The following is a 57,671-nucleotide window of genomic DNA, read 5'->3' as shown; positions in this document are numbered from 1 at the left end:
GAAGTGTTAAGGGGCTTTTTTACCGAAGTTGATGAGAAAGTTTTTGACGCCGCTTTTGAAGCCAATTACCCCGCTTTTCCCACCACACCTGTGATAAGCAAAGAGGGGTATGAAAAGAACATTGATTTTCAGGGGATTAACGTTCCATACGAAAAGGGCGTATACTCCAAGTATTTTAAATAGGATAATCAGTCAGAAGAGGAGGCGTGCGATGGACGATATTACCGCTAGTTTAGCGAAACGTGTATCCCAATTATCATTTGAAAAACTTCCGGAAGAGGTTGTGCACCAATTTAAACGAGCTTTTCTGGATTATTTGACTGCAGCGATTACCGGCACGCAGTCTGAGGTAACACGCAATGTTTTGGATTACCTGAAAGATGTTGATAAAACAGCTACTTGCACGGTAATCGGAACGGAACACAAATTATCAGCCTTAAATGCTGCTTTTGTTAACGGAACATCGGCTCATGCCTTCGATTTCGATGACGGTCATACACAAGGGTCCATTCATTTGGGAGGCTGTGTATTTCCTGCGGTGCTTGCTGCGGCGGAGCATCACGGTGCATCCATACGTGCGATTATTACGGCATCAGTGATCGGTTATGAAGTGATGGCAAGAATTGCTGCGGCCATTCATCCGCATGCTTGGCAGAGAGGCTTCCACAACACCCCGGTTACCGGGGTGTTTGGAGCCGCTGCAGCCGTTGGTTCTTTGATGAATCATGATGAGGAACAAATGCTCCATGCATTGGGCTTGGCTGGAAGTTTTTCAGGCGGCTTGTTTGAATTCCTGGGCGAAGGGGCGGACGTTAAACGGATTCACCCTGGGAAGGCGGCAAGAGACGGTGTTTTATGCGCGGAATTGGCAAAAAGAAACATCACCGGCCCCAGACATGTGTTAGAAGGGAAAAATGGCTTTGTTCGCGCGTTTGCGGATGGTTATATCAATTGTGAAAGGCTGTTTTCAGGTATTGGTGAGCGTTTTGAGATTATGGAAATATACTTTAAGCCCTATCCCTGCTGCCGCCACCTGCATGCGGTGATTGATGCGGTGAAAGTATTAAAAGCGCGCCATCTGCTGGACATCGATCAAATCGAAGCGATCGATGTGGGCATCTATCAGGTTGGGCAAAAACATAATCACGTTCAGTGCGAACACCTACTCGATGCGCAGATGAGCATTCCTTGTGCGGTGGCTTTGGCCATAACGCAGGATGAAGTGACTTTGAACAGCTACCTTTCAGGGGCATACAGACAAGCAAGGGTGGCAGCGCTCATGCAAAAAGTTTTCGTGATGGTCGATGATGAATGCGAGGCGCTATACCCGCGCAAACGGCCTGCACGTGTCACGATCAGGATGAAAAACGGGGAAGTGATGACCTGTTTTGTTGAGGAACCGAAAGGCGAGGGGAAAATTCCATTTACGGATGCCGATGTGGAACGGAAGTTTATGGCCAACTGCTCCCCATTATTGGGTGAGAAGTTGTGCAAAAAAGTGCTGGATCAAGTATGGCATTTTGAAGAGCTAAGCGATTTGTCATTCTTAAAGGAATTGGTGATTCCGGTTGATGCTTACACAAAAACTGATTGAGCATTATTTCAATTATCACTGGGACGATATTACCGGAGGGGCGGTCGAGGCGGCGAAAAGAAGCCTGCTTGATACGTTGGGGGTGCTGATTAAAGGCAGCCGTTTTGCCTCCAGCTTGCGGCTGAAGGAGGCGCTTTGCCTGGAACCCGGAAAAACACCCGCTCCTCTCGATTTCGCCTTGTTTTTCGGAACGGCAAGTCATGCCGTGGAGTTAGACGATTTTCACCGGGAAGGTACCGTTCATCCCGGTGTCGTAGTGATACCTGCTGTTTTAGCCGTTGTTTTGGATCTTGATGCACAAGGCGTGAAAATTAACGGCCGGGATATTTTGCGGGCAGTTATATTGGGTTATGATTTGATGATTCGGATCGGGATGGCGGCAAAAGGGAGATTGTATGATAAAGGGTTTCATCCAACTGCGCTTTGCGGTCCTTTCGGCAGTGCCTTGGCCGCATCGCTGCTTTATGGACATCGCCTTGAGCAGGCGCTGATGGCCCAGGGTATTGCGGGAGGAACGGCTGCGGGATTGATGGCCTATAAGGCAAACGGAGCTTGGACAAAAAGGTTGAACGCTGGTGTTGCAGCCCGGACTGGGGTCTTGGCTGCCCGTTTGGCGGGAGTAGGCTTTACCGGTCCGATGACGATCCTTGAAGACCGTTTTGGTTTTTTCCATGCGTTTTCTCCTCAGTACGAAAGAGATGTCCTGGAAAATTTGCACACGCTGGAAATTGAAAAGATTACATTCAAGCCATATGCATCCTGTCGTTTTACGCATGGTCCGATTGAGGCTCTGCGTCATATCCTGGACACTCATTCGATCAATGTGAATGAAGTTGTACAAGTGGAAGTCACCATGCATGAAATGGCCTATAAAGCAACAATGCAGCCGGAGAAACGGAAATATGAACCGGCCACTGCTGTCGATGGACAGTTCAGCATTCCTTATTGTTTGGCAATAATGGCCCTATATGGCGATGTCGGACCCGATTATTTCACAGATGATTATTTATTTAACAGCGAGGTCCGAACCTGGGCCAAAAAGGTAAAAGGTGCAGTTTCGGATGTTTATAATGTTCTGTTTCCGGCACAGAATGCCTGTCAGGTAACGGTTCAAACATTGACCGCCCGTTACCAGCATGAGGTATTAAACGCCAAAGGTGATCCGGAAAATCCGCTGAGCAACCATGATTTGGAAGAAAAGTTTAAACGGCTGACCCGGGGCATTTTGGAATCGGAAGACCAGCGGCAGTTAATCGATACGGTGAAACGCATCGAAGAAATGGATGATTTCCGGAATTTGCTCGAGATCATTGAAAAATTGATATACGACAAAAATTGACATTCATCATGGAGGGGACGAGCAACCATGGATTTTCAATTGACTGACGAGCAATTGGAGCTGCAAAGTTGGGCAAGGAATTTTGCGAAGGAGAAGTTTTCCGAAAAGGCATATACCTGGGAAAAAAAGGGCGAAGTGCCGTGGGAAAATGCCAAAATTTTAGCCCAGCACGGTTTGATGGGGATGACTCTGCCTGAAGAAGACGGTGGTCAGGGGCGGTCTTTGTTCGAGGCGCTGATTGTGATGGAAGAAATCGCCAAAGTATGCCCCCATACAGCGGACATGTTTCAAGTCGGCAATTTTGGTGCCATCAGGCAGGTGGCAGCTTATGGTTCAAAAGAGTTGAAAAAGCGTGTTCTGCCACCCATCCTGGCAGGGGAAAAATTGATCTCCGTCGCAATGAGCGAACCAAATGCCGGATCGGCGACGACAGACTTGCAAACAACGGCGCGCATCGAAGGGGATAAAGTGATAATCAACGGGTCAAAAGTTTTTAACACACACGGTCCGTATAATTCGTTTTATGTCGTCTGGGTGCGTTTTGGAGAGGGAGTTAAGTCATCGGGTGCTGTTCTGGTCGAGCGAGGTGCCCCGGGATTTACGGTAGGCAAAACAGAAACCCACATGTCTGGTGAACATCACTGTGCGCTTTACTTCGAAAATTGCGAGGTGCCGGTTGAGAACATTCTCGTTCGAGAAAATGGGTTCAGAAAGTTGTTTACCATGTTTAATGTAGAACGGATAGGGAACGCGACCAGGTCTCTTTCTCTGGCGCAAGCCGCTTTTGACATGGCGGTCGAATACGCCAAAACGAGACACCAGTTTGGTCGCCCGATTGCCGAGTTTCAGGGGATTCAGTGGAAGTTGGCGGAGATGAAAATGAAGCTGGATGCTGCCAGGCTGTTGTTATACCGTGCCGCTGTCAATGCGGACATAGGCGTGCCAAGTCCGCTTGAAACCGCCATTGCCAAGGCTTACACCAACACGGCGGCATTTGAAGTGGCGCATGAGGCGTTGCAAATTTTCGGGGGTTACGGTTATTCTACGGAATACCCGCTGGAGTACATTTTCAGGCGAGTGAGAGGCTGGATGATTGCCGGGGGAACGGTAGAGATGTTGAAAAATAAAATTGCCGAAGAAGTATTGGGAATGCGCTTCAGCCAAAGAAAAAAATCATCCAAATAAGTGAGGGGCATCGAAGATGAATGTGCAACCAGATCTTGAGGTGAGCAACCAAGGCGATTTTTTGACAGAGTATGAAGGAGGCCAGCTGCTTAAGGCAGCCGGCTTGCCTGTCATACGAGGAGAATTGGCCGTTTCCAAGGAAGAGGCGGCAGCCATCGCGAGAAGAATCGGTTACCCCGTGGTACTCAAAGGCATGTCACGTCAAATCACACATAAAACAGATGCGGGCATCGTCAAGCTGAATCTTAAGGACGAGGCGCAACTGTCGGCAGCATACGATGAGATCATTGAAAATGCCTATCGGTACGACCCGACTGCCAGGATGTCCGGTGTATTGGTGCAGAAAATGGCGCCAAAAGGCGTGGAAATGATTGTCGGCATCAAGAAAGACAAGACGTTCGGCCATTTGCTGGTTATTGGAATCGGTGGAATTTTTGTCGAGGTGCTGAAAGATTTCGCGATGAAGCTGATGCCGGTCACCGACGATGAAGTGGAGGAAATGATCCGGTCTTTAAAGGGGCACAAATTGATCAGCGGCTACCGAGGCGGCAAGGGGATCAATCTAGAACAGTTGAAAAAAATGGTCCAAGGCTTAAACCATCTTGTTCAAACGCGGCCGGAAATTGAGGAGATGGATCTTAATCCCGTTATTTTTTTTGACGATGAGGCAGCCATTTGTGACGTCCGTCTGTTGTTGGGGGAAGTTGGCAATTTTTCCCGGCAAAAGGTGCGGTCGTTGGAGCATTTGGAAAAAATGTTGAATCCGCAATCAATTGCTGTCGTAGGAGCTTCATCGAACGAGAAGAAAAATGGGGGGCGTCTGTTCCGTTATATTGTCGAAAACGGCTATCAGGGAAAATTGTATCCCATTAATCCCAAAGCGGAGGAAATCAGAGGGTATAAGGCTTATCCTAGTCTGAAAGCTGTTCCTGATGATGTCGATTTGGCATGTATCATTGTTGATTCCCGACAAGTGCCGGCTGTTTTGGAAGATTGTATTGAAAAGAATGTCAAAACCGCAGTGATTTATTCGTCAGGCTTTGCTGAAACGGGAGAAGAAGGTAAAAGGCTGCAGGAACAAGTTGTCGCTTTAGCGGAAAAAGGTAACATCCGGTTGCTTGGTCCCAATTCGATGGGTATCGCCAGTCCGGCAATAAATATTTACACGACATTTGGGGCAGCGTTAGAGGCCAAAAATAAAGTTTCCGGCGGCATCGGGTTTGTTTCGCAAAGTGGTGCGATGGGAAGTGCCCTTTTAAGCCGCGCCTGGGAACAAGGAGCGGGATTCAGCCGCTGGATTAGCGTAGCGAATGAGGCTGACCTAACGATTTCCGATTTCATTCATCTTTTGTCTGAAGACGAGATGACCAAAGTGATTTCCGTTTTTATGGAGAACATTAAGGATTATGACAATTTTATAAGTGCGGCGCAAAAAGCATTAGCCCGGCGCAAACCGGTTCTTGTCTTTAAAACGGGTAAATCGACCGTTGGCAAACGGGCGGTTCAATCCCATACAGGTTCGATTGCCGGAGATGATGCGGTGTATTCGGCCGTCTTTGACAAACTGGGTCTGATTCGGGTGAATCACGTTGAAGAATTGATTGATGTTGCCAGAGCATTCGAATGCCAGCCGATACCGAAGGGTAATCGCATGGCAGTTGTGACCGCATCAGGCGGGGCTTGCAGTGTGATTGCCGATTTATGCGAGGAATATGGACTTGAGGTTCCAGTCTTGACCAAAACTGCCGAGGTGATTAAAGATTATATTCCGTCTTTTGGTTCTCCTTACAACCCTGTAGACGTCACAGCGGAGATAATTGCTAAACCGGAAATGTTTAAGAAGGTGTTGCAAGCTCTGGTCGATGATGAGGAGACTGACGGCGTGATCGTGATGTTGACGACGAACGCCGATCCCGGTGCGACAGTTATTGCCGAAGCGATCCTTGACATATTTAAGGCAGGAAGCAAACCGATTGTCGTCGGCCGCTTGGGGGCGGACATCATTGCACCAAATGCCATGGCCGTCTACCAGCGTGCTCATTTTCCGGTTTATCCGACACCGGAGCGTGTGGTTCGGGCCATGCATTACTTGGTCAAGTACAGAGAGGTACTGCAAAAAAGAGGTATAATGGATTAGATGGATTGGGAGGATGGCTATGGAGGAAAAACACCGCCGTTCAGTCAGTCCTTATTGGGATTACATTGGGATGAGAGAAGTTGAATTGAATAACGGGACATCCATCGTTGAACTGCCAGTCATATACGAGATCACGCAAAGAAGGGGCACCGTGCATGGTGGTGTGCTGGCCAGCTTGGTGGATGCCGCTGTCGGGGCGGCCATCCGCTCCTTATTGCCCAGCGGCCAGTCGGCAGTTACGGTTGAGTTGAAACTGAACTACATCCGCCCGGCTTCAGGAACGAAGTTAATCGGTCGGGGAAAAGTGATAAACAAAGGGAAAACCATTGCCGTTGGAGAGGCGCAAGTGATAGACGACCAAGGAAAAGTGGTCGCCGCGGGGATGGCCACTTTTATGATTTTTGCAAATGAAAATGGTTGACGTGCATCCTAATCTATCACCGGGGAGGAATCACAGATGCGGGCAAAAATTCTGATGACTTCGCCTTACCCGCAAATGACGGAGATCATACACGAGATTGCAAAAGAGCTGGAGATTCCTGTCATGGTGATTGAAGGAACAATGACTGAGGCAGCGCAGGCTGTTAAACAAATGATTGAAAAGGAACCATCGATCGAGATTGTGATCAGCCGGGCGGGAACCTACCAGGAAATTGCACGACAGAATATCGGGCGTCCGTTGCTCCATTGCGATAACAGCGACTTTGATATTCTCGAGGCTTTCTGGAGAGCCAAGAAGATAGGTGACAAGGTTGCGTTTTTAACCTTTCAGGATGAACGGTACCCGTATCAGTTTTCAACATTAAAGGAGATTCTTGGCTTCGATATATTTTTGTATCCTTATCAAAACTGGGAGCAGCTGGTCAGTCAGATTGAACAAGCCAAACGCGATGGCATGGATGTGATTGTCGGGGGCGGTAAAAAAGCCATGCAGCTGATTCAGGCACAAGGGATGAAAGGTGTGCATATAGCTACCAGCCGCCGTGCGATTGCCCGGGCTTTATTAAGAGCAAATGAGATTGTCAATTACCGGATAGAGGCAAGAGAGAAAGCGGAACAGCTGCAAGCCATCTTAAATATGACCGGTGAGGCGATTATTGTCACTGACAAGCTGGGGCGGATTATTTATTTTAATCCGTCAGCAGAATCGGTGTTAGGCATACGGGCATCCAATGTTATTGGTTTGTCGCCTCAGGACATTTTGAGTATCTCACCTCTAAATGACATTCTCCAAAGTATTTCTCGTAACATTGTAAAAATTTATGATAATCAGTATGTAGTTGAATTGAAAACCATTGAAATCGAATCAAGCCTAATGGGCAAAATTTTTATTCTAAAGGAAGTAAACAAGATTCAACAATTGGAAACCCAGATTCGTAAGGAGATCTATCATAAAGGCCTGGTGGCGAAGCACTGCTTTGATGACATCATCCATAACAGCGAGAAAATGAAGCAAGTTATCCTCAAAGCCCAAAAATACGCGGAAACCGATTCGACCATTTTGATTACCGGGGAAAGCGGGGTGGGGAAAGAGTTATTGGCTCAGAGCATCCATAACGCCAGTTTACGCAAGGATGGACCGTTCGTCGCCATCAACTGTGCGGCTATTTCCGAATCTCTGCTAGAAAGTGAACTTTTCGGTTATGCTGAAGGTGCTTTTACAGGGGCAAAAAAGGGTGGGAAGCCTGGTGTGTTTGAACTGGCTCATGGCGGCACTCTTTTTTTGGATGAAATTGGGGAAATCTCCACCAAAATACAGGCGATATTGCTGCGAGTGCTGCAGGAAAAAGAGATTATGCGCGTCGGGGGAGACCGGATGATTCCGGTTGATGTACGGGTGATTGCCGCAACCAATAAAAATTTATGGGAAAGTGTACAAAAAGGTTTGTTCAGAGAGGATTTATTTTTTCGTTTGAATGTGTTAAGGCTGCAAGTTCCGCCTCTTCGCGAACGGAAAGATGACATCCCGTTGATTGTCAACCGGCTGTTGCGCCAACACAAGGTTTCAATGTTGACATGGGAACAGCTTCCTGATGCATTGAAACAGTTTTTTCTCGATTATGATTGGCCTGGAAATATCAGGCAGTTAGAAAATGTGGTGGAAAGATTGGTGTTAAATCTGGATACGTTAACGCAGATTGAGGATTTCGTGGAAGAAATATTATATGAAAGAAGCGGAAAGCGTGCCGATTTAAGCGGCGATTTTTGCCGTGACAATTTCTTGCCGATGACAAAAAACGGAAAAATCGTGATCACGCCAAGCAGCATGGAGGAGATGGAAATACAGATTCTTGAACAGATGTTGAAAATGTACAACAACAACCGGAGTCTAGTCGCTGAAAAGCTGGGAATTAGCCGCACAACATTATGGAAGAAATTAAAAGATGTTTCCGGGTGAACGGTACTATATTTCTCAAAGGATGAACAATACATGTATCGATTGTTTAGATTTTCAATCCGAAAAAGGTATGTCATTCTCACGGCTATTTCCGCGTTGCTGTTGCTGTCCTACTTCCTTCCGCCAAGTTTTGGATTGAATCTGGTCCAACAACGTACGCTGTTCCTGCTTATCATCTCCATCGTGATCTGGACAACGGATGTTCTGCCTTCCGGGATCAGCGCTCTTTTTGTCATTGGATTGGAACTTTTCATGGGAATTGCGGAAAACTTTTCTACAGCGATTCAGGGTTTTATGTCTTCAACGATTTATTTTATTCTGATCGTCGCCTTGATCAGCGCGACGATGACCAAAGTCGGGATTGATAAACGGTTGGCTGCCATCATCGTCCGCTTTTCGCATGGGAAAATCCGTCGTGTTGCGCTTAGTTTTTTTACCGCTACCATGGTGTTGCCTGTATTTATACCTTCTGGGAACGCAAGGGTTCATATGTTTGTGCCCCTTGTGGAACAAATCGGCCAGCAATATGGTCCGCAAGCACGCATTCCTTTTCAACGTTTTACGATTTGGACTCTTGGCGGGATCAACCAGCTTGCTACCATGGTCGTGCTCAGTGGCGGGGGGCTGGCTGTTTTAGCATCCCAATTGGTGGCTGAACTCAATGTCCAACTCAACTGGCTGACTTGGTTTCTCTTCATGGCTCCTCCTATTTGGCTGACGTGTATCTTAACAGGACTTATTATGTGGAATTATTGGAAAATAAAGGAAATCCCTTCCTTGCCTTCTCATCCTGCTTCCGAAACGGGAAGTCATGACCGCCATCCTCATTTTTGGCTGGTTACCGTATCGCTCATCGGTTTGATTCTGGCCTGGGTTGTGGTTCCAGAATTTCATGTTTCGATTCTCTTGCCGCCTTTGTTGTTACTGGGTATTCTGGCGATGCCTGGAATTGACTTGCTAAATAACCGAGATTTGCGCAACTATGACTGGGAGAACTTCCTGGTGTTGGGAACAGCCTTATCGCTAGCTGCCATTATCGAAAAGAACGGCACTGCGGATTGGGTGACGGGAGTCATCCTTTCTTTCGTTGGCCAACACCTTCCCAATTGGCTATATCTTTTGGTGTTATTGGTCATCGTTCTGTTCATCAGAATGATGTTTACAAGTCCTGCCGCCGCTTTGACGGTGATTTATCCGTTGGTGAAATCGTATGCCGATTGGGTGGGACTAAACCCTTTACATACTTTATTGCTGACGATCTTGGTTGCAAGCGGAATGTTGATTTTGCCCATACATTCGCCAATTATGTATCTGGTATATCGCACCGGCCACATCAAAATAGGAGAACATCTTTTCATCAGTACGGTGCAACTTTTCTTCACAATCATTGTCGGTTTATGCGCCTACATGTGGTATTGGCCGCTTGTCACAGCGCATCATTAAATAATTATTCGGATTCAAATTATTCATATTCGAAGGATAAACCAAAACAAGGTCATTGTAGGAGTGTTGTTGAAGAAGGAGGCTGCAAACCGGTAGAGGCCTCTGAATCACCTGCCTGATGATGGTACAAATCATGTTGGTTCTTAAGGGCTGGCTGGGAACAGATGCATCTGTTTTACAGGCGGCCCTTTTATCTTCGTTCCTTTCCTTCAAATGCGTATGGCGGGGACGATTTGATTCAGAAATCATGAAATGAACGGATGTGCCATAATATATACATAAATGGAAACAAGTATATATGAATGAAATAATAATATTTTTCGGTATTATAGTTGACAATAGTCTATTAATAAAATAAAATGCTAGTAGAGTAATTAAAATCAATTTAAAATTTGAAACATAAGGAGGAGAGACGATCGTCGCAGGATTCTTGTTTTTATAAACTACATATCGTCACACAATTACTTTTTTATTACTTCATGAAAGGTAGTGTCACCTCATTTGGGTGACATTGGAATGTGACATTCAGGATTAAGAAGTTATGGCGTTATGACGTAATGAAAGCGCTTACACTTTAGAATGTGTTTTGCGAGAAGTGATTGGGAGGGAAAAGGATGAATCGAAGAACGGGATACCGGCTTTTTATCATGTTCCTTGTGTTCGTTTTCTTCATTGGCTGCAGTTCACAACCTGCTTCAGAACAGGGAACCGATGAAAACGGTCACGGCGGAAAAAGCGGGCAAGAAGCCGCTGAGGAGAAGCCCGTCCGTGGCGGGGAGCTGGTGATGGGTTATAGCACCGACGCCAGCAGCTTTGATCCGATTTTGGGAAATGCTGGAAGTGACCATGTGCTGTTGTATCCCGTCTATGATACGCTCATCCGTTTCAACAGCGACTTGCAGCCGCAACCCGGACTGGCCAAATCATGGGAGATAGAAGATGAAAAGACGATCGTGCTGCATTTGCAGGAGGGTGTGGTTTTCCATGACGGGACGCCCTTTGACGCGGAGGCGGTAAAGTTCAATTTGGAGCGGGCCAACTCGGAAGAATCCCGCGTCTCTGATCTGAAGAATCTGGAGTCTGTAGAGGTCGTCGATCCACACACGGTCAAGCTGCATCTGAAGCAGCCAGACTCTTCGATCATTTTGGCGCTGTCAGACCGGACGGGCATGATGGTGTCGCCGGCCGCCGTGAAGAAGTATGGGAAAGATTATGCGCAACATCCGGCAGGAACCGGGCCCTTCAAAATGGTGTCCTATCAACGGAATCATGAAATCCGGTATGAAGCCTTTGAAGATTATTGGCAAGCAGGCTTGCCCTACCTGGATAAGCTGACCGTGAAGATCATGCCGGATGAGAATACCCGGATCAATGCCTTGAAGTCGGGACAAATTGACCTTTCCTTCCCGATGTCGCCGGCCAATTTGGCGTCACTGGAAAAAGATCCTTCACTGGTCGTCAACAGTCATCCTGAAGTGGCCTATCACAAAATTTATCTGAATACCACAAAGCCGCCCTTTGACAACAAAAAGGTGAGACAGGCACTGAATTACGCCATCGATCGGGAAGCGCTTGTCAAAGCGGTGTCCTTTGGCAGAGCGGAAGCGTCTTACCAGCCGTTTCCAAAAGGGTATTGGGCGCATGATCCCGGTATCACGATTCCCTATGATCCGGAAAAGGCCAAGCAGTTGCTGAAGGAGGCAGGCGTTGGGAAAGTTTCCTTTGTCATGCCGTATTTCCCGAGCGGTTCTTACGAACGTCTGGCGCAAGCCATCCGCGGCCAGCTGGAAAAGGTCGGCATTGAGGTGCAGCTGCAGCCGATGGAGCTGACCAAAGGGGTGTCAGAATTTTTCCAGGAGAAACGGCATCCATCCTATTTGTCCCGCTGGACGGGCCGGCCCGACCCGCAGCAGACCGTCAACCTGATATTCAGCAAGGACGGTTATTACAACACCGGGGGACAGTCCACGCCTGAGTTGGAGGAGCTGATCAAGAAAGCGGCCGCCACGTATGAGCAGGATGAGCGGGCCAAGTTGTATGGCGAAATGGCGCGCATCGGCATTTTGGAGGAAGCGATGCACATTCCGCTGCTGACAGAACCGGCGACGGCCGTAATGACCAAGAAGGTGAAGGGGTATGAAGCCAATTTGCTGGGCAAGCCGAACGTTTCCTTCCTATGGGTTCAGCAGTAAGGGATTAGCGATATGGGATTAGCGGTAGGGATTCAGCGGCAGCATTTGAATCCGTGTGCAGCGATGATGCTGTAACACGTGCGATGGGAGTGTCCAGACATGTTTCTCCGTTACTTCATTCGCAGGCTGTTGTATGTGATTCCGATGTTGCTCGTCGTGACACTGGTGGTTTTTTCCCTGATTCTCCTCATCCCGGGCGATCCGGTTGTGGCGCTGCTCGGGGAGAATGCGACGGCTGAGAAGGTGGCCCAGCTGCGGGCTGAGCTGGGTCTGGACCAGCCGATCCTGGTGCAGTATGGACAGTGGCTGCTGAAAGCGGCCCAGGGTGATCTGGGGAAATCGATTTTTACCCAGGAAGTGGTTGCAGAGACTGTGCTGGAACGTCTGGGTGTGACGTTTCAGCTGGTCACTCTGGCCGTCGTCATCTCCTTTGTGTTGGGGGTGTGTTTTGCCGTCGCCTCCATCTGGCGTCCGGGCAGCTGGCTGGATTATCTGGCGCGGTTTATCGGGACCTTTGGTACGGCGGTGCCCAATTTTTGGCTGGCCATGCTGCTGGTCCTGCTGTTCAGCGTGAAGTTGGATATCTTGCCTGCGACAGGGTTTGTCAGCATCCATGAAAGCCCGCTTGGATTCCTACAAAGCGTGCTGCTGCCGGCATTGGCCCTGGGTGCGTTCGGCACCGCCCAGATCACGCGCCAGTTTCGCTCCGCTTTGCTGGAAGTGCTGGATGCCGACTACATTCGGACCGCCTTTGCCAAGGGCCTCGGCCGTCTTGCGGTGATCTGGCGGCACGGGTTCCGCAATGCGATGCTGCCTGTGGTCACCACCGTGGGATTGCTGTTCGGCAATTTGCTTGGCGCGACGGTGGTCATCGAAACGGTGTTTTCCATTCCCGGACTGGGACAACTGGCGGTCAACGCCATCCTGCAGCGTGACTTCACGATGTTGCAGGGAGTGGTGTTGGTCATGGTGACGATGGTGCTGCTCATCAACCTGGTGACCGACCTGATCTATGCCTGGCTGGATCCACGCATTGAGTTCGACTAGGGGGGAGATGGATGCGTCTGGAGCAAGTGATGCGGCGGTTCTGGCATGAACGCTTGGCTTTTGTCAGCTTTTGCTATCTCGTTGTTCTGGTGCTGATCGCCATCTTTGCGCCGTGGATCACTCCGCATGATCCGGATGAGCAGGTGTTGCAAGATGTGCTCCTCCCGCCAAGCGCGGAACACTGGTTTGGTACGGATGAACTGGGCAGGGACATCTTCAGCCGGGTGCTGATGGGAGCAAGGGCCAGCATTGAGGCGGGATTTGTGGCCATCCTCATCCCGGTCCTCATCGGCGTCCCCTTGGGGGTGATTTCCGGTTATCTCGGCGGCGTCGTGGATGACATGTTCATGCGGGTGGTGGATGGCATTTTATCCTTTCCGGCCATACTCCTCGCTCTCGGGATCACCGGCGCCTTGGGGGTCAACCTTTGGAACGCGATGATTGCCATTGGCATTGTGTTCACACCCCAGTTTGCCCGCTTGGCAAGGGGACAGACATTGCAGGTGAGGCAGGAGGCGTATGTGGAAGCGGCGGAGATTTCCGGCGCAGGGCCGGTGTGGATCATGTTCCGGCACATTTTGCCGAACATCATGCCGCCGATTATTGTGCAAATCTCATTCAGCTTCAGTTTTGCCATTCTGGTGGAATGTTCGCTGAGCTTTCTCGGCCTGGGTGCCCAGCCGCCGCAGATCAGCTGGGGCGGCATGCTGAAGGATGCCTACAACATGATTTATGTCAGTCCATGGATGACGATTTATTCGGGCTTACCGATTCTCTTGACGGTGCTGGCCGGGAACTTTCTGGGGGACGGGCTGCGCGTGGCCATCGATCCGAAAATCAAGCGGGTTTGAGAGAAGCGAGCGGAAGGGATGCGTGAAACCCATCACGAGTTGAAAGCGGGTGAGAAGGTGCAGAATCCAGTCCTGGAAGTGAAGCATCTGCGGGCGCTGATTCCCACGCGGCGCGGGGTGATCCGGGCGGTCAACGACGTTTCTTTTTCGATCCAGCCGGGAGAGATTGTGGCCCTGGTTGGTGAATCGGGAAGCGGCAAGAGCGTGACGGCCCTTTCGGTGATGCGGCTGAATGCGCCGGTGATTCGGTATGGCGAGGAGAGCCAGATTCTCTTTCAGGGGAAGAATTTGCTCTCCCTGCCGGAAAAAGAGATGCGGCAAATTCGCGGCAAAGAGATTTCCATGATCTTTCAGGATCCGATGTCCTCCCTGAATCCGGTGCACCGCATTGAAAAACAGCTCATTGAACCGATCCAGCGCCATCAGCAGGTCAGCCGCCACGAGGCGCGCAGGCGCGCGCTGGAGTTGCTCCAGCAGGTGGGGATTTCGGATCCCGAAAAGCGGCTTCGCGATTACCCGCACCAGTTGTCCGGCGGGATGCGGCAGCGGGTGATGATCGCGATGGCGCTGGCCTGCAATCCCTCGCTGCTGATTGCCGACGAGCCGACGACCGCACTGGATGTGACGATTCAGGCGCAGATTCTCAGTCTGATGAAAACGATGCAGGAAAAGACCGGGACGGCCATCCTGCTGATCACGCACGACCTGGGTGTGGTAGCCGAGATGGCGGATCGGGTGCTGGTGATGTATTGCGGAAAAATCGTGGAAGAAGGGGATGTCTATTCCATCTTTGAGCAACCGCTTCATCCGTATACCAGGGGGCTTTTGGGCAGCGTGCCCAAGCTTTCGGGCGGGGACGAACGGTTGGAAGCGATACCTGGCACGGTGCCCCACCCGTTGGAATTGCCCAAGGGCTGTGCCTTTCAGCCGCGCTGTTTTCATGCAACAGAGGATTGCCTGACCCGGGAGCCGGAGCTGACCCGGTGGAGAGAGGGCCGGAAGGTGTCCTGCTGGCATCCGCTGGAGGAAAAATTCGAGGTGGTGTCTCATGGCTGAACCGTTGGTATCCCTGGTGCATGTGAAAAAGTATTTTCCGCTCGGCGGCAGGAAGCGAACCGGGAAGCAGCAGTGGCTGAAGGCGGTGGATGATGTCCAGCTGGACATTTATCCCGGGGAGACGGTGGGGCTGGTCGGGGAGTCGGGTTGCGGCAAGTCGACAACGGGGCGGATGACGGTCGGCTTGCTGGAGCCCACTGCCGGCGAGATCCGCTTTCTGGGCAAGCGGCTGGAGCGAAGCCGGGCCGCAAGAAAAGAGGCCGGCCGGCATTTGCAGATGATCTTTCAGGATCCGTATTCCTCACTCAATCCGCGGATGACCGTGTTTGACATCGTGGCGGAACCGCTCATTTTGCACCGCCAGGGGACGAAAAAGGAGCGGGAGATGCGGGTCCATGAATTGCTGGAGAAGGTGGGGCTTGCCGCCCACCACGGAAGCCGCTTTCCGGATGAGTTTTCCGGCGGGCAGCGGCAGCGGATCGGCATCGCCCGGGCACTGGCCTTGAATCCGAAGCTGATCGTCTGTGACGAACCGGTATCGGCGCTGGATGTCTCGATCCAGGCGCAAATCCTGAACCTGCTCAAGGACCTGCAGCAGGAAAGCGGCCTTTCGTATTTGTTTATCGCCCATGGAATTCAGGCCGTCAGGTATATCAGCCATCGCATCGCGGTGATGTATCTGGGGAAGATCGTGGAGATGGCTCCAAGGGATCAATTGTTTGAGAATCCCTTGCATCCTTATACCCGTGCCCTGTTGTCGGCGGTGCCGGTGCCCGATCCGAAACAGCGGGAGAGGGAACGGATTTTGCTTCGCGGCGATCTTCCAAGCCCTTCCAACCCGCCGCAAGGTTGCCCATTTCACACGCGCTGTCCGGAAGCGATGGAGCGGTGCAAGCGTGAGGCGCCGCCGTTTGTTTCGGTGGCGAAAGGTCATCAGACGGCCTGTTTCTTGTATCATTGACACTCCGCACGGCTAAAGCCGCGGGATTCTTGGGAGCACTCCAGTAATCGGGAGTTCTGCCTTGCGGCACCAAGCGATCCCCGTGTGTCCCACGGTTCAGTCAGCTCAAGCGGACAGGCCCAAAAGGAGCAAACCTTCTCGCAGGATATTTCTTGCGGCATTGACATCTCGATCATGCGTTTCGCCGCACACCGGACATGTCCACTGCCGGACAGACAGGTCCTTCGTCCCGGTGTTTCGGTGTCCGCAGCAGGAGCAAAGTTGGCTGGACGGAAAAACAGGGGACACGATCACCACCTGCCGCCCGTACCACTTCGCTTTGTACGCCAGTTGCCGCCGGAATTCCGACCAACTGGCGTCGGCAATGCTTCCCGCCAGCCGGTGGTTCTGCTGCATGTTCTGCACACGCAAGCCCTCCAGGCAGATCACTTGGTTTTCGCGAATCAGCCGAGTGGACAGCTTGTGCAGGAAATCCAGCCGGGCGTTGCGTACCTTCTCGTGGAGCCGGGCCACTTTCAACCGGGCCTTCTCCCGGTTTCTCCCGCCCGGTTTCCGGCGGGAGAGAATGCGCTGCCAGTGTTTCAGTTTCTCTTCGAGCTTCCGGAGGTGTCGGTGGTTGGGAATCCGTTCCCCGGTGTTCAGGACAGCGAAATGGGTCAGTCCCAGATCAACGCCGATGGCGTTCGTCTTTGGCTCCAGAGGTTGAATCTCCGTGTCCACCAACACCGATACGAAGAACTTGCCCGAAGGCGTCAAACGCACCGTCGCCGAGAGAATGCGTCCTTGCACTTCCCTGGATTTGGCAAACTTCACCCATCCCACCTTCGGAAGCCGAATCCGGTTGCTTTCGATTCGGATGGTTGCCTTGGTGTCCTCTCTGCCGTTGCGTTTGGACGTATAGGACTGTTTCGGGTGTTTCTTACACTTGAAGTGCGGATAGCCTTTTTTCTCCCGAAAGAATCGCTGGAAGGCATCGTCCAACTCTTCCACCGTCCGTTGCAGGGCTGTGGAGTCCACTTCCCGGAGCCAGGGATACTGTTGTTTCAATACAGGCAACTCCCGCATACAGGCGTACTGGTTCAGAGTGGTGCCGTCCCGCTCATAAGCTTCCTTCAGGCGGGCGAGGAAGAGATTGTACACAAACCGGCAGCAACCGATCGTTTGTCGAATTTGCTGTTCTTGTTCTTTTGTCGGATAGAAACGGAAGGAATAGGCTTTGTGCACATCATTCACCCGCGTTTCTTTCACCAGTAGCATTATTGGGAACGCTTGTTCTACATTTTATGGTATCCATTTCCTCCACAAAATACAACACGCTTCATCCTACCCCTATAGGAGTGGGCTTTCACGTAGGATTTCTGTAATGTTATAGTGAGCGTTAAAATGTTAAACTTTTATAACTTTGTTATATTTGCTTAGCTGTCGTCATGATGCATGGATTTATCATACCAACCAGCGTAGGAGGCTCTAGAGATGTCCTGGCAACCGGAGATCGAAGAACTGCGAAGAAGAGAAGCCATGGCCCGGCAGATGGGGGGCGCCGAGAGGGTGGACAAGCACAAGGCCGCCGGAAAACTGACGGTCCGGGAACGCATTGAGCGATTGCTGGATCCGGGCAGCTTTCATGAGATTGGCGCGCTGGCCGGAAAAGGGACCTATGAAAACGGCGAATTGGTCGATTTTCGGCCCGGGAATTTCATCTTCGGGACGGGAAAGATCCAGGGGCGCAAGGTGGTGGTGGGAGCAGACGATTTCACCGTGCGGGGCGGCGCGGCCGACGGGGCGATCCGTGGCAAGCAGGAATATTCCGAACGGCTTGCCCACGATATGCGGGTCCCGATGATCCGCCTGGTGGACGGGACGGGCGGCGGCGGAAGCGTGAAGACCATCGAGGATATGGGTTACACCTATGTCCCGGTGAATCCGGCGTGGGATTATGTCGTCCGCAACATGGCGGTGATTCCGGTGGTCGCCGCCTGTCTCGGATCGGTGGCCGGCCTCGGGGCCGCCAGGGTGGCTGCCTCCCATTTTTCCGTAATGGTGGAAGGAACCTCGCAGTTGTTTGTGGCCGGACCGCCGGTGGTCAAATACGGCCTCGGACAGGATTTGAGCAAGGAGGAACTGGGCGGCGTGCAGGTTCACCGCGCCAGCGGCGCGGTGGACAATATCGCCGGGAGCGAGGAGGAGGCGTTTGCACAGATCCGCGCGTTCTTGTCCTACCTGCCGTCCAATGTGTGGGAGTTGCCGCCGGTTCAGCCGTCTGCCGACGACCCCGGGCGGCGGGATGAGCGGCTGTTGTCGGCCATCCCGCGAAACCGCCGGCAGCCGTACCGGATCCGCGAGATCCTGCCGATGATATTCGACGAGGGGTCCATCTTTGAAATCGGCCGCTTTTACGGCGGCGGTTCGGTGACAGCGCTGGCCCGGCTGGACGGACACCCTGTGGGAGTGATTGCGCCGGACGTGATGGTGGGCGGCGGCTGCCTGACAGCCGAAAGCGCGGAAAAACTGACGCGGTTTGTCGACATGTGCCAGACCTTTCACCTGCCGATCGTCAACCTGGTGGATCAGCCCGGCCTGGCGGTGGGACTGGAGGCGGAACGCAAAGGGACGATCCGCAAGGGAGTCCGGGCGATTGCGGCCATTTACCAGGCCACGGTGCCGATGGTGGAAGTCATCATCCGGCGCGTTTTTGGCGTGGGCGGCGCCGGGATGGTGAACGCCCACGCGCAGCCCCGGCGTTTTGCCTGGCCTTCGGGCGACTGGGGTTCCCTGCCGCTGGAAGGGGGCATTCAGGCGGCTTACCGCCGGCAGATGGAAGCGATGGAGGATCCCCAGGCCTTTTACGAGGAGATGCTGGCCCGCATGGAGCAGTACCGCTCGCCGTTTCGCACGGCGGAGGTGTTCGGCATCGAGGAAATCATCGATCCGCGTGACACCCGGCCGCTTCTCTGCGAATGGGTGAAAGACGCCTATGCTCTCCTTCCACATCAGCTGGGCATCTCGACGCATCCGATGCGTCCCTAAGCGAAGGTGACATGATACGGTACGGTGCCAAGGCGAAGTCTTCAGGTGTCAAGGCAAAGCATGCGGGGGCAAGCGTGCAAGTGCCCAAGGCGAAGCATGCGGAGGACAAGGAGAAGTATACGGGTGACAAGGCAATACAACGTGAGACGGTTGGTGAGGTAGTGAGAGGATTTACAAAAACGCGCGCAAGCGGATAGGGGTGGGTGAACGGAATGGAGGCGCCAATACGGGATGAAGCGTCGTATCTGGCTCACCTGAAAGCGTTGTGGCGTCGGCACTGGCCTGCCCATTTGCCGGAGGAGCCGCATTATCCGTTCGGCGAGATGCCGTTGACCGATTATTTGCGGGAACGGGCCAAGCGGACGCCGGAAAAGCCGTGCGTCATCTTTTACGGAGAGGAAGTGACTTTTCGCCGGCTGGATGAATGGAGCGATCGGCTGGCTTCCTATTTGCTGGCCGCCGGTTTGACCAAGGGGGACCGGGTGGCGGTTTTTCTGCCCAACTGCCCGCAGTTCCTGATTGCTTTCTACGGCATTCTGAAGGCAGGGTGTGTGCATGTGCCGGTGAACCCGATGTACAAGGCCCCGGAATTGCTTCATGTCCTGCGGGAAGTGGAAGCGCGGGCGATGATCGCGCTGGACCGGCTGTGGCCGGTGGTGGAAGAGGCCGCGCGGGAGATATCGGTTCCGCTCGTGTTGACGACCAGCCTTTCCGACTTTTTGCCGGAACAGCCTGCTTTTGCCGTGCATCCGGATCTGACGGAGCCAAAACGAAGGATACCGGGAACGGCCGATTTCATGGAAGCCGTCTTGAAAGCGGAAGATGCACGGGGTCACCTTGGCTCCCGGCCTGAGGTGGCCGTTTCCCTGGATGATGTAGCCGCGCTGAACTTCACCGGCGGGACGACGGGGATCCCCAAGGGGTGCATGCATACGCAGCGGAACATGCTCTATACGGCGGCAGGCGCCATGACCTACACGTATCAGCTGGGGGAAGGGGATGTCCGGCTGACCTACATGCCGGTATTCTGGATTGCCGGAGAGAATTCCGGCGTGATCTACCCGGTTTTCAGCGGCGTGCCGCATATCCTGCTGTACCGGTGGGATCCGGTGGCTGTCATGCAGGCGGTGGAGCGGTACCGGGTGACCTGCCTGGGCGGCGTGATGGACAACATCGTCGAGCTGATGGAACATCCGGAACGGCATCGGTACGATCTGCGTTCCATCCGGACGCTGACGGTCAGTTCGTTTGTAAAGAAGGTGACACCGGAGTACCGGAGGAAATGGCGGCAGATTTCGGACGCGGTGATCCGGGAGACCTCCTACGGGATGACCGAGACGCACACGTCGGACACCTTTACCACCGGCTTTCAGGAGGATGACATGGATCTGAAGAGGCCGCCCACGTTCTGCGGCCTGCCGATGCCCGGCACCCAGTTCAAAGTCGTGGATTTTGATACAGGGGAGTTGCTTCCCCTGGGCGTGGAAGGAGAGATTGTCATCCGCACGCCCTCTTTGATGAAGGGGTATTGGAAAAATCCGGAGGAGACGGCAAGAGTGATCCGCGACGGCTGGTTTCACACTGGGGATATTGGCCTGATCGATGAGTCCGGTTTTCTGATCTACCGGGGCAGGAAAAAGGAAATGTTGAAAGTCAAGGGCATGAGCGTCTTTCCGGGCGAGATCGAAGCGATGATCAGCAAGCATCCGGCTGTCGAGGGCTGTGCGGTGGTTGGAAGACCCGAACCGGACAAAGGGGAGGTGCCGGTGGCCTTTCTTACCCTGAAGCCGGCTTATCAGGGACAGGTGAATGAGCAATCCTTGGCAGACTGGTGCCGGAAGCAGATGGCTTCCTATAAAGTGCCGGAGATTCGGATCGTGGAAGGGCTGCCGATGACGGCCACCGGGAAGATCCGGAAAGAGGAATTGAAAAAAAGCCTTGCCCAGAGCAGTGCATGAAGGGTCGCACTACATGAAGGGTCGCACGAATAGATCATTTCGCGAGTGGAGGGATGGATATGGATATCGCAGCGAGCATGAGCGGGACGGTTTTTCGGGTTCTGGTGAATCCCGGTGACGAAGTGAGCGCCGGGGATGAGGTGATCATCCTGGAGTCGATGAAGATGGAGATTCCGATCATTGCGGAAGAGGGCGGCAAGGTGGAACAGGTGCTGGTCCAGGAAGGAGATTTTGTCCAGGAAGGCCAGACAGTGGTCACCCTGAAGTGATCCTAAATGGATGAATGGAGGCGAGGAGGGGATGGTGCAGGACAGGCTGTTGAATGAATTTATCGAAAAAGAGGAGGTGGTGGTCCGGGTCCTGGAAAAGTGGGCCGATGCAATCGGGGATCGGATCTTTTTCTACTACGGAGAGGAAGATCAGGCCCTGACCTACCGCCAGTTCAACGCGATGACGAACCAGATTGCCCGCAACCTGATGGCCCAGGGAGTGGAAAAGGGGGATCGGGTTTGCGTCTTTTTGAAAAATCCCCTGGTGACCACCCTGGCGATGCTGGGCATCTGGAAAGCCGGAGGCGTATTTTCGCCGGTCAATTTCAACTATCATGGGAAGTTGCTTTCCTATCAGATCAATGATACCCGGCCGCGGCTGATCATCAGCGAACGGGAGATGGTTCCCCAGCTCAATGCGATCAAGGAGGAATTGGAACGGATTCCGGTGATCGTCTACGATCCGCGGGAAGGCGACCATGATTACCATGACCAGCTGCGCCACAACCGGCTGGATCCGCACTTCCCGGAGATCCCGTTTGACCGGATGCTGGAAGGAGATGACCGCAATCTGGACATCCCCCTGCATTACTGGGATACGGCCAATATCGTCTACACCTCCGGGACGACCGGGCCCGCCAAGGGTGTGGTCCAGTCCTACCGGTGGATGCACGGCTACACTTATGGCTTGCGGGTGATGCTGACGCAGGAGGACGTGATCTACAACGATTTGCCGCTGTACCACGTGGGCGGCGCGTTCGCCAATGTGATCCGGGCCTTGTATGTCGGCTGTACCGTCGCGGTATGGGACAAGTTCAGCCCCGGCCAGTTCTGGGAGCGCATCCGGACAAGCGGCGCTTCCACCGCGATCTTGCTGGATGTGATGATCCCTTGGCTGATGAAGGCGGAACCGTCACCCAATGATCGGCTGAACACGCTCAACAAGGTCTACATGCAGCCCTTGCCCCAGTATTATCTGGATGTTGCGAAGCGTTTTGCCTTTGATTTCGTCCTGGCCGGGTTTGGCCAGACGGAATCGGGAAACGGTTTTCGGGGCATCATTCAGGCTCTGGATGCGGATGAAGGCACGCCGCCCGAGCTGTACAAAGGCTATTCGAGAGAGGAATTCCTTCGGATCGCCGAGCGGTACGGGGTGCCCGTGCGGCACAAGACGGAACAGCTGGAGAAAGGATTCATGGGCAAACCCTCCTTTTTCCTCGAGGCGGTCATCCTGAATGAACGGGATGAACCTTGCGCGCCTGGGGAGATGGGAGAGATCGCCTTCCGGCCGAAGGTGCCGTACCTGTTTTTGACAGAGTATTTCGGCAAACCGGAAGCGACGGCAAAAACCTTCCGCAATTTCTGGTTTCACACCGGCGACGCGGGGTACATGGATGAAGACGGAACCTTTTACTTTGTCGATCGCATGGGGAACGTGATCCGCCGCCGCGGCGAGAACATTTCTTCCTATCAGATTGAAGACATCCTCAACGGACATCCGGAAGTGGAGATGTCGGCCGCCTTTCCGATTCCCGCCGACGAGGGGGATGAGGATGAGATCGTGGCGTTTGTGGTGAGAAAAGAGGGAAGTGCGCTGACGGAGGAAGGCTTGCGCCGCTGGATAGAGGCGGAAATGCCCCGGTTCATGTGGCCGAAGTACATCCGCCTGGTGGAGGAAATCCCGCGGACACCGACCAACAAGATCGAAAAATACAAGCTGCGCGAAGAGATTCTCCGGGAAGTGGCGGGAGAGTAGTGAGCGAAAGAGCAGTTTTCGGTAAAGGGATTCCTTTCTGTGACCCCAGCGCTTTTCAAAATAATGCGAATGGAGGGATATCGGATGTCTGGCGTACAGCACCAAGATGAGCAAGCCTATCTGGAACACTTGCGCGCGTTGTGGGAGAAAAACCGGCCATCCTTTTTGCCGAAGGAACCGCACTATCCCTTCGGGGAGGTGCCGATGACCGAGTATCTGCGCAACTGGGCGCAGCGGACGCCGGACAAACCCTGCATCATCTTCTACGGAAAGGAACTCACCTTCCGGCAGCTGGATGATCTCAGCAGCCGGTTTGCCTCTTTCCTGGCGGCCAAAGGGCTCAAGAAAGGGGACCGGGTGGCTGTTTTTCTCCCCAACTGCCCGCAGTTTCTGATCGCCTTTTACGGCATTTTGAAACTTGGCTGCATCCATGTGCCGGTCAACCCGATGTTCAAGGCGCAAGAGCTGCTGTACGTGCTTCAGGACAGTGAGGCCAAAGTGATCGTTACGCTGGATCAATTGTACCCCATCGTCCAGCAAGTGCGGGGAGAATCCAGTCTTGTTGAAGTGGTCACCACCAGGTTCCGGGATTTTCTGCCGGATGAGCCTGCATTTACGGTGCACCCGTCGTTGCTGGCACCCGACCGGGATTGTCCTGGGAGCGTCGATCTGATGCAGACGCTGGCTGAACAGAAGGCAGACTACCCGGATCATGGCGTCGGACTGGATGATGTGGCGGCGCTGAATTATACCGGCGGCACCACCGGGCTGCCGAAAGGATGCGCCCACACGCAGCGGAACATGCTTTATACGTCAGCTACCGCGGTGACCTACGGATTCCGGCTGACGCCGGAAGATGTGACGCTGGGGTATCTGCCGGTCTTCTGGATTGCCGGGGAGGATGCGGGCGTGCTCATCCCGGTCTTTAACGGTTCCACGCACATCCTTCTGGCGCGCTGGGATGCCAAGGCTATGCTGGAGGCCATCCACCGGTACCGACCAACCTTGACGGGCGGAATCGTGGACAATTTTGTCGAGTTGATGGAGCGGCCGGATGTGGGAGCGTATGACCTGACTTCGTTGCGGGATACCTTTGTCAGTTCGTTTATCAAGAAGATGAACGTGGACTACCGCCGTCGCTGGAAGGCGCTGACCGGCTGCATCATGCGGGAGGCCGCCTACGGGATGACCGAAACGCATACCGTGGACACCTATACGACCGGATTTCAGGATGGGGACAAGGATCTCTTGGGCCGGCCGGTGTTCTGCGGTTTGCCGATGCCGGGAACCGAAATCAAAATCGTCGATTTCGAGACGCGCCAGTTGGTCCCGCTGGGACAGGAAGGCGAAATCGCGATTCGCACACCATCCTTGTTGAAATATTACTGGAACAAGCCGGAAGAAACCAAAAAGGCGCTTCAGGACGGGTGGCTGTACACGGGAGACATCGGGATGCTGGATGAAGAGGGCTGTCTGCATTACCTCGGCAGGAGGAAAGAAATGCTCAAGGTGAAGGGGATGAGCGTCTTTCCGTCCGAGCTGGAGATCATGATCTGCAATCATCCGTCCGTGGAGGGATGCGGCGTGATCGGCGTGCCGGACGAGGAAAAAGGCGAGGTGCCGGTGGCTTTTGTCAAGCTCCGTCCCGAATTTGCCGGGAAGGTGGGCGAGAAGGAGCTGGAAGACTGGTGCCGGGAAAACATGGCCGCCTACAAAGTGCCACGGGTGAAGATCCTCGATGAGTTTCCGCTGACCGCTACCGGAAAAATCAAGAAAGAGGAACTGCGGGAGTTGGCATAATCCGGAACAAAAGCAAGAAGCATAGAAAGCAGCAAAGGGTGATGACGCAGCATGGAAATACACAGCATGGAAGAACAGACATGGGAACAACTCCTCGAAGCATGGCAGCGCCGCAGGGCGGTTGCGGAACTGATGGGCGGCGCGGAAAAGATTGCCCGCCAGCACGAAAAGGGGCTGCGCACCGCGCGGGAACGCATTGAAATGCTGGTCGATCCGGGGACTTTCGTTGAATTCGGCGCGTTCAATCATCCGGATGTTCCCGGAATGGAAGCGTCCCACTTCGGCGACGGGATGATCTGCGGCCTGGGCAAGGTGGACGGGCGGCCCGCCGTCATCGAGGCGGCCGACAAGACCGTCTTTGCCGCTACCGGGTCGTCGGTGAATGGACGCAAGAAGCGGGCGATGCACGATTTTGCCGTGCGGAATGGATTGCCGCTTTTCCATCTGATGGAAGGCGGAGGATTGCGGATGCCGGACGGGATGGGGTCGGACGGGATCAGCGACAAGATGATGCCGCTCTACATGTTGCGGCACAAGCGCCGGGTCCCTTTTCTCACCGCGATACTGGGTGACAGTTACGGCAGCCCCACCTGGCATGCGGTTTCCTCCGACTTTACCGTTCAGCTGAAGGGAACCTGCATGGCGGTGGCCGGGCCCCGGATGCTGGAAGTGGCCACCGGTGAGAAAATCGATGAAGAGGAACTGGGAGGCTGGCGGATTCACGCCGAGTTGACGGGCCAGATTGATCAGGCCGCCGATACGGAAGAAGAGTGTATTGAGCTGATGAAGCGGTTTTTCCGATTCATGCCCTCCCATGCCGGGGAGGAACCGCCCGTTCAGGAGACGGAAGACGATCCCTGGCGCAGGGTGGACGAGGTGCTGCGTATCGTCCCAACGAAGCGCAACCGCGCCTATGACATGCGGCGCCTGATCCAGACCATCGTCGATGACGGGTATTTTTTCGAGCTGAAGCCCCTGTTCGGGCGGGCGCTCATCACCGGTTTGGCCAGCCTGGGCGGGCGCGTGGTGGGCATCATCGCCAACCAGCCCCTGTTCAACGCCGGCGCGGCCGGTGCGGATGAGTGTGACAAGGCGACGGAGTTTATCTGTCTTTGCGATTCCTACCACATTCCCATGATTTTCCTGCACGACATTCCCGGTTTTCGCGTCGGCAGCACCGCGGAACGGGCAAAAATCGCCACCAAAATCATGGTTTGGAATCAGGCGCTGGCCTGGTCCACGGTGCCCAAATTGTCGGTGGTGATCCGCAAAAGCATCGGCGCCGCGTACAGCAACATGTGCGGTCCCGGCATGGGGGGAGAGCTGGTCGTGGCCTGGCCGAGCGCCGAGATCAATTTTACCGGCCCGGAGGTGGGCATCAATGTGGTGTACGGACGGTACCTGGAACAAGTGGAAAACCGCGAGGAGGAGCGAAAGCGGCTGCTGGAGCGATGGTCCTTTGACAGTTCCCCGTACAAGGCGGCCGGAAAACATCTGATTGATGACGTGATCGATCCCAGGGAGACGCGGAAGTGGCTCTGCCAGACGCTGGAGTACGTCTTGGCGAAACGCGGATCGAAGGGCCAAAGGCTGCTGGCCCACTGGCCGACAGGGTTTTGACACCCAACAACATCCGCCTTATGGATGCCGAAGCACGATGAAAGGGCTGTCCCAACGCTCGCTGAAGCGAGGGGACAGCCCCATTGTTGGTTGTTCGGCAAATGGAATGGACCAAATGGAATGCCTGGTTATTTAAACTTCGTGATGACGTTAAAGCCCAAGGTTTTGTAATCGGTCATCTCCTGCAGAACGTTGCTGGCTTCATCCAGCGACACCTCACGGGAGACCAGCGATTTTGGATTCAGCTTGCCCTGAGCGATCAGGGCAAGCAGGCCGTCGTATTCGGTGTGCGGGTTGCCGATGCTGCCCACGATTTCCAGTTCCTGGGCGGTCACCGCATCAATGGGCAGGACGACAAAGCCGCCTTCTTCCGATGTTGTCAGGCCGATCTGGACATGACGTCCGCCCTTTCGCAGGCACAAGACGGAGTTGAGGATGGTTTCGCGAATCCCGAGCGCCTCGATGGAAGCGTGCGCCCCGCCCTTGGTGATTTCCTTCACGGCTTCCACCACGTTTTCCTTGCGGGCGTTGATCGTTGCCACCGCCCCTTCCTGCCTCGCTTTCTCCAGCTTGGCCTCGTCGATGTCCACGGCGATCACCAGGGCGCCGATGGCCGTGCCGACCTGGATCGCGGACAGGCCCACACCGCCGGCTCCGTGTACGACCAGCCAGTTCCCCGGGGCAAGGTTGGCCCGGATCACGCCATGATAGCCCGTCATGTAGCGGCAGCCAATCGCCGCGGCGGTCAAGGTGTCCACTTCATCCGGCAACTTGATCAGGTTGAAGTCGCCATTGCGCACGCAGACGTATTCCGCATAGGATCCGTCGTAGCGAAATCCGAATATGGCAATGTTGTCACAGCGGTTCGAATGGCCGCTCCGGCAGTTCGGGCAGTGGGAACAACCTTCATGGAAAGGAGCGGTGACCCGATCGCCCGGTTTGAAGTTTTTCACCTCGGCTCCAACGGCTTCCACCACGCCGCCAAATTCGTGTCCCGGAATGATCGGAAGTTCAGGTTTCAGGCCGAGCCAGGCCCAGTCTCCCATCCAGGCGTGCCAGTCGCTCCGGCAGATGCCGCTGGCTTCGACGCGGACGATGACGTCTTTTGGTCCCGGCGTCGGATCGGGCACCTCACCGACGCGCAGAGGCTTTTGGTGCTCTACAATTTGCGCTGCTCTCATGAATATCCTCTCCCTTGAAAAAATTGCAAAATCATCCCCGATATGCAACCGTAAACTGTTTTATCTATTTATTTCTCATTCATAAATACTTATTCTCCCAATTTTATCTTAATCCATTTTTTGAAAAACTTCAATCAATAAATAAAAGTGATACGACTGACAGAACATTTTTGTGTAAAATATTTCGATGAAATGGTAAAATTGGATTTGATATAATGTTTAGTAATAAGTAATGAAAGCTCATGGAAGCCTTTTAGAAGCAAGGAAGGGAGTATGCAGGATGGAGGACCGTGTCAATGCGAAGATGTTCTGGGCGTATATGCTGGTGGGGCTGTTGCTGGTACTGATCTCGCTGGGGTTTGGCCGGTTGTCCTACGGGGTGGTCATGCCTTTCATGCAGGAAGGCCTTCGCTTGAGCTATGCGCAGGCGGGATTTCTCGGAACCATCACGTCACTGGGGTATCTGGCGACGGTGCTGTTGGCCGGGTGGCTGGCGGCGCGGTGGGGGAACAAACAGACCGTTGTGCTGGGATGCAGTCTGCTTGTATTGAGCATGTTTGGTTTGTCATCATCCAACGGCTATGGTGTTGCGATGGTTGCCATGTTTGGGGCCGGCGTGGGCAGCGGGATGGTGTTTACGCCAGCCCTGTCGCTGATGGTGGGTTGGTTTCCCGAGCGGCGCGGGCTTGCGGCCGGGTTTTTGATGAGCGGTACCGGCCTGGCGATGGTGCTGTCCGGTTTAATCGTGCCGGCGGTGAGTACCGGGGTGGCAGATGGATGGCGCTGGGTGTGGAGGGGATTTGCCGCCGCTGCGCTGCTTGTCTTCCTGCTGGCGGTCTGGTTGCTGCGAAACCCGCCGTCTGCCGCTTCCGCCGCCGCGCGCTCCGGCGGCCTGTCTATTTCCGAACAGGTGTACAGGAATCCGGGGGTGCTCCGGGTGGCCGGCATGTATTTCAGTTTTGGCATTGCCTACCTGGTTCCCTCCACCTTTCAGATGAGTTATATGCTGGCCCAACAGATCGCCTCCACCACTGCAGGGATGCTCACCGCGATGGGCGGTGTGCTGTCGCTGGCCAGTTCACCGGTCTGGGGGTGGGTTTCCGATCGCATCGGCCGGCAGCGGACGCTGGTGGCCGCCTTTGCGACGGTCATGGTGGCGCTGCTGATTCCGGTGCTTTACCCCAAATTGCTGGGATTTTTCCTGTCGCAGCTGTTGTCCGGAAGCACGATTGCGGCGATCCCCGCCTTGATTCAGGCCTCTGCCTCCGAGCAGGTACCGCCGGTACTCGTTCCCGTGGCCCTGGGATATGTGACGATCTTCTTTTCCGTGGGCCAGCTTGTTGGTCCGGGGTTGGGCGGCTGGTTTATCGACCATGTGATGGGATTTCCAAGCGCCTACCTGTTTACCATTCTGATGTTGAGTTTGGGATTGGCACTGGCTTACGGCATGAGAGCGCCGGCCAGAGCACACGAGGAAACGAGACCGTTGGCGTCAAGGACCGACGAACTCCACCGGTGAGGATGAACGAACGGTCAGGGTATACGTGCCTTTGCCAAAAAGGCGCTTTTGCGCTTGTGGCACCACCGGAGTGGCATTCACTTCCTTCTCTTCCGATCCCGGCGGGGAAAGGGTCACCGGTTGCAGGTGGAGCAGCGTGAAGTCGGCATTCCTGCCGGCGGTCAGGAAGACGCGGCTTTCTCCTTCGATGGTCCAGTTGGCCCGCATTTCCTCAGCCTGTATGTCAATCCGCCCGACATCTTGTTCCAGGATGAGCGGGAGAGAACGGGGCACGTAAAGGGTGACTTCATGTCTGTCATCCGAGTGCCGGAAAGCGGAGGGCTGAGGAAGTTGGTGCAGGGTCAGGTTTAGCTGGCCGCCGACCCGTTCCGCCGTATACAGACCGCCCGTAGCCTCCTCTGCTTCTTCCTTGGATCCGGCGGTGATGGAACCGCTGCTTAAAAGGACGATTTCTTTTCCTTCGTACGGGATCAAAGTGGCCTGTGGTCCGGGGCTTTTGATCCGCAACAGGGTTGTCCCGTCCTCCAGGGAAATCTCCTGCCGATGTTGAAAGGGATATTGCTGGTAGGTGAGCAGTTGCCTTCCTCTTTCCAGGATGCCGCTGGCCTGCACCATGTACAAGCCGCCGCCTGCGATGAGCATCGCCAGGACAATGAAGATGCTGAACCCATCGTAACGGAAGCGTTCCGGACGGATGAAGTTGGCGGCTACAATCTCGATGCCGAGAAGGATCAGGATGAGCGGCCACCACTTGAGCAGCCATGGGGGAATGACCGCCTGGGTGAACAGGCTCCAGATCATCCCCAATCCCGCAAGCATCAGACTCAACCCCATCGAAAAACTGCCCACTCGCCAGGTTTTCATCCGTCTTCTCTCTCCTTTTTCGCCATTTCATGGACGCTTGCGTTCTCTTGCCCTGCTTTCCGTTCCCCGGCTTGGTTCTCATCCTGACGATCTGGCAATCGATTCCCCTGAATCATCCGCAAACCAAAGAAAATGAGCAGGATGGAGACGAAAAAGGTTTCCACGTAGCGGGAGATGGCGTACCAGCCGATATAGAGAAATTGATCCACGATCGGAGCCAAGACATTGTAGAAGATGAGATATGCCCCCAGGAAGATCAGGCCGTACCCGATCCAATGACGCTTGATGCCCAGCGTTTTCCAGGGGAGTGCCGGCTTGTCTTCCACCTCCTGCCCGTCGTTGATGTGTTGCGCCATTTGCAGGGCGTCAAAGAGACTGAAGAAGAAAATCAGCGGCACGGCGAACAGGAACAGTTCGTTGCGGAACAGAAATGTCAGGAAGAAGACACCGAAAAAGGCGGTCAACAGCTGCATCCCCCTGCTCATCAGTCCGAGGTACAGGTGTCCTACGCCGGGGATGGCGGAGAGCAGAAAGGTCAAAAAGGTGTTCTTTTTTCGCACGAGCTTCACCTCGCTTGGTGGTTGTCCGAATGTGCTCCAGGTTCAGGGGGCAGCAGGGAGCGCATCCATGTGCTGGATGAGTCGATCCAGCGGTTCAGGGTGTCGTCTAAAGTCTGGTGGATGCCGGATTCCGGCAGACGAGCTTGCGTCATGGGCATAAACAGGTTCTCGCCGATCCAATGAATGGCGCCGGAAGCGGTCAAAAACAGGGTGATGGAGGCGGCCACCATGTAGTGGAACCAGGCCTTACGGGCGGCGTTCCAGGAACGTGCGCCGGTTTTGCGGGAGGCAACAGGCGCAGGCGCAGGACCTGCATGCGGCCTGGCGGAGAAAGGATGCGTAGGCCATGTTTGCAGGAGGGAGCCAAGTTCCGGGAGCGGCAGGGTATCCACGGATTCCCTGTCGATGGCCTGTTCATATTTCAGGAGGCAGTCGTAGCAAGTATACAGGTGTTCCTCCATCTGCTCGCGCAGAGCTTCTGGAAGCCGGTCGGCCACGTAAGCTTGCCAGTTATCGAGCGTGTATGGGCATGACATGTGTTCAATCATGGCGTATCCGCTCCTCCCATCGTGTGCGGAACAGGCGTTTGGCCCGGTGCAGCCGGGCAGCCACCGTGTTGACAGGCAGGGCTTCCGCTTCTGCAATCTCCTGATAGGATTGATCTTCGATATAGTAGCGGTAGAGCACGGAACGGTATTTGTCCGGCAACTCCTCCAGAATGGCGGCGATCGCCGCTTTTTCCTCTTCCCGGATCAGCGCTTCCTCCACCGGCTGGTCAGGCTGTGTTCGGCTGAGGATCATTTCCGCCTCTTCCGCCGAACCGGCCTTTTCCTGTTTTGTCTGGCGCCGCTGCTTGCGGTTCCAGTCGATCGCCTTGTTGACGGCAATCCGCGTGATCCAAGTCTTGAATCCTTCGGAACGATAGGTTGGAAGGGAGCGATAAATTTGCCACAGTGTTTCCTGCAAGACGTCTTCCGCCTCTTTGTCCTTGCGGACAATCCGCAGGATGGAAAGGTAGAGGTGCCGATAATAACGCGTGATCAGTTCCTCAAAAGCTTTTTGTTCCCCCTGTAAGGTTAATTGGATCAGTTGTTCATCCGAACGCATGGCACGCTCCTTTCCTCTCCCTCTACCTTCACCACCCATAGACGAAGCAGGGGCAGGATAACTTTCATTTTGACAAACATTTTGCTTCCCGGCAAAGCGGTTCCTTGGCTCAGGAAGGCTTGCGCCACGCAAGCGCGAGGAGCAAAAGGACCACCCCGTTAAACAGGGACAACCAGCACACCGTCGCCAGGTGCAGGTGCGGCGGGACCATGTAGACCAGCATCGCCCCCATCATGCCGCCCATCAGCCCGGAGAGGATGCCGTTGAGTATCTGGGGGATGCCTTGGCGCAATCCGGCCAGCAAGCCGACCAGGGCTCCGATGTACATGCCGGTATGCGCCCCTTGAAAAAAAGCGGGGAACCAGAATGCCGTCACACTGCCGAAACCAAGCCCCCAGGCCATACTAAAGGACATGGTAAAGATCATAGAATGATCCTGATGAAGCCCACGTTTGGCATCGAGGGCGGGGATGAGGAATCCGATGCCAATGGCGATGTAGAAAATGGTGATGAGCATAGCCATCTGTCATCCCTCTGTTCCTTTATCCTTTCCAGGCTGTCCAATCCTTGGCCGGTTGGACATTCTGGGTTGGACGATTTGCTGTACATGTATATGGGCATGTCTGGGAAAACATGATGGCGTCGCAGCATGCGGATAGATGGGGGTGGGAGGTTGTTGTATCTTTTGTTGTCGCAGTTCAGTGCCTGGGTGAGCCAGCCGGTCTTTACCCTGAACGAAAGGAGCAACGTGGCGCTGTTTTCCGCTCTTCTTCTCGGTTTGATTGGCGCGATGGCTCCTTGCCAGCTCTCGGCAAGCGTGGGGGCAATGACCTATTTTGGCAACCGCCAGATGCAAAACAGTCATGTTTCCTGGCGGGAAATGATCTGGTACTTGGTCGGCAAGATGACCGTGTATACGTCGCTGGGACTGCTCTTTTACCGCATGGGGCGGAACTTTTCAGTGGAGACGGCTCCCGTTTTGGGCTGTGCCCGCATGTTGCTGGGGCCGCTGCTCATCCTGATCGGCATCTTTCTCCTGGGTTGGATCAGGCTCCCTGGTGTGGGAGCGCGGTTCTCTGCCGCATTGAATCAGTGTGCCAGGAAGTGGGGAGGAAATTCAGGCGCTTTTCTGATGGGGGTGGCCTTCAGCCTGGGCTTTTGCCCGACGATGTTCTGGCTCTTCTTCGGCTTGCTGATGCCCTTGACGATGGATGTGGAGTATGGCCTGATGTTGCCGCCGCTTTTCGCCGTTGGGACGGCTTTGCCTCTCCTGCTCTTTCTCGGCATTTCCTATGGCGTGGGGCGGCACCGGTTGCCGATCCGGAAGGCGCGTCAAGTAGGCCGTTGGGTGCAGCAGGTGGCGGGAGTTTTTTTCATTCTCTTGGGGATAGCGGACATGATGATCTTCTGGGATCACATGCTGGCCTTCTGTGCGTTTTGAAAGGAGGCCGTGGTCCATGCGGCTTGCTGATGATGGATATCGAGCGATTGAGGTCGGCCGCTTGTTTGATGAGTGTTTGCGGCAGTTGACACGGCCAAACGGATCGGGTAGGATAAACCTTGAATTCGAGATAATTGCTGAAGGATGACTGTGGATGGCTGATGCGCATGGAATGCCGAATGATCGATCGCTTAAACTGTTTGTCGTCTTCTCACGGGCCTATCGGGCCATCTCGGATCGGGTCATGGAAGACATCAAAAAGCATGGGCTGAACCCAACCGAGTTTGCCGTTCTGGAATTGCTGTATCACAAAGGGCAGCAGCCGATCCAGCAAATCGGCAAAAAGGTCCTGCTGGCCAGCGGCAGCATCACCTATGTGGTCGACAAGCTGGAGTGCAAGGGTTTCCTGGAGCGCAAGCCCTGTCCCAGGGATCGGCGGGTGATCTATGCCGTGATTACAGAACAGGGCAGACAGTGGATGGATGAGGTGTTTCCCATGCATCAGAAAGCCATCCGACAGATCTTTGGCGGCCTGACGGAGAATGAAAAGGAAGCGATGATCGCGATGCTGAAAAAACTGGGCTTTCATGCGCAGCATTTGTCCGAATGACGGGTTCAGCAAATTTTTTCCTACATATCTCGAATTCGTGTATATTTAAATAAGAAAATATGATTGTGATTATCTCAGATTCAAAGCGATGAAGAAAGGAGCGAACCAAATGTCACAAATCAACCTGGCTGTGATTTACTATTCTTCGACGGGCACGAACTACCAACTGGCGCAATGGGCGGCCGAGGCGGCAAAAGAGGAAGGGGCCGAAGTCCGGGTGCGGAAAGTGCGGGAACTGGCACCCCCGGAAGCGATTGCCGCCAATCCGGCCTGGCAAGCGCACGCGGAGGCCACAAAAAATGTGCCTGAAGCGACGCTGGAGGATCTGGACTGGGCGGATGCGATCATCTTCAGCGTTCCGACCCGCTTTGGCAACCTGCCGTCACAGATGAAACAGTTTCTGGATACGGCGGGCGGACTGTGGGCGCAGGGAAAACTGACCAACAAGGTGGTCAGCGCCATGTCCAGCGCACAGAATTCGCATGGCGGGCAGGAACAAACCATTCTTTCCCTGTATACGACGATGTTCCATTGGGGAGCCATTGTGGTGGCACCGGGGTATACGGATCCCATCCAATTTCAGGCAGGAGGAAACCCATACGGTGTCAGTGTGACGGTCAATCAGGATGGCAAGATGGTGGAAGATGTTGAGGCGGCTGTCAAGCACCAAGCCAAACGGACGCTGATGGTGGCCCGCTGGGTGAAAGCGGGAAGCCAACAGGCGTAAAACAAACCTGCCGGCTGAACGGGCACTGACAGCGGTCACGAAAAAGTTGCCCATAGTGTTATCCATGCGCTGCTCCTTTTTCAGGGGCAGCTTTTTTATTGCCGTGTTCCTTCCTGCCTGCCATGTTCTTTCCTGCTGCTCTCCCATGAAGTTCGGATTTTTTCCTGATGCAATGAAGGAAAACCCCTACATTTTTCGGAATCGTATTTGAAGTGTTCATCATCCATACTTTTACTGAATCATTATTAATTAAATGATTAAAGTGATGATTCGACACATATTGGATAAAAGGAGGAAAAAACCAATGACCATGATTAAAGATGTTTTTCAAATGATTGATGCGGCTCTGAAGGAAGATCCTGCCCGTGCCCAGGGCATCGAAGCGGTGTATCAGTTTAACTTGGGCGGGGAGGAACCCGGCACGTATCAGATTATTCTGCGGGCGAACGAAGGTTCCGCCGTCGAAGGAGAACAGGAGACGCCGGATTGCACCCTCTCGCTCGACTCGGAGGATTTTAAAAAGATGGTGGAAGGGCAACTGAATGGTACCGAAGCCTTTATGAGCGGACGGCTCAAAATCAAGGGAGACATGGGCCTCGCCCTGCGGCTGCAAGAGGTGCTTTCGGCTTACACGGCGGCGCAGTGATCGGCGATTGACCGAGGCCAGGAAATGGGGAGTCGCATCATGAACCTCAGCCAAATTTGGCAACAAAACATCCAACAGTTCGGCGCTTATCCCATCCTCGTTTATGAGGGCCAGGAGTATACAAACGTCCAGTGCGATATGCAATCTTCGCAGCTGGCGCACACGTTGATCGATTTGGGCGTGCAAAAGGGCGATCGCGTCGTGGTCATCATGCCGAACTGCCCCGAAGTGGTGATCGCCTTTGCGGGGATTATGAAAAGCGGGGCGGTTGTCGTCCCCTTGTTGCCCTTGTTGCAGGTGCAAGAGATTCGCAATATTTTGCAGGATTGCCTCCCGAAGGTGGTCCTGACCACATCAGCCCTTGTGCCGAAGGTGCGGGAGGCGGCTGAAGGCCTATCCTTTCCTCCGAAGATGTTCACGTTGGAGGAATCCGTTTCACCCGTCTCGTTGCGTGAGAGATTGGCGAAAGCGCCGACCGTTCTTCCCGATGTGGCCATCGACGGGGGCGACGATGCCGCGCTGCTGTATACCGCCGGAACGACGGGGCGGCCGAAAGGGGTCGTGCTGACCCACCGCAACCTTTACGTCAATGCGGAAGCCACGGCAAAAACGGCGCGCGTCCTGCAATTAAAAACGGGGCGCGTCGGCCTTGGGGTGTTGCCGTTTTCCCACGCCTTTGGTTTCACGATGATGAACGTCGCGATCCTGCTTGGCGATAAAATCGTGCTGCTGCCGCATTTTGATCCCGTTAAGGTGCTGGAAGCCATTGAAACATACAAGGTGACCCATACCGCCATGGTGCCGACGATGCTTCACGCGTTGTATCATCATCCGGATGCGGACAAATATGACACATCCAGTTTCTTTGTCTGCATATCCGGTTCCGCTTCGCTCCCAAGAGCTTTGGCGGAGGGATTTCAGCGTAAATTCAGCTGTATCATCCTGGAAGGTTACGGCTTGTCTGAGGCGGGTCCCATCGTGACGGCCACCGATCCGATGAAACCGATCAAACCTGGATCGGTGGGATTGCCGTTGCCGGGGATTGAAGTGGCCGTGGTGGATGAAGAAGGCAACCGCCTGCCTGCGGGCAGTGTCGGGGAACTGATTGTATCCGGTCCCAACATTTCGAAAGGGTATTACGGCAATCCCGGGGAAACCGGAAAAGTGTTCCGGGACGGATGGCTGTATACGGGGGACATGGCGCGGATTGACGAAGACGGTTACGTTTTTATCGTCGACCGCAAAAAGGATGTGATCATTCGCGGCGGGCTGAATATTTATCCTCGCGATTTGGAGGAGTTGCTCATGAGCCACCCTGATGTGATCGACGCCGGAGTCGTCGGGGTGCCCTCTGAGAAAATGGGGGAGGAAGTGGCCGCGTATGTGGTCAAGCGTCCAGGCTCACAAGTGTCGGCAGAGGCATTAATCCAGTATTGCCAGGAACGGCTGGCAAAATATAAGACGCCCCGGTTTTTGAAAATCGTCGGTCACTTGCCGAAAAACCACATCGGCAAGACAGACAAGAAGCTGCTTCGCGAGTGGGCGAAGGAATTTGACACGGCAAGTTAGACGCCACCCGTCAAACAAAAAGGAGAAGGAGGAACGCCATGTGATCTCGTTTCAACCTACGGAAGAAGAGGCGGCCTTCGTGGAAGTGGCCAAGGGATTGGCTCGCGACGAGATACGTCCGCAAGCAAGGGAATGTGAGGAGAACCGGCAGGTGAGTCCCGGGATTGCCGCAAAAGCCGTGGAATTGGGGTTTGCTTCGCTGGAACTGCCGGAAAACTGGGGAGGCTTGCAGTTGCCGTTGATTTCCCAAGCGCAAATCTGGCAAGCGCTCAGCTATGGCGATTTGGGCGTGGTACAAGGGTTGCCCGGTCCAGGCGACGCGGCCTCTCTCATTCGCCTTGCGCCGGACAATCCGGCGTTGCAGCCGTACAAGAAGGCAGGTCAAAACGGTTCGTGGCCAACGGTTGCGTATATCGACGCCACCGATCCGGAAGCGCCATGGGTCTCAGCGTTACAGGTGAGGCCAGATGGCGACGGGTATGTGTTGCATGGGATATCCCAGCCGGTCCGCCTGGCGGCATTTGCCGATTATGTGGCCGTCGCGGCAAACGATGCAGCGGGTGAGCCGGTGGTGCTGTGGCTGGATCGGGAGAGCGTGAAGTGGGAAATAAAGGGAGGGGACTACCGCCTCGGATTGCTGGCTGCGGGTCTTGGCCGGGTGCAATTCAACCAGGCAAAGGCAGCGGGTGGACAAGTGGTTGCCCGGGGTCAAGCGGCCGGCGAACTCATCGCCCGGGCGCATGCCCGCATGCGCGTGTTGCAAGCGGCGAAAGAGGTGGGGTTGATGGAAGCCGCCCTCGATTACGCCACGGCTTATACGGCAGAGCGCAAGGCATTTGGGCAGGTGATTGCCCAATTTCAAGGGGTCTCGTTCCGGATTGCGGACATGGTGATCGAAACAAGACTGGCGAACCACCTGGTATGGGAGGCGGCCACCAAAGTGGACGCAGACGCGCCGGATGCCGAAGGCGCTTCCTTGCGGGCGTTGTACCGGGCGCACCATGCTTTGCGCTATGTGACCGATGCCGCCGTGCAGTTGCTCGGGGGACACGGGTTTGTCCAGGAATACCCGGTTGAAAAATGGATGCGCGACGCGCAGGCACAGGTCGGACTGTACGGACGGGAAAAAGAGATGCTGCTGCGGCGCGGCGAACAGATCGTGAATGGAACGAGCGCCGTGAATGAAACGAGAAGGAAGGTTGCCCTATGATTTCGTTTGACTATTCACCGCGACAGAAACAAATGAAGGACATGGTCCACTGGTTCGCGAAAACGGAAATCCGCCCGATCTCGCTGGAAGCGGACAGGATGGAGAAGGTGCCGGATGAATGGCTTGAAAAGGTCAACAAGATGGGAATCCAGCTGAACACCTCCTCCTTTAGCGGCGGCAGGGGCAAAAGCAAGGCCCAAAAGGAGGAAAACGCCGAACGGGAGGGAAACCGCATGGGGGTCATCGCGGCCGAGGAACTGGCCTGGGGTGACCCGGCGATTGCGCTGTCCCTTCCGGGAGCCGGACTCGGAGGTCCGCCGGTGATGAGCAGCGGGACTCCGGAGCAAAAGGAACGCTTTCTGTCCATCTTTAAAACGGACAAACCGCGCTGGGGAGCGTACGCGTTGACGGAGCCGGAGGCTGGGTCGGACGCTTCCAACATTCGGACGACAGCCAAAAAAGTGGACGGCGGTTACATTCTCAACGGGCAAAAAATTTTCATTACAAACGGAGCCCGCGCTTCCTGGGTCGTCACGTTTGCGACGATTGACCCTCGCCTCGGACGGGCCGGGCATCGCGCGTTTGTGGTCGAAAAAGGAACGCCGGGTTTTAGCTGTACGCGCCTGATCAAGAAAATGGGCCTCCGGGCCAATGAGACGGCGGAATTGCTGTTTGAGGATTGTTTTGTGCCGCAGGAAAATCTTCTCGGCGGAGAAGCGCTTTACGAGGCCAATCAGGCCAAGCCGTCAGGATTTCAGGTGGCGATGAAGACGTTTGACAGCACGCGTCCGATTGTGGCGGCCATGGCCGTCGGCATTGCCCGCGCGGCTTATGAATATACGGTGGATATGGTACGGCGCGAGTATCCGAAGCAAGGCCGTTATTTCCGCCTCGCTGCGGAAACGCTGGCTGAAGCGGAACAGCAGATCGTGGCAGCTAGGCTTTTGACTTGGGAAGCCGCATGGAAAGCCGATATGGGCAAAGAAAACGCGAAGGAAGCGGCCATGTGCAAAGCTTACGCCGGCAAGATTTCCCTGGATGTGTGCGCCAAATGCCTGGAACTTTTGGGACCTGTTGGCCTGGATGGACATCTCGTTGAAAAATTGTACCGCGACGCGAAGGTGTTTGACATTTTCGAAGGAACCAACGAGATCCAGCATCTTGTTACAGCGCGCCGGCAATACGCGCCTTATGGGGTGAAGGTTTAATTTTTCTTTTGCAAGCAAAGGAGGAACACCGTGTCTTATCAGACCATCCGCATGGACAGAAGAGACAAGGGCGTTGTCTGGATCATGATTGACAACCCCCCGGCCAACGCCATTGACGATCAGCTGATGCATGATTTGGCAGCGGCGGCGGCAGAACTTGGTCAGGATGACGCTGTGCGCGTCGTTGTCATCACCTCCGCGCATCACAAAACGTTCCTGGCTGGTGCAGATTTAAAAGGAATGGTGCAAAACAGCAGCAAGTATGTCGGGGATGAACATGCCATCGCCCGGCAAAGCGCCAAAATGCAGGCTTGTTTTGACCGGTTTGCGAAAATGCCCAAACCGGTGATTGCAGCGATCAACGGACACGCGCTTGGCGGGGGATGTGAGCTTGCCTTGGCATGCGATTTTCGGATCATGTCCAAAGGACGGATCGGATTGACCGAGGTTTCGCTCGGACTGATCCCGGGAGCCGGCGGCACCCAGCGCTTGACCCGGCTGTTGGGACGAGCCAAGGCAACGGAATTGATTTTTCTGGCCAAGCAATTGGAACCGGAAGAGGCGTTGCAAATGGGGCTGATCAACCGGGTGGTCCCGCCTGAACGCCTGGAAGAGGAAACGACGGCTTTCGCCGAACAGCTGGCAGAAGGCGCCGTCAAGGCGATGGGATTGGCCAAGCGTGCCATCGATGCCGCCGATGGACCCATCGAAGAGGGGCTCCGCATGGAGGCGGAAGCGTTTGCCGAGACCTTTAAGACGGGAGAACCGATCATTGGACTCGCCGCCTTTTTCCAAAAGAAACAACCCCAATTTATCCGTTGAACGTAAAGAAAATAACACTTTTTCAAAAAAAGGTGGGGACTTTGCATGTCATCTTGGGCGGAACTGTTGAAAGGAAAGGTAGCGGTTGTCACCGGGGCGTCAAGGGGGCTGGGACGTGCGGACGCGCTCGCGCTGGCGGAAGCCGGTGCGGACGTCGTGATCACCGATATCCTGATTGAATCGGATGAGAGCATCAAAGAGGAAGCAAAGAAGTACGGGCCCATCGCGCAAGTGATGCAAAGCACGAAAGTGGTGTACGCAGAAAAAACCGCGCAAGAGATACAAGCCATGGGACGGCGTTCCTTTGCGATCAAAATGGATGTCACCAATCGCGAGCAGGTCAAAGAAGTGATGGCCAGAGTGAAAGAAGAATTCGGGCGCATCGACATTCTGGTGAACAACGCCGGGACGCTCGATCACGTTTCGCAGATTGAAAAACAGAATGACGATCTTTGGGAACGCGATTTGCGAGTCAATTTGACCGGCACCTACAACTGCACGAAAGCGGTGTGGCCGTACATGAAGGAGCAAGGGTGGGGCCGGATTATCAACATGGCTTCGATTGTAGGAACGATCGGGGGATTTGGTCAGGCCAGCTATGCCACAACAAAAGGCGGATTGCTCAGCTTCACGAAAAGCATGGCTCTCGAAGGAGCCAGGTACGGCATTACGGTCAATGCCATTATTCCCGGGATCATTGCCACGGAAGCGTTCAAGATGGGCAATCCGAAGATGAACGAGCGGATGATCCAACGAACAGCTTTTAAACGGCCCGGCGAACCGGAAGATGTCGCCAACGCGATCACCTTTCTTGCATCGGACAAAGCCAAGTACATCACTGGCATCGGCCTGTACGTTTCCGGCGGCATTGAACTGTTTACTTTTTAAAAGCGGTTGTGCTGCCGGATGATCCTATACCGCATTCAGGAGGTCGTATCATGACACAAGCCGTCATCGTGGACGCCATACGAACAGCCATCGGCCGTAAAAACGGGACGCTGGCGAAGATGCACCCTGTGGATTTGCTGGTGCCTGTCCTTCAAGAGTTGGTCAGGCGAAACGGCATTGAAGCGGGGGATGTGGAGGATGTGGTGACCGGGTGTGTCACCATGACAGGGGAGCAAGGCGGCAACATCGGCCGCATGGCGGCGCTGGCGGCCGGATTTCCGGTAGAGGTGCCGGCGTTTTCCATGAACCGCATGTGCGGGTCCAGCCAACAGGCGATTCACTCTGCGGCACAGGCCATTATCGCCGGAGACGTGGACATCGCCATCGCCTGTGGCGTTGAGAGCATGACCAGAGTACCGATGGGCAGTGATATGGGGAAATTCAGCAAACACTTGACCGATCGATACAGCATTGTCCCGCAAGGCATTTCCGCTGAAATGATTGCCAGACGATGGAACCTGTCCCGCGAGGAATTGGATGCGTTTTCGCTCGAAAGCCACCGGCGTGCCGCAGCCGCTGCCGACAGCGGGCAATTTAAAAGGGAAATCCTTCCGATCGAGATAAAAACGGAGGACGGCAGTCGCACGTTCGATCAAGATGAAGGCATCCGCAGGGACACCTCGATGGAAAAGCTGGCCGCCTTGAAACCTTCCTTTCAACCGCGGGACGGTGTTGTGACCGCGGGCAATTCGAGCCAAGTGAGTGACGGCGCAGCCGGTTTGCTGCTGATGTCGGACAAAAAGGCGAAGGAACTGGGGCTCGCACCGCGGGCGCGGATTGTCGCACGGGCCGTTGTCGGCGTCGATCCGGTGATCATGTTGACCGGCATCATTCCGGCGACGAAAAAGGTGCTGAATAAGGCGGGTTTGCGCCTGCACCAGATGGATGTCATCGAGGTGAACGAAGCGTTCGCTTCCGTGGTGAAAGCATGGGAACGTGAATTGGAACCGGATATGAGCAAGGTGAACCCGCGCGGGGGCGCGATCGCGCTCGGGCATCCCCTGGGGGCCAGTGGCGCGAGGATCATGACGACATTGCTTCATGAGCTGGAGGATACAGGCGGGAGATACGGGCTTCAAGTGATGTGCATCGGTTTTGGCATGGCGACGGCCACCGTCATTGAGCGGCTGTAATAGCTGCTTGTATCATAGTCATTCTTAATATTCAAATCAAGGGGGAATAGGACCATGACCAACGCCAACAAGCCAAGCATGAAAGAGGTTTTTCAAATGATCCATGCCGCGCTGCAAACCAACCCTGCCGCCACCGAGGGGGCAAGCGGCGTATACCAGTTTAACCTGACGGGCGACGACGGCGGGACTTATCAGATCATCATCGACGACCAAGGCGCCCGGGCGGTGGAAGGGACGGAAAAGGAAGCGGATTGCATCCTGGCAATGGACGCGGAAGATTACCGGCAATTGATCGCGGGATCGCTCAATGCGACGGAAGCGTTCATGAGCGGCCGGCTGACCATTCAGGGGGATCTGGGAGTGGCGCTGAAATTGCAAGGGCTGCTGAGTTCATTTTCATTTTAAGTTTCGGGAAGGGCGGCACCCTTCCCCCAATTCTATTATCAAGGTCATTCATAGGGAGTGGTAAACATGATTCACGTGAAATTTCAAACCGTCGTCGATCAAATCAATTGGGACGCGCCCATGTACCGGTTGTATGAGAAGGCGAAAAGGAACGGGAAATGGAATCCGGCGGACATTGATTTTCGCCAGGATCAGGAAGATTTTCAAAAAATGAGTGCCGATGACAAGATGACCGCCGTCGCGCTGGTTTCCTCTTTTTCGGCTGGGGAGGAAGCGGTGACCCTGGACATTTTGCCCATGATTCAGGCGATGGCACGGCAGGGGCGGCTGGAAGACACGCTGTTTTTGACCACGTTTTTGCACGATGAGGCCAAACACACCGAAATGTTTTCCCGCTGGCAAGCGGCCGTCGGTGTCGGGCATATGGATCTTTCCGTTTTTCACAGCGACAGCTACAAACGAATCTTTTACGAAGAGCTGCCAAGGGCCATGGATCGGCTGCACACAGACGATTCCCCGGAGGCCGTGATCCGGGCGGCGGCGGTGTATAACCTGATTGTCGAAGGGACGCTTGCGGAAACGGGGTACTATGCCTTCCGGCAAATCTTCAAGAGAGCGGGCCTGCTGCCGGGGATTTTAGAAGGGATCGACTATTTGAATCTGGATGAGGGGCGCCATATTCAATTCGGCATCTATACGATTCAGCGGCTGATTGCCGGAAATGACAGCGTCTATCAAGCTTTTGTCCGTTATATGGAGGAGTTGTGGCCCCACGCCTTCGGTGTCGTGGAATATTTAACTTCCTTGGCCGCGGAACAACGGAAACAGAAGTGGACAAACACCTCATTGGTCATTGATCCGGATTTGATGAAAGATTACGCGAACAAACAGTATCACATCCGCATGAGCAAAATCGAGCGGGCCAGAAAATATGAGAATGCGGCTCAACTGGATGCGGTCATGGACATCGATGAGGAATCAGCATAGAAGAGGGGGCATCCGTCGCGTGCATGACCCTCTCCATACGCGGAGGAGGTGTCGGAATATTGGGTATTGCAAAAGAAAAGACGATTCAGGGACCCATTACGGAGGAACAAAGAATCCAGTTGGATGCTGCCCGGAGCGAAATTGAAAAAGAAAAAGCAGCGATCACCCTCGCCAGACGGCGCAGGAAAATCATTTCCGTGCTTGCAAAGCACGGATTGTTGTACTTATTGAAAGACGCCGCGTTGTGGAAGCTGTTCGGGAAACGAAAGCGGACCAAGTCGGAAGAGGAGCGGTTGAGGCAGATCGGGGAACGGATGCGTCTTGCTTTTGAGGAACTCGGGCCGACGTTCATTAAACTGGGCCAAGTGCTGGTGACGCGGCAGGATATGTTGCCGGATCCGGTCACGTTGGAATTGGCGAAGCTGTTGGACCAGGTTCCTCCGATCGAATTCCGCAAAATTCAAGCCGTCATTGAAGAGGAGCTCCCTGAAGGACTGGAGACGTTTGCATGGATCGACACCGCCCCATTGGGGTCCGCTTCACTGGCGCAAGTATATAAGGCCGGCCTCAAAGACGGCCGGACCGTTGCGCTCAAAGTGGTGCGTCCGACCGTGGAGAAACTGTTCCAGACGGATATCACGGTCATTAAAAAGATGGTTACGAAATTGCAAAAACGCCTGCCGCCTGAACTGTCGGCCGCAGTGGATATGAACACGATGGTCGCAGATTATTACAGCAGCGCCATGGATGAGTTGGACATGCGGGAAGAGGCCAGGAAATGCATGGAAATGCAAAAGTACCGCAACATCACGGAATATGTTGACGTTCCCGAAGTTTACGGCGCGACGAAAAATCTCCTGCTCATGGAATACATTGATGGCTGGCATATCAAGGATTTTCCGGTTGATTTTTTGGCGTTTGAAGAACGGGTCAAGATCATGGTGGATCTGATCCATCTGTACGTGCAAACGATGCTGGATGGGCATTATTACGCCGATGCACACGGGTCGAACATCATCATCGATAAACACAGAAAAAAGGCGGTCATCATTGATTGGGGCATGACAGGCCGGATGGACAGCATCGTGGCACAAAATTTGATGCGGTTCATCATGCATGCCCAATTGAATCAAATCGACGATGCGGTCGACATCCTTACGGAAGTCAACGTGCCCACGATTTATACCGATATTGTGAAGCTGAAAGATGAGTTGAAAACGCTGGTTCTCCATTATGTCGATTCATATCAGGGCCATAAACGCTACAACTACGGACGGCTGGTGATGGAAGCGATCCGGATCAGCATGAAAAACTATTGCAGGATTCCCAGCGGGCTGGCGCTTTGGGCCAAAGGGTTTTCGGCCACGGAAGGAGTGGCCCGCTGGCTTTGCCCGGAGATCTCGTACGGGAAAGTGGTCGAGACGTATGAGATTCCGATTTTGAAGAGCATGTTAAGCAAGCGCTTCGACTACCGGGCCAACGCCAGCCTGTTGGTGGAAACGTCGCGACTGTTCACGACCTTTCCGCGCCGTGCCAATAAAATTATGGAGCACCTGGCAGACAACAAATTGCGTTTGAATATCCAAGTCCAATCAGATACGGTGACTCGCAATACCTTGAACCAAATCGTCAACCGTGTGGTGCTGGGCCTGATTACGGTGGCCGTGATTCTTACGACCGGTTTTGTGATCGCAAGCGTCCCGGACGGGACCTTTTTGGGATTGGATAAGGTGACAATTGCCAATATCGGGTTGATCGCTTCGGTGGCGCTGATCATGTTTTCGCTGTGGCGCCTGTTCCGCACGAAAAAACAACGAGCCCGATTTTGACGGCGAAAGGATGTTGACGAAAGGAGCGTGGCCCATTGAGCCAAGAACAGGAAAAACTGTTGATGTCCCAAAGAATCGAAGCGTTTTACCGGCAAAGCGGCGGCCCTGGAAGTCCGGTCATCGACCGGATTTTGGAAGAGCATCTTTTGAACGGCAAAGATCATGGCGTCCGAGGGCGGAAGGAGGAAATCAAAGATGCGTTTCTTGATGTCTTCCTCAATGACCATTCAACACGTCCGATCATCCTGTGGTTGATGAAGATGGGATTGGCCGTGAGAAATGAATGGCAGGCTTATTTGAACGCCTTAAGTTCCGGCGCCAATCAAACGGGCGAAAAATTGGAAAAAGTGCCGAAGAAATAGAGAAACATGCTCCCGAAACCATGCGCTGCTCCTTCTTAAGAGGCAGCTTTTTCATTTTCGCCATCGATCCGCAGTGCACCGCTTTTCGATTTATGATAAAATGTGAATCAATCTAGCATTTCAGGAGGTGGGTTCCTTAGCGGCTTTCGCTAAGGAAAAGATTTGGACGATCCATTTATAGTTCTTTTCAATGTTTTTGCTGTATTATTTCTCGTCTTCCTGAACGGCTTTTTTGTGGCTGCCGAGTTTGCGATGGTCAAGATTCGGGAGACACGCGTCCAGCAGCTGGTTGAGGAAGGCCACCGGCGCGCCAGGTTTGCCAAGCAATTGACAGACAATCTGGATGCCTATCTTTCGGCCTGCCAGTTGGGGATTACGCTGGCTTCCTTGGGTCTGGGATGGATTGGCGAGCCGGCCGTGGCCAGGTTGATCGAACCGGTTCTCGCCCCGTTGGGCCTGCCGGCTCAGGTGATTCACACCACCGCTTTTCTCATCGCTTTTATACTGATTACCTCGCTGCACATTGTTCTCGGTGAGCTGGTCCCCAAATCGATGGCCATCCGCCGGGCGGAGCCTACGGTTCTCTGGTCGGCGCCGCTGATGGTCTGGTTCTACCGGGTGATGTATCCCCTGATCTGGTTTCTCAACAACGTCGCCAATGGGCTTCTTCGCCTCATCGGACTGGGGCCGGCCGGCAATGAGGATGCCCATACGGAAGAAGAGATCCTGCTCCTCATCAACAAGAGCCACAAGCAAGGGTTGATCTCACTGACCGAGGCGTCTTTGGTGGACAATGTGTTTGACTTTACGGAGCTTGTGGCCAAGGATATCATGGTGCCCCGTACCGATATGGTGGTTTTGGATATTGAACAATCGTTTGAAGAGCATCTGGCCGTGATTGAAAAAGAGAAATACACCCGTTACCCGGTTTGCAAACGGGACAAGGATCATATCATCGGCATTGTGCATATCAAGGATGTGTATCACCTGGCTTTATCCGGGCAGCGTGATTTGCATGCCATTGTCCGGGAACATGTCACAGTGCCGGAGGCGATGCCCATCAGCACGGTGTTGAACATTCTCCAACGAAAACACGCTCAGATGGCCATTGTCATGGATGAATACGGTGGAACAGCGGGTTTGCTCACGGTGGAAGATATCCTGGAAGAGTTGGTCGGCGAAATTCAGGATGAGTACGACCAGGAACGGCCTGAAATCGAAAATATCGATCATGGATATTCCGTCAACGGCCGGCTCAGGCTGGAGGATCTGAAAGAGTTGCTGCACCTTTCCATCCCGGCTCCGGATATTGACACCATTGGTGGCTGGGTATTTGCTCAGTTGAAGAAACCGCCCGAGGTAGGTGACGTGGTGGTTTGGAACGGCTTGCATTTTGAAGTGAAGGAAATGGACGGTTCGCGGATCGAGCGGATTTGGATTCGCTGGCGGAAGCAAAATGCCACGCAAATGATGCCTGGTGATTTGCCTGTTCAAACTGCTGAGGGCCGGGAGACAGCCGCTGGTGTTTCCGAAGCGGCGTGGTCAAGACCGGCCAAGGAGGAGGGCGATCGATAAGCCTTCCTCCTTTTTTTGTCTTGACAAGAACGAAGCGGGTTGATAGCATCAGAATTGTGGTTTGATAATGATTTTCATTTGCATGAAAAAGAGGGGGCGGAAGCGGTGATGAACAGGCGAATCATCGGCTTGTTCCTGAGCGGTATCATGGTGATGGCGCTGCTGGCCGGATGCGGCGCTGGCCAGCCCGCAGAACAGCAGCAGGCGGATCAGGGTTCATCCGAGCAGCATGCGGCCAAGCAGCAGGACCAGGTGGTCAATGTATACACCGCACGGCATTATGAAATCGACGATGAACTGTTTCAGATGTTTACCCAGCAGACGGGGATCAAGGTGAACACGGTCAAGGGCAAAGAAGAGGAGCTGATTGAACGGATCAAGCGGGAAGGAGAAAACACGGCGGCCGACCTCTTTTTTACCGTGGACGGGGGCGTGTTGAACGAAGCCAAGAAGAATGGCATCCTGCAGCCGGTGGAGTCGGCGGTTGTCGATCAGAATGTGCCCCAACAGTTGCGGGATCGGGACAATCACTGGATTGGCGTCTCGACACGGGCCCGTGTCATCGTTTATGCCAAGGATCGCGTCAAGCCGGAGGAGATTTCCACCTATGAAGATTTGACGAGCGACAAATGGAAGGGCAAGGTGTTGGTGCGTTCGTCAACCAGCCGGTACAACCAGTCACTGCTGGCTTCCTTTATCGAGCTTTATGGCGAGCAAAAAGCGGAGGAATGGGCGCGCGGCATTGTCCAGAACATGGCTCGCCAGCCGGAAGGCGGTGACCGCGACCAGGCGAAGGCGATTGCCGCCGGTGTGGGTGATGTGGCCATCATGAACACCTATTACCTCGGCCTGATGCTGCACTCCAAGGATCCGGAAGAGGTGAAGGTGGCGGAGCAGCTGGGTGTGATCTTCCCGAACCAGAAGACGACCGGTACGCACATCAACATCAGCGGCATCGGCTTGACGAAACACAGCAAAAACAAGGATAATGCGATTAAACTGATCGAGTTCCTCACCAGTGAAGAAGCACAGAGCAAGTTGTCGCAGGCCAACTTCGAATTTCCGGTCAATCCAAAGGCTGAGATGCCGGAGCTTCTGAAGTCCTGGGGTGAATTCAAGGCGCAGCAGATTGATTTTGCGAAGCTGGGCGAGCATAACCGGAAGGCGATTGAGATCTTCCAAAAAGTGGGCTGGAAATGACATGAGCAGCCAGGAGTTGCAGATATCAACAAAGTAGGGAACCGTGATGAAGAGGCTTTTGAACAGCTGGACAACCGTCAGCCTGATCGGGGTGACGGTTGTCTTGTTGCCGAATTTGTACATATTATTCCATTTGTTTCAACCTCCCGGCGAAAACTGGCAACACGTCAAGCAATATCTGTTGAAGGATTATATCTTGGAGTCGCTGGGGCTGGTTGTGTTTACCGGGCTGTTCACCGTACTGATTGGGGTGACACTGGCCTGGTTGGTTGCCGCGTATGATTTTCCATTGCGGCGTTTTTTTCGCTGGGGATTTGTCTTGCCGCTGGCGATCCCGCCCTACATCGCTGCCTATACCTACAGTACGATGTTGAGTTATACCGGCGTGGTGCAGAGCACGCTGCGGAACCAGTGGGGCATCGTCCTGGATCAGAAGTATTTTGACCTGATGTCGATGAAGGGCGCTGTTTTTATCTTTACGATGTTTCTGTTTCCTTATGTGTTCCTGATCACGCGGACCTTTCTGGAACGGCAAAGCGCTTCTTTGGTGGAAAATGCCCGGCTGTTGGGAAAGAACACCGTTCAGATCTTTTTTCAGGTGGTGTTGCCCGTCTCGCGTGCGGCCATTGTCGGCGGCCTCAGCCTGGTCATTTTTGAAGTGCTGAACGATTACGGCGTGAGCAGTTATTTTGGCCTGCAAACCTTTACAACTGCCATTTTCAAGACCTGGTTCGGAATGTATGACGTGGATTCGGCGATTCGCCTGGCGGCTTGGTTGATGAGCGCGATGATCGGATTGTTGATCATCGAGCGGCTGCTCAGGCAACGGCAGCGGTTTGCTGTTGCCGGCGGCAGAACCAGACCGCTGGCCCCCAAAAAGTTGCGCGGTTTGCCGGCGTGGGCCGCCGTTTTCTTTTGTCTCTTGATTTTTGCGCTGTCATTCGCCATTCCGGTGATGCAGCTCATCGTCTGGGCCACGTGGACCTATGCCGACGTGCTGAACGGGTCTTTTTGGCGGATCGTCTATCAGACGCTGTCGGTTTCGTTCATCGCCACGATTTTCATCATGTTTTTCGCGGTGGTGGTGGCCAATGTCTGCCGGTTGCGGCCTGCTTGGTGGACGCATGTGCTGGCCCGGATGATCGCGATGGGATATTCCATTCCGGGTGCTGTGGTGGCGATTGGTGTTTTGGCGGTGTTTATCGCTTTGGATCAAAGCCTGGGATGGCTCTATGCCTGGCTTGGCTGGGGAGAATCCAAGCTGGTGCTCAGCCTTTCGCTGGTGATGCTGATCGTGGCTTATGTCATCCGGTTTCTGGCGATTGGGCTGCATCCGGTGGAAGCCGGGTTTGAAAAGGTGGGAACCAAGTATCATGAGGCTTCCCGTCTGCTCGGACTGGGCATGACCTCCACCTTCGTGAAGGTGGATCTGCCGCTCATCAGGGGAGCGCTTTTGAGCGGGTTTATCCTCTCGTTTGTGGAGATCGTCAAGGAGTTGCCGTTGACGCTGTTGTTGCGGCCGTTTGACTTGGAAACGCTGGCGACGAAAACGTACCAGTATGCCAGTGATGAACGAATTATGGAAGCCTCCATCCCGTCTTTGCTGATCATCGGCATCAGCATGATTTCGGTCTGGATTTTATCAATCAGGGGAGAAGAGGAACGATGAGCTTTTTCGAGATGGATCAACTGACCTTCGGCTATATCCCTTCCCAACCCATCATCCGGGACTTTTCCCTTTCCGCGGAACAGGGGGAGATTGTCGGGATTCTGGGACCCAGCGGCAGCGGCAAGAGCACGCTGCTCCGCCTGATTGCCGGCCTGGAGGTTCCTGCAAGCGGCCGGATCCGGATTGACGGGAGAACGGTTTTTGATTCCCACACCTTTGTCGAACCCGAGAGGCGCGGTGTCGGTATGGTGTTTCAGGACTACGCGCTGTTTCCGCATCTGACGGTGGCGAAAAATATCCTTTTCGGCTTGCACCGGTTCCCGCAAAAGGAGCGGCAGAGGCGGCTGGAGATGATGTTGGACCTGGTTCAGTTGAAAGGGTTTGAGAAGCGGTATCCGCATGAGCTGAGTGGCGGCCAGCAGCAACGGGTCGCATTGGCGCGGGCGCTGGCCCCCCAGCCGTCGATCCTGTTGATGGACGAACCGTTCAGCAACCTGGATGCCGATCTCAAGACGGCTATCCGGGAAGAGCTGCGGCAGATCCTGAAAAAGTCGGCCACGACCTGTATTTTTGTCACGCACGACAAGGAGGATGTGGAGGCCATCTGTGACCGGGCGGTGTCGCTGAATGAATAGCTGAATGAATCCTCTGATCTGGGTTCATGTCACAGGTGTTCACTTGAACATCCCGGTTTCCCACACGAACCGCGCCCCGTGTTTATCCCGGCGTCACACCGGGCCGGTCGAGCAAGGTGATCATCGTGGCCGACATGGTGGCAATCAGCTTTGGCGGGTTATCCTCTTCACTTCCGTTCATCGCATACACTTCCCCTTCACACACGGTCACGGTTCTGCCCGGCTTGATCACAACGCCCTTGGCGAGAAACCACTCCCCCTTGGCGGGTGCCAGGAGATTCAGCTTGTATTCCACCGTGAGGACGGAGGCGCCTGCCGGCATCAGGCTGAAGGCAGCATACCCGCAGGCAGAATCGACAATGGTGGTAATCACGCCTGCATGAAGAAAGCCGTGCTGCTGCGTCAGATCCTCGCGAAAGGGGAGCCGGATCTTGACCAGCCCCGGCTGGACCTCGGACAGTTCTGCGCCGATCAGGTGCATGACGCGCTGGCGAGTGAAGCTTTCCTTCACCCGCTCGGCGAAATCCGGCGTTTGCGGCTCAAAACGCGGCGGCTGTGCTTGGGTCATGCTTGTTTCCTCCTAACCAATGACGCGGATTTGTTTTACGTTTTTCAGCCTTTTTGTTTTTGTTGATAAAGAATGATGGCTTTCAAGGAATGCGATCACTTCATGATTTCCGCATTCGGTATCCAGAATATTTAATCTTATCGCGCGCATTTTTCAGCGTTTGCGGGATATCCGGCATTAGTGGTGAGTGGCCTTCTTTCCGACGAAAAGCGCTGTCTTCAGACAAAAGGAGAGCGGTTGTCCTTGTGCGTCCAGGCGGATGGAAAAGGTTTCCTTGCAGCTGGGCGAGGCGGTCTGCATCATGTGGATGAGTCGTGTGCGCCCTTCAGGCGGGGTTTGCGCCCGCTCCACCCATTTTTCAAAGTCCAGTTCCAGGTCCGGGCGCAGGATGGTCTGGCAGGTCAAACCGGCCTGGAGGAAAAACCGCTCCCATTCATCCAGGGTGTATTCCCTGACGTGTGACGGGTCCCGTGTGCGGTCTACTTCGTTAATGAACAGATCCAGTTCCGGATCTTCCGGAGCGTAGTGATCAAGCAGCAGCAGGCGTCCGCCCGGTTTCAGCACGCGAGACGCTTCTCGCAAAGCTTGAGCCGGGTTGGGAAAGTGATGGGCGGCCAGCCGGCAGGTGACCAGGTCAAAGGAGGCGTCGGGAAAAGGCAGCGCTTCGGCATCGCCTGTCTGAAAGGCAACGTTCCGGATGCCGCGTTTGTCGGCCAGTTGGGTGGCGATTTGCACCATTTCTTCTGTCAGGTCAAGGCCGATGCACTGGCTGACATGTGGCGCGAAGGCCAAGGCGGTGTGTCCGGCGCCTGTGCCGACATCCAGCAGGCGTTCCTCGCCTCCCGGCTGTGCCGCCTCAATCATGTGGCCGAGATCCTCGCCTGCGGCAAAGAGCGGTTCATCCCTGTATTTTTGGGCATTTTGGCCAAATTGCCGCTGAACGCGTGATTTTTCCGCTTGTGACATGAAAAGGGCTCCTTTCTGATGCAGGAAGGGAATGATTAGTTGAAACAATTATACCATCTTTTGGGCAATGTGACTTGGTGCCAAGATTTTAAAACCGGAGGGGGATTTTGTCATATGGTGCAACTTTTTGCTATCATCCCTCGTCTATGTGTGTATAAAATGAAAGTGAGTACATTCTGACAGGGAGAAGGAGAAGGATGGGGGAAGACAGCGGTTGGGGGGATCGCCCGGTTCGGCGATCGGTTATGTTGGCATGGCTTGCCTTGGGCATCCTTTTGCTGATGGGCAGCCTGTTGTGGTTCATTTTTTATCACCACTTTGTTCCTGGTGATAAAGTGCCTGCGGCCAGGTTGACGGCACATTCAGGACCCGGCGGCAACCCGGAGGTGCCGCCGCCTTTTACGGATGAGGTTGTTCCTGCCGCTGAGACGGAAAAAGGAGGGGATGGTTCGGGCCACGATTCGACTGGCCAACATCGGCAAGCGCCCAAAGACGGCGAGGAAAAGCCGGTGGAAAATCGAGACGCGGCGTCAGAGGCGAAACCGGGGGACGGGGTGCAAAACAGGGGTACAAAACAAGCTGAACATGCTGTGGCGGAAAATACAGGAGGAAAAGCCAACCACTCCGTTCAAGGAGAAGCGGCGCCTGAGCAGACGAAAAAATCCGCCTCAGCCTCTGATCAGCCTCCTGAAGGAAACCACGGTGCATCCGTTCCACGCCAGACGCCAGCAAAGGGGCAGCCTGCTGACGGTTCCGGTCAGAAGCAGCAGGAAGCCCCCAAATCCGGGAAACCGGATGCGGTTCCTGCCGTTGGCGCCCCAGCCCGGAAACAGTGGTCGGTGGCACAGCTGCCGGCTGTCGTCAAGCGGCTGCCTGTCGACGAGCCAGTGGTTTACCTGACATTTGATGATGGTCCGACGCGTTATCTGGAGCAAATTGTTCAGGTTCTGGTCGAAAAGCAGGTACCTGCCACGTTTTTCTGGATCGGAGGATATGCTCCCCCTTCTGCGCATCTTATCAAGCTGATGCAGCAGTCGAAGATGCTGTTTGGCACACATACCGTGAGTCACCAAAAGTTGACCGGCAAGCCTTATCAGGTACAGAAGAAGGAGATCGGGCAAGGCATGGCGATCCTCGCGAGGTGGACCGGTTCCAAGATCCATTACGTACGGCCACCCTACGGTGCGCGTGACAACAATACCGACCGTGTGGCCAATGAACTGGGACTAAAAACGATCTTATGGAGCATCGATCCGCGGGATTGGGAGAAGGGCGTCACTCCAGCGCAAATCATCCAGCGCGTGATATCCCAATTGCACCCTGGTGCGGTGATTTTGTTGCATGAAAAACCGATGACGCTGCAAGCGTTGCCGCAACTGATTGATCAGATCCGCGAGGCGGGCTATCAACTTGCCGGGTTGCCGGTGCAATGATGACGATAACATCACCAATTCGGTTCGCACCCTGTTCAAGGCTGGGGTGCTTTTTTTTTGGGCATGCTATATAGATGTGGGTCTAAGGTGATATGGGTCTAGGGTTCTGCAGCCACCTCGGTCATCCACTGCAGCATGGTTTGAAAAATCTTTGGTTTTTCAGGATGGGACCTTAAATCATGGGATCGTTCCGGTAATGCGATGCAGGCTTTTTTTTCTGTGTTGATTGCCTCATAAAACTGACGGATCAAGGTAGAATCGATAATCGGATCTTGTTCGAAGTAAACGCATAAGGTGGGCAGGACGTAGCGAACCACGTTGGCCAGTGCGAGGCTTCCATTTTGCAGCAGTTCCCTTAACCAACGTGGAGTATAATGAAACGTGGAATACGGATCCTGTTTCAGTTTATTCGGATCAGGGCGCAGAAATTGAAACCATGGCAAATGTCTCAAGCGCATCGCCAGTGAAACTGCGTTAATCGGCAAAGTGGGACGCACCCAAGACACCAGCTCCACAGCTTTCTTACACATATAAGGAAGGTGAAAGCGCAATCCCAGTGCGGGAGCGGAAATGATTCCTCCTCTGATTCCGGTCTTGTATTCCTGAACATAGCGAATGACAACAAGCCCCCCCAGGCTATGGCCCGCCAGAAAGACCGGTTTGTCTGGAAACCAGGTGCAGATCCGCTGGACCAGATAATGCAGATCTTCCAAATACTCGTCAAAACGATTGACATGGCCGCGAGTCCCTCCCGATTGTCCAAAACCCCGCAAATCGGGTGTGACGTAGATCAATTGGTGCTGCTGGCAGATGGGTGCCAGGTCCATATAATAACCTGAGTGCTCGCCTGCGCCATGAATCAGGATGAGAATCGCCCGTGCTTCCGGGGCTGTTTTTGTTGGTAGCCAACAACGGAAAAACAGATCACGCTCTCGCAAGCAGAGGGGCTTGATCATGTCCCGTCTCTGGCTGCTCTGGTCTGGTGCGAAATGCATACAACCCTCCTCCTGGATCAGCGATTGCCATATGGTGCTGCATGTTAGATTGTCCGCTTTGACTCTCTTTCAATCGTTCAGAAGAAAGTGGAGAAAAAGCGGAAAAATGGCTTGCTGCTTCGAGACGTTGAAGAGGAAGAAAAAGTTGGGGCGTATAACATGATGCCGGAGAAGCGGATAATACGCATGACCATATGGAGAGGCGAACATAGCGGGACGGAGGGTTTGGAATGAACAGCAGGAAAAAAACGAGGAAAAAAACATTCATATCCTTGTATATTTTTTCACTCCTTTTGCTTATCCTGTCCGCTTGCACGCCTGCACAACGGCCCGAGCAGCAGGGAACGCAGGGAGGAATGATGGAGCAGCAAGCCCGTCAGATGACAAAGAAACTGGCAATGGAAGCAGAAATTCAGAAGTCCTTTGCCGAGGGCCGTACCCGGGTGATGCGCGAAGATGCCAACCTGCGGCGGCAATTTCTCGGCAACATGCTCCAGGAACAAAAGTGGCTGCTGGAAGAACCGGACTTGCGAAACCGGCTCATCGAAAGCCAGTTGAAAGCCCGTTCGGAAGCGTTGCGGCAAAAAGAAGTGCGGAACCATCTTCTCCTGCAGGGATTGGAAGAGCGGGCGCTGACCGCCAGGGTGTACCCGGACAAAGTCATGGAACAGGCCTTGTCCCAGCAAGAAAAGATGCTCAAAGAACCTTACGCCCAGAAACTTCTGGATCATACGCTCAATGTGCAAGATGCGATTCTCCAATCCCGGCGTCATAAAGCCCGTCTGATGGACGATACGCTGCACACCTTTTCAGGGATTGTCCATGATGCCGGCCGCAAGGCGCAAATGGCGGATCTGATGCTCGTGATGATGCAGGATCCGAAAATGAAGGCGGCCTTGGAACAAATGATCCAAATGGCTGTCAAAAAACAGATGAAAGCCCTGAAACAGGAGATGCAGCCGACACATGGAACCCGGCAATCCCCGGCACATTCGGAAAAACAATCTCCGTCGGAAGCGGATCAACAGGGCGCGGAAAGACATTCCCTGCCTGCGCCTAAACCAGCGGAACCGTCCCAAACGGGGACCATGCCTCAGACCATGCCTCAACCGAACAAGGGTACGGGCGACGGATCATCCTCATGAAGGATGCCATGTAGGGCGCCCTGTTTTTTTATTTTGGACAAAGAGGAATGGATTGCGGCGTTGTACCTATCGGGGTATAATAAGGACAAAGAAAGCCTGCCAGGACGTGAGGTGTCGACATGGAGTACTCACAATCGATGAAGAACCGTCTGCGACGGATTGAAGGCCAAATCCGGGGCATCCTGAAAATGATGGATGAGGGCAAATCCTGCAAAGAGGTTGTCAGCCAGATGTCGGCTGTCAGAAACGCGCTGGATCGGGCGATCGGGGTCGTGGTCAGCACAAACCTGGAGGCCTGCATTCGTCGAGAAATCACCAAGGGAGAAGATACCTCGGGAGCGATCAAGGAAGCGGTCGACCTGCTCGTCCGGAGCCGATAAAGGCCATCATAATTCCCCCTCAGGGGGGATTTTTTATTTTTTAGGGAGAATCCTGCGACCAAAAGGTTTTTTTTCTCGTCTATCCATATAAAAGTTGTGCCCCCAAGGAGGAATGAACCGGTGGATGATGAGCAGCTTGTCGAACGCATCAAACAAGGGGATGACGATGCGTTTCGGGAGTTGTACCACAAATATGTTCATCAGGTATTCCGCTACGTCTATCTTCAAATCGGAGATTATCAGCGTACGGAAGAACTGACCCAGGATATTTTTATGAAAGTGGTCAAGGGTTTGGTCCGCTTTCGTGGCCAATCCCGCTTTCAGACGTGGTTGTTTACCATTGTGCGCAATTGCCTGACGGATGAGCTGCGCACGTACAAAAAGAAACGCCTGACGATGACTGTTCCGCAGGAAGACCTGATCCACATGGATGATCGTTTTGATACGGTGGAGGAGAGAGTGCTGAGAGAAGAAGCCAAGGAGGAACTGATTCGGCATCTGCAAAAATTGTCTGACGACTATCGGGTCATCATTCTGCTGGTGGATTTGGAAGGTTTTTCGCTGCGGGAGGCGGCCGAGATCCTCAACCGCTCGGAAAAAGCCACAAAATCACTGCATTACCGGGCAATGCGCCAACTGAGACAAGTGGTGGAAGGAGGGATGAACGTTGAGTACTCATGAAGGCCGGGACCATTGGCAGGAGTGGATAAAAAACCAGTTGCAAGAGGTGGAAGTCTTGCCGCGCAAAGAATATTTGGAAGAAAGTATGAAGGTCCTGTTGGCCACCCTGCACGAAGAACGGAGAAAGGTTCGCTTTCGCAAGCGGATACGGCGGACGCTTGAAGGGATGGCGGTGGCTGCCGCGGCAGTTGCCATCATCTATGTGGCACCCCAGCTGAACAACCTGCTGCAGGGGGATGGGAGTACAGCGTTGGATCAAGGCCCGGCCGGACAACCCGGCGAGAAAATCAGCATCATGGGTGAAACCGCTAAGGAAACGGAAGATTCATCAGCCGTAAAATTGGAGAACAAGATGTTCCACATACAGTTGCCCGCCTCCCCGCTGAAGGTCGGAAGCGAATTTGAGGTGACCGGCGAAGTGAAGCAGGGGCCGGAGGCGGACAGCCAGGGACAGTTGCGTTATGAAGTGGAGGACGGCCACGATATCCTGGCATCCGGAACGTTGCAGGTGGATGGCGAAGGGACCGAATGGCAGCCTTTTGTTCTCAAGGTAAAGCTGAAACAAAAACCCACCAGTCCCAACGGATTGCTCATCCTATATGCCAATCAGGCGGGGCAGCGCGCAAACGAGCTCACCATCCCCCTTCAGTTCGTTGAGCAGCA

The 57,671-nt window shown here is 54.2% G+C and carries 54 protein-coding genes (2 of these 54 cut by a window edge); 44 read left to right on the top strand and 10 right to left on the bottom strand.

The genetic code is table 11. The features are described 5' to 3' along the window. The 13 genes from BAA01_16250 to BAA01_16190 form a co-directional block, all read left to right on the top strand. Positions 1–183 carry the end of a hypothetical protein gene (locus tag BAA01_16250; GenBank protein OUM90392.1) on the top strand. The gene continues 882 nt to the left of window position 1, outside the view, so only the last 183 of its 1,065 coding nucleotides appear in the window; its start codon lies off the left edge, out of view; it ends in the stop codon at positions 181–183. 28 nt (positions 184–211) lie between these two features. After that, positions 212–1,594: a hypothetical protein gene (locus tag BAA01_16245; protein ID OUM90391.1), complete on the top strand. Its 1,383-nt coding sequence runs from the start codon at positions 212–214 to the stop codon at positions 1,592–1,594. Next, positions 1,572–2,933 (top strand): hypothetical protein, encoded by a 1,362-nt coding sequence (locus tag BAA01_16240; GenBank protein OUM90390.1) that lies wholly within the window; start codon positions 1,572–1,574, stop codon positions 2,931–2,933. The genes BAA01_16245 and BAA01_16240 overlap by 23 nt, the downstream gene beginning before the upstream one ends. A gap of 27 nt (positions 2,934–2,960) precedes the next feature. Beyond that, positions 2,961–4,118: an acyl-CoA dehydrogenase gene (locus BAA01_16235; protein ID OUM90389.1), complete on the top strand. Its 1,158-nt coding sequence runs from the start codon at positions 2,961–2,963 to the stop codon at positions 4,116–4,118. Positions 4,119–4,134: 16 nt separating this feature from the next. After that, on the top strand, positions 4,135–6,255 hold the full coding sequence (locus tag BAA01_16230) for a hypothetical protein (protein ID OUM90388.1): 2,121 nt from the start codon (positions 4,135–4,137) through the stop codon (positions 6,253–6,255). Positions 6,256–6,268: 13 nt separating this feature from the next. Beyond that, complete coding sequence (locus tag BAA01_16225) at positions 6,269–6,676, top strand: thioesterase (protein OUM90387.1); 408 nt, start codon at positions 6,269–6,271, stop codon at positions 6,674–6,676. Between the two features lie 36 nt (positions 6,677–6,712). Next, entirely contained in the window at positions 6,713–8,653 is a 1,941-nt protein-coding gene (locus BAA01_16220; GenBank protein OUM90386.1) for a hypothetical protein, read from the top strand. Between the two features lie 33 nt (positions 8,654–8,686). Next, positions 8,687–10,096 (top strand): hypothetical protein, encoded by a 1,410-nt coding sequence (locus BAA01_16215; GenBank protein ID OUM90385.1) that lies wholly within the window; start codon positions 8,687–8,689, stop codon positions 10,094–10,096. Between the two features lie 614 nt (positions 10,097–10,710). Beyond that, complete coding sequence (locus BAA01_16210; GenBank protein ID OUM90384.1) at positions 10,711–12,288, top strand: ABC transporter substrate-binding protein; 1,578 nt, start codon at positions 10,711–10,713, stop codon at positions 12,286–12,288. 99 nt (positions 12,289–12,387) lie between these two features. After that, positions 12,388–13,335 carry a peptide ABC transporter gene (locus BAA01_16205; GenBank protein ID OUM90383.1) on the top strand — a complete coding sequence of 316 codons (948 nt, stop codon included), beginning with the start codon at positions 12,388–12,390 and terminating at the stop codon, positions 13,333–13,335. An 11-nt stretch (positions 13,336–13,346) separates the two neighbouring features. Further along, positions 13,347–14,186: a diguanylate cyclase gene (locus BAA01_16200; GenBank protein ID OUM90382.1), complete on the top strand. Its 840-nt coding sequence runs from the start codon at positions 13,347–13,349 to the stop codon at positions 14,184–14,186. An 18-nt stretch (positions 14,187–14,204) separates the two neighbouring features. Continuing rightward, on the top strand, positions 14,205–15,242 hold the full coding sequence (locus tag BAA01_16195) for a peptide ABC transporter ATP-binding protein (GenBank protein OUM90381.1): 1,038 nt from the start codon (positions 14,205–14,207) through the stop codon (positions 15,240–15,242). Then, a complete protein-coding gene (locus BAA01_16190; GenBank protein ID OUM90380.1) occupies positions 15,235–16,203 on the top strand; it encodes a peptide ABC transporter substrate-binding protein in 969 nt (322 codons plus the stop codon). The genes BAA01_16195 and BAA01_16190 overlap by 8 nt, the downstream gene beginning before the upstream one ends. Before the next feature lie 105 nt (positions 16,204–16,308). Here the strand turns inward: BAA01_16190 and BAA01_16185 are convergent, their stop codons facing one another. Next, entirely contained in the window at positions 16,309–17,427 is a 1,119-nt protein-coding gene (locus BAA01_16185) for a transposase (GenBank protein OUM90414.1), read from the bottom strand. Between the two features lie 249 nt (positions 17,428–17,676). Here BAA01_16185 and BAA01_16180 point away from each other — a divergent pair, with 249 nt between their 5' ends. The 7 genes from BAA01_16180 (at position 17,677) to BAA01_16150 (ending at position 26,633) form a co-directional block, all read left to right on the top strand. Beyond that, on the top strand, positions 17,677–19,230 hold the full coding sequence (locus tag BAA01_16180) for a methylmalonyl-CoA carboxyltransferase (protein ID OUM90379.1): 1,554 nt from the start codon (positions 17,677–17,679) through the stop codon (positions 19,228–19,230). A gap of 11 nt (positions 19,231–19,241) precedes the next feature. Next, positions 19,242–19,427: a hypothetical protein gene (locus BAA01_16175; protein ID OUM90378.1), complete on the top strand. Its 186-nt coding sequence runs from the start codon at positions 19,242–19,244 to the stop codon at positions 19,425–19,427. Positions 19,428–19,442: 15 nt separating this feature from the next. Further along, positions 19,443–21,188 (top strand): acyl-CoA synthetase, encoded by a 1,746-nt coding sequence (locus BAA01_16170; GenBank protein ID OUM90377.1) that lies wholly within the window; start codon positions 19,443–19,445, stop codon positions 21,186–21,188. Positions 21,189–21,247: 59 nt separating this feature from the next. After that, positions 21,248–21,457 (top strand): acetyl-CoA carboxylase biotin carboxyl carrier protein subunit, encoded by a 210-nt coding sequence (locus tag BAA01_16165; protein OUM90376.1) that lies wholly within the window; start codon positions 21,248–21,250, stop codon positions 21,455–21,457. Between the two features lie 31 nt (positions 21,458–21,488). Then, entirely contained in the window at positions 21,489–23,213 is a 1,725-nt protein-coding gene (locus tag BAA01_16160) for an acyl-CoA synthetase (GenBank protein ID OUM90375.1), read from the top strand. Positions 23,214–23,297: 84 nt separating this feature from the next. Further along, positions 23,298–25,013: an acyl-CoA synthetase gene (locus tag BAA01_16155; GenBank protein ID OUM90374.1), complete on the top strand. Its 1,716-nt coding sequence runs from the start codon at positions 23,298–23,300 to the stop codon at positions 25,011–25,013. A 66-nt stretch (positions 25,014–25,079) separates the two neighbouring features. After that, the gene (locus tag BAA01_16150) at positions 25,080–26,633 is read left to right on the top strand and encodes a methylmalonyl-CoA decarboxylase (GenBank protein ID OUM90413.1); all 1,554 of its coding nucleotides are present in this window, start codon (positions 25,080–25,082) and stop codon (positions 26,631–26,633) included. A 128-nt stretch (positions 26,634–26,761) separates the two neighbouring features. On the opposite strand, the gene BAA01_16145 is transcribed toward BAA01_16150, so the two are convergent. Further along, on the bottom strand, positions 26,762–27,814 hold the full coding sequence (locus BAA01_16145) for an alcohol dehydrogenase (protein OUM90373.1): 1,053 nt from the start codon (positions 27,812–27,814) through the stop codon (positions 26,762–26,764). Between the two features lie 280 nt (positions 27,815–28,094). On the opposite strand from BAA01_16145, the gene BAA01_16140 reads away from it, so the two are divergent. Further along, positions 28,095–29,333, top strand: a complete 1,239-nt coding sequence (locus BAA01_16140) for a hypothetical protein (protein OUM90372.1) — start codon at positions 28,095–28,097, stop codon at positions 29,331–29,333. On the opposite strand, the gene BAA01_16135 is transcribed toward BAA01_16140, so the two are convergent. From BAA01_16135 to BAA01_16115, 5 genes are all read right to left on the bottom strand, one after another. Continuing rightward, positions 29,307–30,197: a hypothetical protein gene (locus BAA01_16135; protein OUM90371.1), complete on the bottom strand. Its 891-nt coding sequence runs from the start codon at positions 30,195–30,197 to the stop codon at positions 29,307–29,309. The genes BAA01_16140 and BAA01_16135 overlap by 27 nt on opposite strands. Beyond that, complete coding sequence (locus BAA01_16130) at positions 30,194–30,757, bottom strand: hypothetical protein (protein ID OUM90370.1); 564 nt, start codon at positions 30,755–30,757, stop codon at positions 30,194–30,196. Before BAA01_16130 ends, BAA01_16135 begins: the two co-directional genes overlap by 4 nt. 5 nt (positions 30,758–30,762) lie before the next feature. Then, complete coding sequence (locus BAA01_16125) at positions 30,763–31,305, bottom strand: hypothetical protein (protein OUM90369.1); 543 nt, start codon at positions 31,303–31,305, stop codon at positions 30,763–30,765. Next, positions 31,298–31,903, bottom strand: a complete 606-nt coding sequence (locus tag BAA01_16120) for a hypothetical protein (GenBank protein ID OUM90368.1) — start codon at positions 31,901–31,903, stop codon at positions 31,298–31,300. Before BAA01_16120 ends, BAA01_16125 begins: the two co-directional genes overlap by 8 nt. 70 nt (positions 31,904–31,973) lie before the next feature. Continuing rightward, positions 31,974–32,381 (bottom strand): hypothetical protein, encoded by a 408-nt coding sequence (locus BAA01_16115; GenBank protein OUM90367.1) that lies wholly within the window; start codon positions 32,379–32,381, stop codon positions 31,974–31,976. Between the two features lie 132 nt (positions 32,382–32,513). Between BAA01_16115 and BAA01_16110 the strand changes: the two genes are divergently transcribed. The 18 genes from BAA01_16110 to BAA01_16025 all read left to right on the top strand — a co-directional run bounded on the left by BAA01_16110 (position 32,514) and on the right by BAA01_16025 (position 50,840). Then, on the top strand, positions 32,514–33,305 hold the full coding sequence (locus BAA01_16110; GenBank protein OUM90366.1) for a hypothetical protein: 792 nt from the start codon (positions 32,514–32,516) through the stop codon (positions 33,303–33,305). A gap of 172 nt (positions 33,306–33,477) precedes the next feature. Beyond that, the gene (locus BAA01_16105; GenBank protein ID OUM90412.1) at positions 33,478–33,915 is read left to right on the top strand and encodes a transcriptional regulator; all 438 of its coding nucleotides are present in this window, start codon (positions 33,478–33,480) and stop codon (positions 33,913–33,915) included. 109 nt (positions 33,916–34,024) lie between these two features. Continuing rightward, positions 34,025–34,642: an NAD(P)H:quinone oxidoreductase, type IV gene (locus BAA01_16100; protein OUM90365.1), complete on the top strand. Its 618-nt coding sequence runs from the start codon at positions 34,025–34,027 to the stop codon at positions 34,640–34,642. 304 nt (positions 34,643–34,946) lie between these two features. Beyond that, positions 34,947–35,288, top strand: coding sequence for a sterol-binding protein (locus BAA01_16095; protein ID OUM90364.1), 342 nt, complete (start codon positions 34,947–34,949; stop codon positions 35,286–35,288). A gap of 39 nt (positions 35,289–35,327) precedes the next feature. Continuing rightward, a complete protein-coding gene (locus BAA01_16090) occupies positions 35,328–36,857 on the top strand; it encodes a long-chain fatty acid--CoA ligase (protein ID OUM90363.1) in 1,530 nt (509 codons plus the stop codon). 40 nt (positions 36,858–36,897) lie between these two features. After that, positions 36,898–38,067 (top strand): acyl-CoA dehydrogenase, encoded by a 1,170-nt coding sequence (locus tag BAA01_16085; GenBank protein ID OUM90362.1) that lies wholly within the window; start codon positions 36,898–36,900, stop codon positions 38,065–38,067. After that, the gene (locus tag BAA01_16080) at positions 38,064–39,275 is read left to right on the top strand and encodes an acyl-CoA dehydrogenase (protein ID OUM90361.1); all 1,212 of its coding nucleotides are present in this window, start codon (positions 38,064–38,066) and stop codon (positions 39,273–39,275) included. Before BAA01_16085 ends, BAA01_16080 begins: the two co-directional genes overlap by 4 nt. Before the next feature lie 30 nt (positions 39,276–39,305). Then, positions 39,306–40,097, top strand: coding sequence for an enoyl-CoA hydratase (locus tag BAA01_16075; GenBank protein OUM90360.1), 792 nt, complete (start codon positions 39,306–39,308; stop codon positions 40,095–40,097). Positions 40,098–40,142: 45 nt separating this feature from the next. Next, entirely contained in the window at positions 40,143–40,985 is an 843-nt protein-coding gene (locus BAA01_16070) for a short-chain dehydrogenase (GenBank protein OUM90359.1), read from the top strand. Positions 40,986–41,035: 50 nt separating this feature from the next. Continuing rightward, positions 41,036–42,178, top strand: a complete 1,143-nt coding sequence (locus tag BAA01_16065) for an acetyl-CoA acetyltransferase (GenBank protein ID OUM90358.1) — start codon at positions 41,036–41,038, stop codon at positions 42,176–42,178. A gap of 54 nt (positions 42,179–42,232) precedes the next feature. Continuing rightward, positions 42,233–42,583 carry a sterol-binding protein gene (locus BAA01_16060; protein OUM90357.1) on the top strand — a complete coding sequence of 117 codons (351 nt, stop codon included), beginning with the start codon at positions 42,233–42,235 and terminating at the stop codon, positions 42,581–42,583. A 66-nt stretch (positions 42,584–42,649) separates the two neighbouring features. Continuing rightward, positions 42,650–43,570 carry a ribonucleotide-diphosphate reductase subunit beta gene (locus BAA01_16055; GenBank protein OUM90356.1) on the top strand — a complete coding sequence of 307 codons (921 nt, stop codon included), beginning with the start codon at positions 42,650–42,652 and terminating at the stop codon, positions 43,568–43,570. 83 nt (positions 43,571–43,653) lie between these two features. Continuing rightward, entirely contained in the window at positions 43,654–45,399 is a 1,746-nt protein-coding gene (locus BAA01_16050; GenBank protein OUM90411.1) for an ABC transporter, read from the top strand. A 35-nt stretch (positions 45,400–45,434) separates the two neighbouring features. After that, the gene (locus BAA01_16045; GenBank protein OUM90355.1) at positions 45,435–45,761 is read left to right on the top strand and encodes a hypothetical protein; all 327 of its coding nucleotides are present in this window, start codon (positions 45,435–45,437) and stop codon (positions 45,759–45,761) included. A 162-nt stretch (positions 45,762–45,923) separates the two neighbouring features. Then, positions 45,924–47,336, top strand: coding sequence for a hypothetical protein (locus tag BAA01_16040; GenBank protein ID OUM90354.1), 1,413 nt, complete (start codon positions 45,924–45,926; stop codon positions 47,334–47,336). 105 nt (positions 47,337–47,441) lie between these two features. Continuing rightward, the gene (locus tag BAA01_16035) at positions 47,442–48,536 is read left to right on the top strand and encodes a Fe(3+) ABC transporter substrate-binding protein (GenBank protein ID OUM90410.1); all 1,095 of its coding nucleotides are present in this window, start codon (positions 47,442–47,444) and stop codon (positions 48,534–48,536) included. Between the two features lie 46 nt (positions 48,537–48,582). Then, positions 48,583–50,205: an iron ABC transporter gene (locus BAA01_16030; GenBank protein OUM90353.1), complete on the top strand. Its 1,623-nt coding sequence runs from the start codon at positions 48,583–48,585 to the stop codon at positions 50,203–50,205. Beyond that, the gene (locus tag BAA01_16025) at positions 50,202–50,840 is read left to right on the top strand and encodes an ABC transporter (protein OUM90352.1); all 639 of its coding nucleotides are present in this window, start codon (positions 50,202–50,204) and stop codon (positions 50,838–50,840) included. Before BAA01_16030 ends, BAA01_16025 begins: the two co-directional genes overlap by 4 nt. 82 nt (positions 50,841–50,922) lie before the next feature. Here BAA01_16025 and BAA01_16020 read toward each other — a convergent pair whose 3' ends face one another. Next, entirely contained in the window at positions 50,923–51,408 is a 486-nt protein-coding gene (locus BAA01_16020) for a thioesterase (GenBank protein OUM90351.1), read from the bottom strand. Positions 51,409–51,585: 177 nt separating this feature from the next. Then, on the bottom strand, positions 51,586–52,374 hold the full coding sequence (locus BAA01_16015) for a methyltransferase (GenBank protein ID OUM90350.1): 789 nt from the start codon (positions 52,372–52,374) through the stop codon (positions 51,586–51,588). Between the two features lie 848 nt (positions 52,375–53,222). On the opposite strand from BAA01_16015, the gene BAA01_16010 reads away from it, so the two are divergent. Beyond that, positions 53,223–53,807, top strand: a complete 585-nt coding sequence (locus tag BAA01_16010; GenBank protein ID OUM90409.1) for a hypothetical protein — start codon at positions 53,223–53,225, stop codon at positions 53,805–53,807. A gap of 98 nt (positions 53,808–53,905) precedes the next feature. On the opposite strand, the gene BAA01_16005 is transcribed toward BAA01_16010, so the two are convergent. Continuing rightward, a complete protein-coding gene (locus BAA01_16005; protein ID OUM90349.1) occupies positions 53,906–54,802 on the bottom strand; it encodes a hypothetical protein in 897 nt (298 codons plus the stop codon). Between the two features lie 230 nt (positions 54,803–55,032). On the opposite strand from BAA01_16005, the gene BAA01_16000 reads away from it, so the two are divergent. From BAA01_16000 to BAA01_15985, 4 genes are all read left to right on the top strand, one after another. Further along, positions 55,033–55,947, top strand: a complete 915-nt coding sequence (locus tag BAA01_16000; GenBank protein ID OUM90348.1) for a hypothetical protein — start codon at positions 55,033–55,035, stop codon at positions 55,945–55,947. Positions 55,948–56,066: 119 nt separating this feature from the next. Then, on the top strand, positions 56,067–56,327 hold the full coding sequence (locus BAA01_15995; GenBank protein OUM90347.1) for a cytoplasmic protein: 261 nt from the start codon (positions 56,067–56,069) through the stop codon (positions 56,325–56,327). A 120-nt stretch (positions 56,328–56,447) separates the two neighbouring features. Next, positions 56,448–57,008 (top strand): hypothetical protein, encoded by a 561-nt coding sequence (locus BAA01_15990; GenBank protein ID OUM90346.1) that lies wholly within the window; start codon positions 56,448–56,450, stop codon positions 57,006–57,008. Next, positions 56,995–57,671, top strand: partial view of a hypothetical protein gene (locus BAA01_15985; GenBank protein OUM90345.1) — the 5' portion only. The gene runs 652 nt beyond the window's last position; 677 of the gene's 1,329 nt are visible here — the first part of the coding sequence; the start codon lies at positions 56,995–56,997; its stop codon lies beyond the right edge, outside the window. The genes BAA01_15990 and BAA01_15985 overlap by 14 nt, the downstream gene beginning before the upstream one ends.

This window comes from Bacillus thermozeamaize, assembly GCA_002159075.1.
GTDB lineage: Bacteria > Bacillota > Bacilli > ZCTH02-B2 > ZCTH02-B2 > Bacillus_BB > Bacillus_BB thermozeamaize.
The sequence above is the reverse complement of the archived record's forward strand: the minus strand, read 5'-3'. Positions and strand labels throughout refer to the sequence as shown.

Bases quoted from the DNA above. Each gene is read 5' to 3' on its own strand.
- BAA01_16245 (OUM90391.1), top strand. From the start codon at position 212: ATGGACGATATTACCGCTAGTTTAGCGAAACGTGTATCCCAATTATCA.
- BAA01_16240 (OUM90390.1), top strand. From the start codon at position 1,572: ATGCTTACACAAAAACTGATTGAGCATTATTTCAATTATCACTGGGAC.
- BAA01_16235 (OUM90389.1), top strand. From the start codon at position 2,961: ATGGATTTTCAATTGACTGACGAGCAATTGGAGCTGCAAAGTTGGGCA.
- BAA01_16230 (OUM90388.1), top strand. From the start codon at position 4,135: ATGAATGTGCAACCAGATCTTGAGGTGAGCAACCAAGGCGATTTTTTG.
- BAA01_16225 (OUM90387.1), top strand. From the start codon at position 6,269: ATGGCTATGGAGGAAAAACACCGCCGTTCAGTCAGTCCTTATTGGGAT.
- BAA01_16220 (OUM90386.1), top strand. From the start codon at position 6,713: ATGCGGGCAAAAATTCTGATGACTTCGCCTTACCCGCAAATGACGGAG.
- BAA01_16215 (OUM90385.1), top strand. From the start codon at position 8,687: ATGTATCGATTGTTTAGATTTTCAATCCGAAAAAGGTATGTCATTCTC.
- BAA01_16210 (OUM90384.1), top strand. From the start codon at position 10,711: ATGAATCGAAGAACGGGATACCGGCTTTTTATCATGTTCCTTGTGTTC.
- BAA01_16205 (OUM90383.1), top strand. From the start codon at position 12,388: ATGTTTCTCCGTTACTTCATTCGCAGGCTGTTGTATGTGATTCCGATG.
- BAA01_16200 (OUM90382.1), top strand. From the start codon at position 13,347: ATGCGTCTGGAGCAAGTGATGCGGCGGTTCTGGCATGAACGCTTGGCT.
- BAA01_16195 (OUM90381.1), top strand. From the start codon at position 14,205: ATGCGTGAAACCCATCACGAGTTGAAAGCGGGTGAGAAGGTGCAGAAT.
- BAA01_16190 (OUM90380.1), top strand. From the start codon at position 15,235: ATGGCTGAACCGTTGGTATCCCTGGTGCATGTGAAAAAGTATTTTCCG.
- BAA01_16180 (OUM90379.1), top strand. From the start codon at position 17,677: ATGTCCTGGCAACCGGAGATCGAAGAACTGCGAAGAAGAGAAGCCATG.
- BAA01_16175 (OUM90378.1), top strand. From the start codon at position 19,242: ATGATACGGTACGGTGCCAAGGCGAAGTCTTCAGGTGTCAAGGCAAAG.
- BAA01_16170 (OUM90377.1), top strand. From the start codon at position 19,443: ATGGAGGCGCCAATACGGGATGAAGCGTCGTATCTGGCTCACCTGAAA.
- BAA01_16165 (OUM90376.1), top strand. From the start codon at position 21,248: ATGGATATCGCAGCGAGCATGAGCGGGACGGTTTTTCGGGTTCTGGTG.
- BAA01_16160 (OUM90375.1), top strand. From the start codon at position 21,489: ATGGTGCAGGACAGGCTGTTGAATGAATTTATCGAAAAAGAGGAGGTG.
- BAA01_16155 (OUM90374.1), top strand. From the start codon at position 23,298: ATGTCTGGCGTACAGCACCAAGATGAGCAAGCCTATCTGGAACACTTG.
- BAA01_16150 (OUM90413.1), top strand. From the start codon at position 25,080: ATGGAAGAACAGACATGGGAACAACTCCTCGAAGCATGGCAGCGCCGC.
- BAA01_16145 (OUM90373.1), bottom strand. From the start codon at position 27,814: ATGAGAGCAGCGCAAATTGTAGAGCACCAAAAGCCTCTGCGCGTCGGT.
- BAA01_16140 (OUM90372.1), top strand. From the start codon at position 28,095: ATGGAGGACCGTGTCAATGCGAAGATGTTCTGGGCGTATATGCTGGTG.
- BAA01_16135 (OUM90371.1), bottom strand. From the start codon at position 30,197: ATGAAAACCTGGCGAGTGGGCAGTTTTTCGATGGGGTTGAGTCTGATG.
- BAA01_16125 (OUM90369.1), bottom strand. From the start codon at position 31,305: ATGATTGAACACATGTCATGCCCATACACGCTCGATAACTGGCAAGCT.
- BAA01_16120 (OUM90368.1), bottom strand. From the start codon at position 31,903: ATGGGTGGTGAAGGTAGAGGGAGAGGAAAGGAGCGTGCCATGCGTTCG.
- BAA01_16115 (OUM90367.1), bottom strand. From the start codon at position 32,381: ATGCTCATCACCATTTTCTACATCGCCATTGGCATCGGATTCCTCATC.
- BAA01_16110 (OUM90366.1), top strand. From the start codon at position 32,514: ATGCGGATAGATGGGGGTGGGAGGTTGTTGTATCTTTTGTTGTCGCAG.
- BAA01_16105 (OUM90412.1), top strand. From the start codon at position 33,478: ATGCCGAATGATCGATCGCTTAAACTGTTTGTCGTCTTCTCACGGGCC.
- BAA01_16100 (OUM90365.1), top strand. From the start codon at position 34,025: ATGTCACAAATCAACCTGGCTGTGATTTACTATTCTTCGACGGGCACG.
- BAA01_16095 (OUM90364.1), top strand. From the start codon at position 34,947: ATGACCATGATTAAAGATGTTTTTCAAATGATTGATGCGGCTCTGAAG.
- BAA01_16090 (OUM90363.1), top strand. From the start codon at position 35,328: ATGAACCTCAGCCAAATTTGGCAACAAAACATCCAACAGTTCGGCGCT.
- BAA01_16080 (OUM90361.1), top strand. From the start codon at position 38,064: ATGATTTCGTTTGACTATTCACCGCGACAGAAACAAATGAAGGACATG.
- BAA01_16070 (OUM90359.1), top strand. From the start codon at position 40,143: ATGTCATCTTGGGCGGAACTGTTGAAAGGAAAGGTAGCGGTTGTCACC.
- BAA01_16065 (OUM90358.1), top strand. From the start codon at position 41,036: ATGACACAAGCCGTCATCGTGGACGCCATACGAACAGCCATCGGCCGT.
- BAA01_16060 (OUM90357.1), top strand. From the start codon at position 42,233: ATGACCAACGCCAACAAGCCAAGCATGAAAGAGGTTTTTCAAATGATC.
- BAA01_16055 (OUM90356.1), top strand. From the start codon at position 42,650: ATGATTCACGTGAAATTTCAAACCGTCGTCGATCAAATCAATTGGGAC.
- BAA01_16030 (OUM90353.1), top strand. From the start codon at position 48,583: ATGAAGAGGCTTTTGAACAGCTGGACAACCGTCAGCCTGATCGGGGTG.
- BAA01_16025 (OUM90352.1), top strand. From the start codon at position 50,202: ATGAGCTTTTTCGAGATGGATCAACTGACCTTCGGCTATATCCCTTCC.
- BAA01_16020 (OUM90351.1), bottom strand. From the start codon at position 51,408: ATGACCCAAGCACAGCCGCCGCGTTTTGAGCCGCAAACGCCGGATTTC.
- BAA01_16015 (OUM90350.1), bottom strand. From the start codon at position 52,374: ATGTCACAAGCGGAAAAATCACGCGTTCAGCGGCAATTTGGCCAAAAT.
- BAA01_16005 (OUM90349.1), bottom strand. From the start codon at position 54,802: ATGCATTTCGCACCAGACCAGAGCAGCCAGAGACGGGACATGATCAAG.
- BAA01_16000 (OUM90348.1), top strand. From the start codon at position 55,033: ATGAACAGCAGGAAAAAAACGAGGAAAAAAACATTCATATCCTTGTAT.
- BAA01_15995 (OUM90347.1), top strand. From the start codon at position 56,067: ATGGAGTACTCACAATCGATGAAGAACCGTCTGCGACGGATTGAAGGC.